Raw genomic sequence first — 55,769 nt, forward strand, 5'->3', positions numbered from 1 at the left:
TCCCCCCCCGCTGGGGGGTGCCCCCGGCGGGCGGGGGGGGACATGGTTGGGGGGCGGGGGGGGGCCCGTCTCTTGTGGGTGGGGGCCCCGCCCGGACCGCCGGTGATGGCCACCCTGCTGGCCGAGATCTATGGTCCCGACGCCAAGACGCGGCGCGCCGTGGCCGAACGCGTCAAGGCCGCCTTCAAGTCCGTGCCCTACATCGTCGATATCGACGACAGCTACGGCCAGCCTCGGCCCGGCCTGCGCCTGATTCCCGACCGCGATCGCCTGGAGGCCCTGAAGGTCAATGACCGCGAGGTCCTGGACTCGATCAGTGCGGCTTTTGGCGGTCAGGTGGTCGGCTACGCCCATCGCGGCGAGGGGCGCGATCCCCTGGAGATTTCGGTGCGCCTGCCGCAGTCGGCGCGCAGCTGGGGCGAAGGCCTGGCATCCCTGCCCGTGGCCCAGAGCCAGGGTGGCCGGCTCGTGGCGCTGGGCGAGGTGGTCACCGCCACCCAGGAGGCCGGATCGACCCACATCTTCCGCCGCGACGGCCGCGACGTCGATATGATCATGGCCGAACTGGCCGGCGCCTACGAGGCGCCGATCTACGGGATGATGGCGGTCGATAAGGCGATCAAGACCGCCGACTGGGGCAATCTGCAAAGGCCCGACATTCGCATGAACGGCCAGCCGACCGACGAGAGCAAGCCGACCGTGCTCTGGGACGGTGAGTGGGAAATCACCTGGGTGACCTTCCGCGACATGGGCGCGGCCTTCGGGGTGGCGATCCTTGGCATCTATGTGCTGGTCGTCGCCCAGTTCAAGAGCTTCCGCCTGCCGCTGGTGATCCTGACGCCGATCCCCCTGACCCTGGTCGGCATCGTCATCGGCCACATCCTGTTCAAGGCGCCCTTCACCGCCACCTCGATGATCGGCTTCATCGCCCTGGCGGGGATCATCGTGCGCAATTCGATCCTGCTGGTGGACTTCATCCGCCACAGCCAGACCGGCGATCGGCCGCTGCGCGAGGTGTTGCTCGAAGCTGGAGCGATCCGCTTCAAGCCGATCGTTCTGACCGCCCTGGCGGCCATGATCGGCGCGGCGGTGATCCTGTTCGACCCGATCTTCCAGGGCCTGGCAATCTCGCTGCTGTTTGGCTTGGCCTCATCGACGGTGCTGACCGTGCTGGTGATTCCCGCCCTCTACATCGTCCTGCGCGATGACGACCGCCCGCAGGTTCCCAAGGAGTCGACATGACGAGCTTGGACATCGATATCGGCATCGCCTCGCCGGAACGCCAGGCCATCACCGAGGGGCTCTCGCACCTGCTGGCCGACAGCTACACACTGTACCTGAAGACCCACAACTATCATTGGAACGTCACGGGTCCGATGTTCCAGACCCTGCACACCATGTTCGTGACCCAGTACACCGAGCTGGGCTTGGCGGTCGATGACATCGCCGAACGGATCCGCGCCCTCGGCCATCCCGCCCCGGGCAGCTACGCGGCCTTCGCCAGGCTCTCCAGCATCGCCGAGGAGGACGCCGTCCCGCCGTCGCGCGAGATGATCATCAATCTGGTCAAGAGACACGAAACCGTGACGCGCACGGCCCGAGGGATCTTCCCGATCGCCAAGGCGGCTAGCGACGAGCCGACCTGTGACCTGATGACACAGCGCGTGCAGGTCTCGGAAAGACCGCCTGGATACTGCGCAGCCTTCTCGACCCGGCCTAGACGACAGGCAGGGCGGTCGCCGTCGGCGTCCGCCCAACGCCCTCTTGAACCTCTCTGCGTATCTTCTAAATTAAGCAGATGAGCAAGCTCGCCCTCTCTTCGCCGGTCGATGATGTCCAGGATCTCGCCGCCAGCGCCCACGCCGCCGCGCGTTTGCTCAAGCTCCTGGCCAGCGAGCAGCGCCTGCTCATCCTCTGTCGTCTGATCGATGGGGAGGCCTCGGTCGGCGATCTGGCGGTCCATGTTGGAATGGCCCAGTCGGCGACCTCCCAGCACCTGGCCAAGATGCGCGCCGAGGGCTTGGTTGCCACCCGGCGGGAAGCCCAGACCATCTTCTATCGACTGGCCGATCCCGCCGCGATGCGCGTGCTTGAGACGCTGTGCGAGGTCTATCGCGGGGTTGGGACGCGCTGAGCCTCGATCACGACCTCATGCCGTCGTGGTCTTCCAGGCCACATAGGCCGCGACCATCAGCACAAGGGAGGCGAACAACCTGCGCGCCAGCAACGCGCGCCCAGCCAGAAGTCCCGCGCCGCGCACGCCTAGGGCGCCTCCGCCCAATCCGCCCAGGACAAAGAGACCCGCGACGGGCCAGTCGATCAGTCCGGAGGCGGCATAGTTCAGCGAGGTGGCCGCGCCAAACAGCGAGACCGACAGCAGCGATGAGGCCGTGGCACTGGCCAGGGTCATGCCTGTAGCCGCTATCAATCCGGGTACAATCAGGAACCCGCCGCCGATCCCGAAAAATCCGGCGGCAAGGCCCGTCAGCACGCCCAGCGGCGCCAGCTTTAGCATCAGGCTCAGGCTGATATGGACCAGCGGATCGCCCTCGGACTTGGGGCGACGCATCATCGATAGGGCAATCGCCGCCATCGCGACGGCGAACCACAGTAACAGGCGCTGTCCATCGACAGCCTTGGCCAGGGTCGAGCCCAGGAAGGAGCCGATCAGTCCGGCTCCGGCGAAGACGCTCGCACACGGCCATTTGACGCGCCCTCCCCGGCCATGGCCCACCAGATTAAGCCCGGCATTGACCGCAACCGCTGCGGCCGATGTTCCAATCGCCACGTGGGGATCGTGGACACCAACGACATAGAGCAGCAATGGGGTGGCGAGCACCGACCCGCCGCCGCCGAACAGACCCAGCAGCGCGCCGACGACGACGCCGCTCATCAGGGCCGAAACAATCATGAACAAGGACATACAGCCAACTCGACGGGACTTGTATATTCATATATTCGCATATAGGTACTCTGTCGATAGGAAACCCGAGAGTATGTGATGCGCGAGCCGCCCCCTTCGCCTGACGCTGCCGTGAACAAGGCGAGATCGATTATCGAACAGGCGCTGGCCGCACCCGTCTCGCGACCGCTGGTGCAAGCCTTCTTCGACGAGGCGACCTCCACGGTCAGCTATGTCGTGCGTGACCCCACCTCATCGGCTTGCGCCATCATCGACAGCGTCCTGGACTATGACGCGGCTTCAGGTAGGACCGCCGAGCGGTCGGCCGACGCACTCATCGCCCATGTCAAGAATCAGGGGCTCACGGTCGTCTGGCAGTTGGAGACCCACGCCCACGCCGACCACCTGTCGGCCGCGCCCTATCTGCAAGGCGCTCTGGGCGGTCGCCTGGCGATCGGCGAGCATATCGTCGACGTTCAAAGCACGTTCGGAAAACTGTTCAATGCGGGACCCGACTTTGCTCGCGATGGCCGGCAGTTCGATCATCTGCTGAAGGACGGTGAGACGTTTTCGATTGGCGAATTACGGGCCATCGCCCTGCATGTGCCCGGCCACACCCCGGCCTGCATGGCCTATGTGATCGGCGATGCGATCTTCGTCGGCGACACCCTGTTCATGCCCGACTACGGCACCGCCCGCTGCGACTTCCCGGGCGGCGATGCGGCGACGCTGTTCGCCTCGATCTTGCGTCTGCTGGCGCTTCCCGACAAAGCCCGCGTCTTCCTGTGTCACGACTACAAGGCGCCGGGCCGTGACGTCTTTGCCTGGGAGACCACGATCGGCGCTCAACGCCGAGACAACATCCATGTTCACGCGGGCGTTAGCCAGGCTGAGTTCGTGGCGCTGCGCGAGGCGCGCGACCGAACCCTGGACATGCCCAGGCTGATCCTGCCTTCCGTTCAGGTGAACATGCGCGGCGGCCATCTTCCAGAGCCGGAAGACAACGGCGTGCGTTACCTAAAGATCCCCCTCAACGCCGTTTGATGAGCGCCATGACCAAACTTCTCGCCATCGTGGCCCCCTGATCGCCGGGCCCATCGCCGCCCATGCCGATCCGACCCGCGTCATGGTCCGGGTCCAGGCGCTCGACGCCAAATTCATCGGCGATCACATGGGCGGGGTTGCGGTCACGCTGAAGGACGCGCGCACTGGGGCCGGTCTGGCCAATGGCTTGACCAAGGGCGGAACGGGCGACAACCAACGGATCATCCGGGCGCCCAGAACGCGCGGCGGCGGCGTGACCGACAGCGCGACCGCCGGCTTCGAAGCCGTCCTGGATCTGAAAGAGCCGACCCTTGTGCGGGCCGAGGCGGCGGGTCCGATGGGCAAACCGCGCGCCTCCATCCGTGTGACGTCCGAACTCTGGGTCATACCGGGGCGTGACATCCTGGGCGACGGCTGGATCCTCACCCTGCCGGGCCTGGTTGTCGAACCGACGGCGTCATCGACACCGGAGGGCGCCGTGACCATCACGGCGAAAGTCGCTTTGATGTACGGCTGTCCCATCGAGAAGGGCGGCCGTGGGACGCGGCCAATTAGTCCTGGGTCTGCTGAGCCTGAGGCTTCATGAACATCTCCGAGGTGGGGGTGAACTCCACCATCCGGCCCAGATACATGAAGCCGGTATTGTCGGAGATGCGCGCGGCCTGGCCCAGGTTGTGGGTGACGATGACGATGCATCTCGTCTTGGAACCAGACCTCGACAGGCGTGCCGGGCGTCAGGCCAGATTGAATACGCGCCAGCGCCCCTGCGAAGCCTTCAACAGCCTCATCGACGAGCCAGACCGCATCAAATCATCGGACATCGCCAATGGGCCACAGGTTCACGCTAGGGGCGATTGGTATAAGATCAATTGGATAACCCCTGGCCCGATGCCGTCAGCCATGCCGACAAATGAAAAGAGCGCCGGCGATAGACAGCGCTCTTTATGGAACGAAAAACCTTTTATTTCAGAGACTTATGCTGACTTTCTGATAGTCTGCGATAGCCCTAAAACGATGCCCCGTCATTCCCATTCAATCGTCCCGGGCGGCTTTGACGTAACGTCATAGACGACCCGATTGACCCCCCGGACTTCGTTGATGATCCGAGTGGCGGTCTTGCCCAACACATCCCACGGGAACTCGAAAAAGTCGGCGGTCATGCCGTCGGTCGAGGTTACGGCGCGCAGGGCCAGCACGTTCTCGTAGGTGCGGGCGTCGCCCATGACCCCTACCGTTTTCACGGGGAGGAGAACGGCGAAGGCCTGCCAGATCTGGTCATAGAGGCCTGCCTTGCGGATCTCGTCGAGATAAATGGCGTCGGCCTGCTGGAGCACATCGACCTTCTCGGGGGTAATGTCGCCCGGGATGCGGATCGCCAGACCTGGACCGGGGAACGGATGACGGCCGACGAAGGCCGGCGCCAGACCCAGCTCGACGCCCAGGGCGCGCACCTCGTCCTTGAACAGCTCGCGCAGCGGCTCGACCAGCTTCAGCTTCATGAAATCCGGCAGGCCGCCGACATTGTGGTGGCTCTTGATCACCGCCGAGGGGCCGCCGCGCGCCGAGACGCTCTCGACCACGTCGGGATAGAGGGTGCCCTGGGCCAGGAAGTCGGCGCCGTCGATCTTGGCGGCCTCGCGATCGAAGATGTCGATGAACTTGCCGCCGATGATCTTGCGCTTGGTCTCCGGATCGCTGACCCCGGCCAAGGCGCCCAGGAACTCGTCGCCGGCGTCCACATGGACCAGCGGGATATTGTAGTGGTCGCGGAACAGGGTCACCACCTGCTCGGCCTCGTTGTGACGCAGCAGGCCCGTGTCGACGAACACGCAGGTCAGCTGGTCGCCGATCGCCTCGTGGATCAGCACGGCGGTTACCGAGCTGTCGACGCCGCCCGACAGGCCGCAGATCACCTTGCCGGTCCCGACCTGTTCGCGGATCTTGCCGACCATCTCCTGGCGGAAGGCGGCCATGGTCCAGTCGCCCTTCAGGCCGGCCAGCTTGAGGAAGTTGCGATAGATCTGGGCCCCGTTGACGGTGTGCACCACCTCGGGGTGGAACTGGACGCCGTAGATCTTGCGGGCGTCATTGGCGATGGCGGCGAACGGCGCGCCGGTCGAGGTGGCTATCACCTCGAAGCCTTCGGGAATGGCGGTGACGCGGTCGCCGTGGCTCATCCAGACGGTTTCCAGTTCACCCACACCGGCCAGACCCTCGAACAGCGGGCTGTCCTTGCCCACGGTCAGTTCCGCGCGCCCGAATTCGCCGGCATGGCCGCCCTCGACTTGGCCGCCCAGCACGTCGCACAGCAATTGTTCGCCATAGCAGACCGCCAACAGCGGCACGCCAATCTCGAACAGCTTCTTGCCGATGCGGGGGCTGTCGGCCTCCAGCACGCTGGCGGGACCACCCGACAGAATGATGGCCGAGGGGGCGTAGTCGTCGACCAGGGCCTCGGCCTTGTCGAACGGGTGGATTTCGCAATAGACGCCCGCCTCGCGCACCCGACGGGCGATCAGCTGGGTCACCTGGCTGCCGAAATCGACGATCAGGACGCGCTGGTGGTGGGTTTCAGTGGTCATGCGCGGGTCCTTTTCAGTGTCGTCATTCGGTGTCGGATCCCCTGCCCCGGCGGGAGAAGACTAGGCCGTGCGTTCCATTACCGCAGTGAAGAAGCCGTCGGTGCCGGCGCCCTTGGGCGTCAGGCGCAGATGGCCCTGCGGAGTGAGGTATTGCTGCACGCCGTCCAGCGTAATCGGCACGGTGGAGAAGCCCGGATGGCGTTCGAGGAAAGCCGCGACGCGGTCCTCGTTCTCCTCGACCAGCAGCGAACACGTCACATAGATCAGTCGACCGCCCACCTTCACGAAGTCGGCCGCATCGGTCAGCACCGCGTCCTGCTCGATCTGGCGCTTGGCCAGCTGATCGGACGACAGCCGCCACTTGGCGTCCGGGTGACGGCGCCACGTGCCCGAGCCCGTGCAGGGCGCGTCGACAAATACCAGGTCCAGCTTGCTCTCCAGACCTTTCAGCGGCTCGCCCTCGATCGGCGAGCGGATTTGCAGATTGCGCACCCCGGCCCGTTGCGAGCGGCGGATGGTGTCGGCCAGCCGGCGGGGGTCGCTGTCGTGAGCGTAGATCTGGCCGCTGTTGCCCATGGCGGCTGCCAGGGCCAGGGTCTTTCCCCCGCCCCCGGCGCAGAAATCAAGCACCTGCTTGCCCTTGATCGGACCTGCCGTGGCGGCGGCGATCTGCGAGCCCAGGTCCTGGACCTCGAACCAGCCCCTGGAGAAGGCCGGCACGGCCTCGACAGACGGAGTACGGTCAGCGGCTTGCGGCGCAGGAATGCGGAAGGCCGCCTCAAGCACGCCAGCGGGCTCGGCGCCGATGGCGGCTACGGCCTTGGCGCCGCGCGGCACGTCGGTCTTCAGAAAGTTGATGCGGAGGTCGACCGGCGCGCGTTGCGACAGCGCCGCCATCTCGGCCGCCCGGTCTTCGCCCAGGGCGCGGTTCAGGAAGGGCTCCAGCCAGTCAGCATAGTCGCCGGCGATGGCGGCGGGCGCCTCGGCGATCGACCGCGGCGACGCGATGGCGGCCAGTTCGACCTCGGTCAGGACGCCGGGTCCATGCTCTTCGCCGACCGCCTCGGCGATGCGCTCGACGGACCAGGCCCAGTCGTGGGCCAGCACGCCCAGCACCACGCCGCGAACACTGTCGTCGCCCATCATCCAGCCCAGCGAGCGCTTGCGGCGCAGGGCGTCCAGCGCCAGGCCGGAGACGAAGGCCCGATCCTTCGAACCGGCATAGCGGGCGCTCTCGCCCCAGCGCTTCAGCGCCATCCGTACAGGGAAATGGCGCGTCTCGATCTCGGTGAGAACCTCGATCGCCGCTGTCAGTCTACCGCCGTCACGCATGTTGTTTTCAGATCACCAAGGCCGCCAGGATCAGGCCAATGCCGACCAGGGAAGCAAGCCAGACCAGCGAGCGGATGACCGGCACGCCGAAGGCATAGAGAAAGATATAGACCACCCGCGCGCCGACATAGAGCGCGGCGCCGCCGCAGGTCAGCGTTCCGAGCCGGCCGCCCAGATAGGCGACGAGCACGGCCACAGCGAAAAACGGAAAGGTTTCGCGGAAATTGGCGAAGGCGCGTTGCAGGCGCCCAGCCATTCCCGTGAGCTCCACCGGCGTATCGCGGGGGCCGACATTCCACTTGAGACCGCGCTGCGGCTGGGCTGCGGCGCTCGCCCACAACAGGTGGACGAGGCCGATGACCACGGCTGCCGCCAGCATCTGGAGTTCGAAGGCCATCCGCACGGCTCTAGACCGCGCTCGGATAGTTGGGCGCTTCCCGCGTGATCATCACGTCGTGGACGTGGCTTTCACGCAGGCCGGCGCCGGTGATCCGCACGAAGCGAGCCCGCTTCTGGAACTCGGCGATGTCGGGCGCGCCGACATAGCCCATGGCCGCCCGCAGACCGCCCACCAGCTGGTGAAGCACCGGAGCGATGGCGCCCTTGAACGGCGTCTGGCCTTCAATGCCTTCGGGAACCAGCTTGAAGCTGTCGGTGACTTCCTTCTGGAAGTAGCGGTCGGCCGAGCCGCGCGCCATGGCCCCCACCGAGCCCATGCCGCGATAGCTCTTGTACGAGCGGCCCTGGTAGAGGAACACCTCGCCGGGAGCCTCCTCGGTGCCGGCGAACATCGACCCCAGCATGGCGGTCGAGGCCCCGGCCGCGATGGCCTTGGCCAGGTCGCCCGAATATTTGATGCCGCCGTCGGCGATGACGGGCGTTCCGCTCTCTCTGGCGGCGCGGACGGCCTCCATGATCGCGGTCAATTGCGGTACGCCCACGCCAGCGACGATGCGAGTGGTGCAGATGCTGCCTGGACCAATGCCGACCTTGACCGCGTCGGCGCCGGCGTCGATCAGGGCGCGCGCGGCGTCGTAGGTGGCGATGTTGCCGGCCACGATCTGCACGCGGTTGGCTTCGCGCTTAAGTCGGGAGACCGCCGCCGTCACCTGGCTTGAGTGGCCGTGGGCCGTGTCGATGACGACCACATCGACGCCAGCGTCGACGAGACCCATCGAACGCTCAAAGCCGACGTCGCCGACCGTTGAAGCCGCGCCAACCAGCAGGCGGCCCTTGTCGTCCTTGGCGGCCAGCGGGTGGGCCTGGGCCTTCTCGATATCCTTGACGGTGATCAGGCCGACGGCATGGAAGCCGTCGTCGACGACGATCAGGCGCTCGATCTTGTGCTTGCGCAGCAGCTCGCGCGCCTCGCGCGGATCGACGCCTTCACGCACCGTGATCAGGTTCTCGCGGGTCATGATCGCCGAGGCCGGGACCTTGTCGTCGCCTTCGAAACGCATGTCGCGGTTGGTCAGGATGCCGACCAGCTTGCCCGAGCCACGCTCGACCACCGGGAAACCCGAGATCTTGCGGCGGGCCGTGATCTCGCGGACCTCGGCCAGGGTGGTGTCTGGGTGGATGGTCAGCGGATTGATGACCATGCCGCTTTCATAGCGTTTCACTTCGCGCACGTGGTCGGCCTGTTCATCGACCGTCATGTTGCGGTGCAGGATGCCCATGCCGCCGGCCTGAGCCATGGCGATGGCGAGGCGGCTTTCGGTCACGGTGTCCATAGCGGCGGACACGAGCGGGATGTTCAGACTGATTTCACGCGTGAATTTGGTCTCGGTCGTCACCTGGGTGGGCATGACGTCGGACGGACCGGGTTCGAGCAAAACGTCGTCGAAGGTGAGCCCTTCGCGAATCTCCATTGGAGTCTCCATTTTGCGAGCCGCGTATACCTACGGGAGGCCGCCGTGTCGACCCGCTTGGCCATGAAGGACGCGAATTCCGCTCACCCTTCGGGATGAAAGGCGACGGAAAGTCGCTCCGCGAGGTCCCGCAGCCGCCGATCACCTGTCCATAGCCTCGCGTCAGTCGTCAGCCTTACGGCCGCCAGGAGGTGAGCGTCCACATAGCCTACGCCCTCGCCGTGGAGGCTATGGGCTTCGATGAAAGTCATCACCTCTTCGTCTCGCGCTTCAACGGCCTGCGGCAACTGCGTGAGGGCTTCCAGAACCTCGCGCCGATTCCGCAGGTTGCCGAGCGCAATCTCGTCGACCACGAAGGGATGCGAGATCACTCGTCCATCTTCAAGCAACCGCGTCAGCGTGAGGTTCGACGTCCGGAGATGATCGATCCAGACCGACGTGTCGACGAGGATCACGCCGGTTCGGGCCGCCGACGAGGAACGCTTGCGACATCGGGCTCGCTTCCGCCAAGGCGAGCGAGGCGACGCGCGCTTTCACGTTCCACCAAGGCTTTCAGAGCCTCGCGGACCAGCGCGGTCTTTTCTTCGATGCCTGTGAGCGCGGTCGCTCGCGCCAAGAGATCGTCATCCAGCGCTAGGGTGGTTCGCATCGTCAGTTCCAAGTTTGCATGAAATATGACATCAAACGATGCGAAAATCCATGCTTAACGATCAACGCCCCTTGAACCCCGTCGCCACCAGAAAGACCTCGGAGCTGTCGCTGCGGCTGGCCTTGGGCTTGAAGTGCACGACCTTGGTGAAGTTCTTCTTCAACTGGGCGATCACCGCTGCCGTCTCGCCGCCTTGAAAGGCCTTGGCGACGAAGGCGCCGCCTGGTTTGAGCACCTCGATCGCGAAATCGGCGCCGATCTCGATCAGGCCGACAATGCGCAAGTGATCGGTCTCGCGATGGCCGACGGTGTTGGGAGCCATGTCGGACATGACCAAGTCCGGCGCGCCACCCAACAACTCCAGCATCTTGGGCGGACAGGCCGGGTCGGTGAAGTCCATTTCCAGGATATGCGCGGGCGCGACGGGATCGACCGGCAGCAGATCGACGCCGACGATGTCGGTGACCCCGCGCTCCGTGGCCATCTGCAGCCACCCACCCGGCGCGCAGCCCAGGTCGATGACGCGGGAGCCCTTCTTGAAGAAGTGGTGCTTGTCGTCGATCTCGCTGATCTTGAAGGCCGCGCGGCTGCGATACCCTAGGGCCCGGGCCTTGGCCGAGAACGGGTCGTTGATCTGCCGCTCCAGCCAGGCCTGCTGCGAAGGCGTACGACCAAAGGCGGTCTTCAGGCGCGCCGGCTTGGCCCGGCCGCCGTCATTGCCGCCGGCGGGCGGCTTGACCATGCGCTTGCGGGGGGGCTCGTCGTTCATGGGTTCACCGTCTCGGGCCTGGAGCGACCCGCGCCGCCGCGCCGACGCCGGCGCGGCTTCTTCTGCTGGTCGGACATCAGGGACATCAGAAGCCCCTCTCTAAGCCCCCGATCGGCGACACGCACGCGAGAACACGGCCAAAGCTCTTGAACAGCCTGCAAAATCGCCGCGCCAGCCAGGACGAGGTCGGCGCGGTCGGCGCCGATACAGGGCTCCAAGGCGCGTTCCTTGGCTGTCAGAGTCAGCAGCCGATCGGCCGCCGCCTCGCATTCGTGACGGTGCATCCACAGGCCGTCGACCACGTTGCGATCATAACGCGGCAGACCCAAATGCAGGCCCGCCAGGCTGGTGATGGCGCCGGACGTGCCGACCATGTGGGCCCGGCCACTTTCGAACAGGGCGCGCATCGGTTCGGCGTGCGGGAAGGCTTCGATCCTGCCCTTGACCTCATCGACCATGGCCCGGAACCAGCCCTCCTCCACTCGCTCGCCCTCGGGAAAGCGCTCGGCCAGGGTGACCACGCCGATCGGAATCGACAGCCAGGCCTTGATCGGCAGCCTCCAGGCGGCGAATTGCCGAGGCTTGGCGTCGAGCCCGCCTCCTTTGAGATCAACCCAGGACAGCTCGGTCGATCCGCCGCCGACATCGACGACCAACGCCGCCTCGGCCTCGCGGTCGAACAGGCTCATGCAGCCGGCCACCGACAGTTGGGCTTCTTCCTTCGGCGTGATGATCTCCAGGCGCAAGCCGGTCTCCTCGGCCACGCGGCGCACGAAATCGGGACCATTGGTCGCGCCCCGACAGGCCTGTGTCGCGACGGCCTTGATCCGAAGAACCTTGCGACGGCGAATCTTCTCGGCGCAGACCTTCAAGGCCGCCATCGAGCGGTCCATCGCCTCCTCGGACAGGCGGCCGCTCCGTGAAAGCCCCTCACCCAGCCGGACGATCCGGGAATAGGCCTCGACGACGCGAAATCCTCGTGGGGACGGAGTCGCCACCAGCAGGCGGCAATTGTTCGTTCCCAGGTCGAGCGCCGCATAGCACGACTGCTCGCCTGGCGGCCGGCGCCTGCCCGAGCCTTGAGGCTGAGGCGCGCCGGGCGCTACCTGCGCCTCCGACATGGTTGTTCCACCTTGTCTCGCAGACGATTCGAACCGAACCGCCTCACTTCAAGAGCCAGCATAGCAACGGGATTCCCCAGCCGAAAGGCGTCGCCTTGTTATCCGCCAACGGAACTCTACGTTCAGCTTCTGGTCAGAAGACTCGGATTAGGCTGCACGCATGAATTCGAGATTTGCCAAGTTCGCGATCGGCCAAGTGGTCAAACACCGGATCTTCCCGTTTCGGGGCGTCGTGTTCGACGTCGATCCCGTGTTCGCCAACACCGAGGAGTGGTGGAATTCCATTCCCGAGGACATCCGGCCGACCAAGGACCAGCCGTTCTACCATCTGTTGGCTGAAAATGACGACAACACCTATGTCGCCTATGTCTCCGAGCAGAACCTGCTGGCCGACCAGACGGGGGACCCCGTGGGCCACCCCCAGGCTGCGGTGATCTTCGAGAGTTTCGATCGGGGCGCCTACAAGCTTCGCCCCCGAATTTCTCACTAGACGCAACGTCTCTGCCGACGACCGCCGGCTATCGCGCAATTCCGAAGGGAATTTGCCGTTGGGCGGGCGTAATCTCTGCGGATGAGCGCGGATGGTTTTAGCGGCGGCCCGCCCCCGGGGGCGAGGCTTGATTGGACAATCGACCAAGGCTGGGAAAGTTACACCCAGGCCGAGCACGACGTCTGGATCACACTTTACGAACGCCAGACCGCATTGCTGCCAGGGCGGGCCTGCGACGAATTCCTGCGCGGCCTCGACGCCCTTGACCTGCACCGATCCGGCATCCCTGACTTCCATCGGATCAACGAGGAACTGCAACGCCTGACCGGCTGGAGCGTGGTGGCCGTGCCGGGCCTGGTGCCCGATGACGTGTTCTTCGACCACCTGGCCAACCGCCGCTTCCCCGCCGGCCAGTTCATCCGCAAGGCGGACCAACTGGACTATCTGAAGGAGCCGGACATTTTCCACGATGTCTTCGGCCACGTGCCGATGCTGACGGACCCAGTGTTCGCCGACTACATGCAGGCCTATGGCCAAGGCGGCCAGCGGGCGCTCAGTCTGGGACGTTTGGCCAATCTCGCTCGGCTCTACTGGTACACGGTCGAGTTCGGGCTGATCGAAACCGAGGCTGGCCTGCGCATCTATGGGGCCGGAATCGTCTCGTCGCGTACCGAATCGCTGTTCGCCCTGGACAGCGCCTCGCCCAATCGGCTGGGGTTCGATCTCGAGCGGGTGATGCGCACGCCTTATCGGATCGACGATTTCCAGCAGGTCTATTTCGTCATTCCATCGATCCAGTCCTTGCAGGCGGTCACCCTGCGCGATTTCGCCCCGCTCTATGATCGGCTGGCCGGCGCGGCCGACCTCGGCATCGCCGAGATCATCAGCGCCGACCGGGTGATCACTACCGGCAGCCAGGCCTATGCGAAGGCCGGAGGGCTCTTGGCCTCAGCGGGCGACTGATCGCCCCTGAGGCCAAACAGCAGGCGCACGCCTGGAATCCGCCTCACGATCTCGTAGGTCGCGAAACAGCCCGCGAAGGTGAAGACGATCAGAATCAAGGCCTCAAAAGGCTGGGGCAAACCCAGCTTGGCCAGATGGTGAGCCATCACCACAATCAAGGTCTGGTGCACGAGGTAGAACGGGAAGACGCCCACCGTCAGGTAGCGAAGGATGGGCCCGCCCCGGTTGAGATACTTGGCGCCGAACCCCAGGATCGCGGCGATCGCGCACCACGTGTCGGTCGTGTAGACGAAGCGCATCGCCCAACGCAGACCTTCCGGCGGGATCGGCGTGCCGGCGCGATAGACCCAGGCATAGGTCGCCCATCCGGCATAGGCCGCGACCGCCAGGCCCAGGGCAAGCCAACGCGCGGCGATCAGGCGTTCGCGAAGAACCTCCGACTTGGCCAAGCCAAAGCCGAGCAAGAAAGCCGAGAACGACACGGCGTGCACATAGTGGTCACCGACCAGGGCATGGGTTTCGCCGTAGCGCGGATAGAGCCAGGCGCGAACGAGGCCAAGAAACACGATGGGCCACAGGATCAGGCCAGGGCCGTTCAACACGCGTTCGGCGGCGGCTTGCAGGTGCTCGCCCAACCGGCGCCAGATCAGCAGCAGGCCGGCCAGCACGAGGGTGTAGAACAGCAGATAGGCCACGAACCACATATGGTTCCAGGTCGGGGTGGTCAGGCAGCCGTCCGCCGAACACCAGTGACCAGACCCCGTGACATACTTGATCCAGAAATCTCCGTAGGAGAAGGCCGAGCCAGGCCCCGCCGAGTGGGCCGCCGCGTACTCGACGACCTGGTAGTAGGACTGCGGCGGCACGATCACGAACATGGCAAACAGCAGCGGCGGCAGGAGGCGCGCCATCCGCGCCCCGGTCAATTTACCTACCGTCGTCTTGTCTGCCATGAACCGGGTCGCCGCTCCGGAGACCAGAAACAGCAGAGTCAACCGCCAAGGATTGGTCACGAACATCGCCAATTCCAGGGTCTCAACGGGATGAGGCGACTTCACGTGCCACTCCCAGGGCACGTAGAACATGCCGACGTGATACAGAATCAGCAGGAAGAACGCACTGACCCTAATCCAGTCAAGATCGTATCGGCGGGTCGGGGTTGAGACGGTCGTGGTCATGAGGGCACCCGTTTGAATAAGGATGACAAGGTCGTGGCCCAGCCCCGCGCCACAGGCCAAGACCCACGGGATCAGCGGGCCTTGGCAGGGACGAGCGGAAACCGATTGGCGGCCAGCGGCGCGGTTTTCGGGATGAGCGGCGAGGAGCGGCAAGGCATTTGGCGCGCCTGGCTTCTCGGCGTGGGTCTGATCTCCTGTATCGCCGTCGTCAACGTCCTGACCATCAGGCATGACGCCTCGCGCCTTGGCACGCTGGCGCCCGCGATATGGGAGGGCAGCAGCGCCTTGGTGACGCTGGTGATCTTCGCTATTCCGGCGTTGGTGGCGCTATGGACCACGCGGGCGTCGCCACGCTGGTGGCAGGCCGCGCCCGTTCACGTTTTGGCAGTCGTGATCTATTCGATGCTGCACGTCAGCGGCTTCGTCCTGCTCCGCAAGGCAGCCTATTTCGTGCTGCTGCATCAGCCTTATCAGTTCGGGTCGCTGTCCACCGAATTCCCCTACGAATTCCGCAAGGACATGATGGCCTATGGCCTGGCCTCGATCATCTGTTACCTCTCGTTGCGGCGAAGCGGACGTCAGGCGGGCATATCGGCCCCAGCGCCCTCGGCCCCGGCCACGTTTGACATCCGAGACGGCGCTCGACTCTTGCGCGTCACCGTCGATGAAATCCTGGCCGTGCGTTCGGCGGGCAACTACACCGAGTTCCTGCTCCGCGACGGTCGGCGGCCGTTGATGCGGTCGTCCCTCAACGGCCTCGAAACCCGGCTCAGCGAACACGGCTTCGTTCGTATCCATCGCTCGTGGCTTGTCAATCCGGCGCAGGTGAGCGGACTCCGGCCGGCGGGATCCGGTGACTATGCCGTCGAGCTGGGCGATATCGAGGCCCCGCTTTCGAGGCGATTCCCGACGGCGCTGGCGGCGCTGCGCGGCTAGTCGAGCAGCAGACCCATGACGATGTCGTCGTCCACGCCGCCATCCGGCAGTCGGCCGCGGGCGATCATCCGCCCCTCGATCTGAAACCCCAGGCGCTGGTAGAGCCGTTGAGCGCCGAGATTGGCCGCGCCGGTCCAAAGCTCGATCCGGCGCACGGGCGGGCTGGCCTGGCGCGCGGCTTCGATCAGGGCGCGAAACAAGGCTGAGCCGACGCCCCTTCCCTGCCAGACTGGATCGACCGCCACTGTGAGATCGGTCAGAACATGGGCGAAGATCCGGACCTTCATTCGCTCGACGTGAAGTTCGCCGCACAGGCCGCCGTCCGCGCCAACCGCCAAGAGGTTGAAGCCCCCGTCATCCGCCGCGGACATGGCGTGGGCGACATAGTCCTCAGTGACCTCCTCCGGCTGCCGCGCTAGGCCGCCAGGCTCTGCCGCGACCCGGCGATGGAGCGCCAGGATGGCCGCCGCGTCTTCCGGCATGGCGGGTCGGACGATGAAGTCGCTCATGCTCAGGCAACTCGCTGAAATGGATAGAAGTCGCCACCGAGCTTGAGGATCGTCGTCAGCTCGTCCAACGCCTCGCGGCCCTCGACGATCAAGGAAGGGTCGATCAGGTCTGCCGGCGCCAGGCGATCGCGATAGCGGCGGGCGGCCCACAGGTTCAGGCGCTCGTGCAGCGCGGCGTCGAACCGTTGACCGGCGTTCGTCGCCGCCAGCTCGACCTCGGTCAACACGACGCGCAACCGCAGGCACGCAGGGCCACCGCCGTTGCGCATGCTTTGCCGCACATCGACATATTCCACTCGACCTATGGGACCGTTGGAGCTGGCCAGCGCCTGAGCCGCCGCGTGGGCGCGTGGGTTGTCGCGGGTTTCGCCGGGGGCGAGCAGCACCAGGCGGTCCTCGCCGGGCAGGACCAGGAGCTGGGAGTTGAAGAGATAGCTTTTCACCAGGTCGTCCATCGGCAGGTCGGCTTCGCTGATCTCCACGAAGGCCGGTTCAAACAGCCCCTGGGCGGCGCGGCGCACACCGGCCTCCATCGCCGCGCGATCCTCGAAGGCCCGTTCGTGAAACAGCAGGCACTCCCGAGTGCCCACGCAGACCACGTCGTTGTGAAACGCCCCGCCATTGATCGCCGCCATGCCCTGACGCGCAAAGACACCCCGGGCCGCGCCATGCCGCCGCTCGACCGCCTCGAAGGCCTCGCGGGTCTGGCGGGCCGGATAGCGACCTTCCCAGCGCTCCCAGGCTTCGCGACCCCACACGAACAGGTTGACGCCGGCCTCACCGTGATCGGCGCAAAGCCGCACATGGTTGGCTGCGCCTTCGTCGGCGAAGTGCGGTTGGGCCAGCAGCGGGTCGTGCACGGCGAACCGGGCCTCGTCGGAGAACAGGCGGCGAAGAGACCGCGTGGTCTGCTCGCCCTCGAGACTGCGATGCAGGTTGGTCAGCAGGTTGGCCGGCGTGAAATGCACGCGGCCATCAGCGGTATCGGCACTGGGCGTGACGGTCGCGGCATTGGCCGCCCACATCGGCGATGCCGAGCAGGACGTAGCGGCCAAGGCCGGAGCCTGTTTCCACGCTGTTTCCAATACCTTGGCGTCGGAACCTAAGAAGCCGATCGACCGCAGCAGCGCCAAATCTGGCCGCTCATGCGGCGGCAGCACGAACTGCGGCAGCCCCCAGTCGGCCAGCTGGCGCATCTTGGTCAGCCCCTCCAGCACTGCGGCGCGTGGGTTGGAGGCCTCGCCGGCATTGGCCTGGCTGGCGATATTGCCGGCCGACAACCCGACATAGGAGTGTGTCGGCCCGACGAGCCCGTCGCAATTGGCCTCGACGGCGCGCGAGGTCATTCCCGCAGGCCCTTAATATCGCTAAGGGTATTGGCGACGCTTGGCGCTTCGAAACTGGCCACGGGATAGGCGCAATAGTCTGCCGCGTAATAGGCGCTGGGGCGGTGGTTGCCCGAGCTGCCAAGGCCTCCGAACGGCATGGTCCCGGCCGCGCCCGTGGTCGGCCGGTTCCAGTTGACGACGCCGGCTCGGATACGCTTCAGGAAATGCTCCCAATGCGCTGTTTCACTGGAGATAAGACCCGCCGACAGACCGTATCGGGTGGCATTGGCGGCGGCGATTGCTTCGTCGAGCGAACCGACCCGGCGCACCTGCAGCAGCGGCGCGAAAAGCTCTTCGTCGGGGATCGTCTCACCGGTCACGTCGACCAAGCCAGGCGAGACAAAGGCGCCGCTCAGCCCATCGACCGACGTCATGGCGCGCAACGCCTTGCCGGGCATCGCCTCGGATCCGGCTAAAGCCATGGCGGCGGCCCGATCGGAGATCAGCGGTCCCATGAAAGGTTCCTCCCCGCCGTTCCAGGCGCCGATGACCAGGCGCTCGGCCAAGGCAGCCACCGCGTCAATCACCGCCTTCCCGCTCGCGTCATCGCGAACGATCAGTCTGCGCGCGCAGGAGCAGCGCTGGCCAGTGGTGATGAAGGCCGACTGCACGACCAAGGCCGCCACCGCCTGGACGTCGCCGGCGTCCCAGACCACCAGCGGATTGTTGCCGCCCAGTTCCAGCGCCAGGATCACATCGGGCCGATCGGCGAAGTGGCGGCGGAAGAACGCCCCGGCCTGCGCCGAGCCGGTGAACAGCAGGCCGTCGATCTCCTGGTCGATCAGCGCCTGGCCCACCTCCCGGCCGCCCTGGATCAGGTTGACGACACCGTCCGGCACGCCCGCCGCCTCTAGCGCCTCGACCAGCAGTTGGCCGGCCAGCGGCGTTTCTTCCGAGGGCTTGAAAACCACAGTGTCGCCGGCCAGCAGCGCTGGGACGATATGACCGTTAGGCAGGTGGCCGGGGAAATTGAATGGTCCCAGCACGGCCATCACACCATGCGGTCGGTGACGCAGCACGGCGCGGCCAAAGGCCATCGCGCTCTCGTGCTCGCCCGTGCGTTCCTCATAGGCCTTGATCGACGCCTCGACCTTGCCGGCCATCGAGCCCAGCTCGGCCTTGGTCTCCCAGAGCGCCTTGCCGGTCTCGCGGCTCAGGGCCTCGGCGAAGTCGCTGGTGCGCGCGACCAGCACGTCCTTGTAGCGGCGCATGACGGCGATCCGCTCGTCACGCGGACGGTCGCCCCAGGCCAGGAACGCCTTGCGCGCCGCCGAAAGCGCCGCGACCACGTCGGCCGTCGAAGCCGTCGCCTGGCGCCAGATCACCGCGCCTGTCGTCGGGTCGATCGAGACCGCCTCGGCGCCGGCGCCCGCGCGCCATACGCCATCGATGAACACGCCGCCGCTCATGCCTTCACCCGCACCATTTCGCCGTCCTGGACTCCCAGGGCCGAAGCCGCGTCGCGGCCGATGATCGCGCTCTCGCCATCGATCAGCACGGGTGTGCGCACCGCCCGAAAACTCGATACCGCCCCAGAGCAGATCAGCGCTTCCTCGCCATAGGCGTCTTCACCCAGCCTGACGCGTAGCCGCCGCCCTTCTCGCACCGTCTTGATGTCGTCGCGCCGGGCCGCCACGGTTGGGCCAGCGTCGAAGATGTCCACGAGACCGGAAAATCGGAAGCCCTCGGTCTCCAGCATGGCGCGGGCCGCCTCGCCCTCGCGATGCACCCGGCCGATGGTCTCCGAAGCGGGTTGTGGCAGCAGCTCGGCGTAGATCGGGTGTCGCGGCGCCAGATCGAGGATGAACTGGCCATCGGTCGACGCGCTCATCATGTCGGCCTCGTCGAACTCGAGCCGGAAGAATTTGCTGGCCACGTGGTCCCAGAACGGACAGCTGCCGTCCTCGTCGAACCAGCCGCGCAGTTCGGCCAGCACCATCTCGGCGAAGCGCTGCGGCTCCAGGCCAATGAGCATGTAGCGCGACTGGGCCAGCAAGCGCCCGGCCCCGCCCTTGCGACGCTCGGGCTTGAGGAACAGCGAGCCGACCTCCGACCAGCCGGCGCACTCGTTGACCAGCACCAGGGCGCGGTGGTCGAAACGCTTGTCGAGCGTGGGAGAAGACTGCGCCAAGGTCACGACGCGGAACGAGAAATGCGGCCGCTTCAAACCCACCCCCGCCTTGACCCCGGCCACGCCGATCACGTCGCCGGCCTCCAGGTCATCGAGCATCAGGGTGTACCAAGCCTCGGGCGCGGCGACCTCGGAGTGGAAGCTGGCCTGGGACAAGGCAAGCCGGGAGCGCAGCGTTTGCTCATCCTCCGGCAGGCTGGTGAAGCCGCGGCCCGACAGGACGGCCAACTCCATCAGGCTGTCGAAATCAGCAGGCACGGCGGGACGGACGACAAGCATTCAAACAGTCTCCGCGAGGTCGGTCATGGCCGCGCGCAAGGCGGGACCGTCGATCTCGCCGCTCGCCAGCTTCATCAGGATCAGGGCCGATAGCTGGGCGCGCTCCACAAAGCTGTCTGGCCAAGCATGTTCGGCCTCGCTGTGGATGTCGCCGCCGCGCACGCCCAGCGTATCGACATTGGGCAGGCCCGAAGCGAACAGATTGTTGCCTTCGCAGACGCCGCCCGACGGCTTCCAGCCGATCTCTTGCCCCAGCAAGGCGCCGACCGCCTTCACCGCGCCGAACAGGCGCTGCTGCGCGGCGTTGAAGGGCTTGGCGCCACGGGTGACGCGGCCATGCAGGTGAGCGTGCAGGCCCTCCCCCGTGGTCGAGGCGACGATCCGATCGACTTCGTCCTGGAACCAGGTAGCGTCCTCGGCGGCCGGGAAGCGGACATTGAAGCGCACCACCGCGACGTCTGGCACCATGTTCAGCGGCGAGCCGCCGTCGATCTTGGCGATGTTGCAGGTGACGCCCTCGCGCTGGCCGTTCAGGGCGTGCAGGGCCTGGGCGATGCGCACCGCCTCCATCACCGCGTTGCGGCCGGCGGCGAAGTCGCGGCCCGCGTGGGCGGCTCGACCGTGGACCACGACGTGAAAGTTGCCCGAGCCCTTGCGAGCGCTGGCCAGCGAGCCGTCGGCCAGCGCCGGCTCGTAGGTCAGGCCGACATGCCCCAGGCGAGCGAATTCTGCCAGGATCGGGGCCGAGGCGACCGAGCCGATCTCCTCATCCGGCGACAGCAGCACGCGGTAGCCGACGCGGCCAGCCAGCGGATGACGCTCGAAAGCCTCCAGCGCCGCCAGCATCACCGAGATTCCGCCCTTCATGTCGGCGATGCCCGGTCCGTGCAGGGCCCCGTCGGCGCGCGTCGTCACGGTCTGGAAGCTGCTGGTTTCGGGATAGACGGTGTCATAGTGGCCGGTCAGCACGACCTGGACCGGCGCCTCGGGCCGCACCACGACCGCGATCGCCGACGGATGGGCGCGCTCGCCGATCTTGCCATTGGCGCCGATCTCCGGCGAAGCGGCCAGCGGTATCTCGGTCGGAGCCGCCGGCAGGCCCGCGAAGGCTTCGAGCAAACTTTGCCGCTGGCGCTCAAGACCTGCCAGATGATGGCTTCCGGAATTTATCGCGCACCAAGCAATCGCTCGCTCAATGATCAGCGCGCCTTGGCCGGCCAGATGATCCAGCACCGCGCGATCTTCGTCATTGAGTCGCATGAAATCGGTGTCTCCCTCAGTTCAACCTAAACCAAGGGCCGCGGACGTTTCGTGCTTCCTTGCCTGGGAAAACCGGGTGTCCGCGCAACAGCCTTGCTCCGGACCCTGATCGGTCGCGCGGGGATCAGCCGGAAGCCAGATCATTGATAATCTTTTCTCCACCGCACCGAAAGCTGGGCGTCGCCTTGGCCGCCGATTTTGGAGACCAGCGACAGGGTCCGGCGAATACGCCACTCGACCTGAGCGGCGGGACCATCGCGCGCGCCGCCGATGATCTCCACATAGACGTCGTCGGTGACATACTTGCCGCCGGAAACCGTCATACCCGTGGCGCTTTCGGCGAAGGACAGCCGGTCCAGACCGGCCAGGCTGCGCAGGTTGCCGATCACGTCGAAACCCCCGCCGCCGGCCAGGGCCGCCAGGGCCGAGGCCAGTTGCGCGGCCTCGATCGGGGACAGGTTGGCGGCCGACGATCCAAACAGCACCTGCGACAGCACCTCGTCGCTCGGCAGTTCCGGCTTGGAGGTCAGCGTGATCTCGGGCTTGGCGGCCGTGCCTTGAATGCGCACAACAGCCGTCAGGGTCGGGTCTTCGCGGACCGCCGTCAGGTCCAGCCGGATACGGTCGAGCTGGGTGGCCAGGCGCACCACGCCCTCGTCCGCGAATTCGAACCGCTTGCCGGCGAAATCGTATTCGCCGCGCACGATCCGCGCCTCGCCGTCCAGCGTCGGGCTGTTGGTCGAACCGCCGACATGGGCGTCCAGCGACAGTTCGGCGTCGAGCCCCCGGCCACGCACGAAGATCCGGCGCGGAGCCTTCAGGGTGACGTCCAGCGTCATTCCCGAACCCGGCGTGACCTTGCGTGGCTCGACGCCTTGCTGCAGGTCGGCTGGGCGATTGCGTTCAACCACATCCATGGACGCCACGCCGACTGGCGTCTTGGTCTGGGCCGAGACGTCGGCGCGGTCGAGCACCAGGGCGCCGGTCAGCTTGACCTTGCCGTCCGCGCCACGGTTGATCGTCGTCTGGCCGGTGGCCGTGGCGGAGGCCAGGTCGTTGTCGATGACCTTGAAACCCTTGAGGTCCAGGCGGAAGCTGCCCACGCCACCGCGGGCCAGGCTGATGCGCCCGGCGCCCGACAACGTGCCGCCCTGCCCGTCGCCAGCCGTCGCCTTGCTGACGTCGATGGCGTTGTCGGCCAGCGCCACGCTGACATTGACGTCACGAAGGCTGAAGCCCGTCTGGCCGTCATCCACCCGGCCACCCTCAAGGCTGGCGCGACCGGTCAGGCGGGGATCGGCGAGGGTGCCGGCCAGCGAGCCATCGGCGTCAATCTTGCCCGACACGCTGCGCTCGGAACTGCCAAGAAGATCCCACAGGGGTTTGATTTCGCCACGAGCCTGGAAACGACCAAGCACCTGTCGGGTCCGATCGATCGCCAAGTGGAACGGCTTGGCCGAGGCCACGGTGGCCAGGGTCACATCTGCCTGGGCGCTCAGGCCCTGGCTATTGGAACTGGTGGCGTTGATGGTCATCTGGCTGTCGCGCAGCGCCCCACGAATCTGAGCGTTCAGCGATTGTTCAGGCTTTGAGCCGCGCTCCCGGGCTCCCGTCAGCGTGGCGTTGAAATCACCCGTCAATACGGGACCAGAACCATTGAGCGTGGCGCGGGCATCGATCCTGCCGACCAGGTCTGAGTTCAGGGCGGTCAAACTTACTCCGACCAGTTCCGCGCGCAGCGTGGCGAGGTCGCCGCCGACATCGGCGTCCAGGTCGGCCTGGCCGTCACCGACGGCCAGGCGTAGGCGCGCGCTGGTGCGGGGGCCACCGAAGCGGATTTGCGCGGCTTCGCGCGTCTTGACCGTCGTTCGGCCCATGGCGCCGTTGGCGTCGAGGGCGAGCAGATATTGATCGCCCGCCTCGCTCAGCACGCCCGACCCGGCGAGCGTCCAACGCCCGGATGGCGCTTCGCCGCGCGCATCCAGCGTCAGCGGTAGGCGGTTCATGGGCCCGAACGCCTTGATCGCCGCGTGACGGACCTTCCAGGCGCCGCCGACCACATCATCGGCGACGAGGTCGATCTGCGCGGCAGGACCGGCCGCGCTATCGACGATCTTGGCCGTGCCCTTCACCGCGCCCTGCGCCAGAAAGGCCCCAGGGCCGACGTTGACGGTAAGGTCCGCGGTCGCGGGGTGGCCGCTGCGTAGCGAGACCGCGCCCTTGGCCGCGGCCCCGCCGGCGTCGACATCGAGGTCGGAGAGCTCAAGTCCGCCCTGCGCGAAGTTGAACGCCGCGTGGCCACGCGCCGGACCATAGGTACTGCCAGCGTTAATCGTCACCACGCCGTCGGCGCCATCGGCCCGCTTGGCGAAAGACAGCACGATGTGGGCGTCCTTCAACGGCAGGCGCGGCACGTCGATCGAGTCGAAATCAGCGATCAGGTCGGCCTTGGGCGCCGTGAGCGTTCCGGTTACCGCGCCCGTGCCCTTGGCCTTGCCGGCGATCTCCACCGGACCAGCGCGGAAGGGTCCTGTCGCCGTCCAATCCAGCTTGAACCCCAGGGCGGGTCCCGGACCAAGCACGCCCGAGGTCCGCACCGAGGCGGCGGCGCCGTCGAGCTTGGCGTCGGCCACCGACAGGCGATTGTCCGCCCAAGCCGCGCGGGCTTCCAGACGCGGAGTCTTGCCCAGCAGGCGATCCAGCTCCGAAAGACCCGAGGCGAAATTGGCGCCTCGGGCGTCGGCCGTCAGCATCCACGGCTTGCCGGCCGACTGGCTGGCCGACCACTTGGCGGTGACCTGGCCGGCCATGCCAGGCCGAACCGGCGCCAGGGAGCCAATCTTGGCCTCACCCTTGAACGAAAGGCCGCCCAAAATGCCTCGCTCGCCCTGGGCCAGGACCACGAGGTTGGGCGCATTCACCTTGGCCGAACGGATCAGGAAGCGGCCGTCCTTGAGCTGCGCCCCCTCGAACTGAACCGACGGCGTGCGCCCCAGCACGGCCAGCAGGCCCTCGCCCGCGCCGCCCTCGGTGGTGGCGTCGGCCTTGATCACCAATTCGCCGCGCCTCCAGGCGACGCTGGCCGGCCCCCTGGCGCGAGCCAGCCGATAGCCCAACCAGGAGAGGTCGCCAACATCGACACGGCCGTCGATCGAGAAACCCTGCGCGTCGAGGCGAAACACGCCGTCGGCCACGCCGGCGCCCAGCTCGGGCATCGGCGTGATCTTCGACAGGTCCTTCACCCTGGCGTTGAACGCCAGGCCAGCGGATCCAGTGACGCGCTTGGCCAGGTCGGCCAGGCCATGTGCGGTAAGGTTCAGGTTCGGGCTGTCGATCTTGACGTCGAGATCGTTCAACGCGCCGGCCTTGCGCCCAACGATCGAGAAGGCGGCGTCCGCGCCGAACATCTTTTCCTCGCGATCGGTCAAGGTGGAGGCGGCCAGATCGATATGCCCGGCGGCCGAACCGCCCTGGGCGTTCCAGGCGCCGCCCGCCTTCAGCGGCGTGGCCGCGCCCGAGCGCGCCAGAACGGTGAAGGCGCCTTGGCTGGTGGTGCCGGTGGCCTTGGCGTCGAGGTCGAAAGGCCGGTCGGGCGACAGACCCAGCGCCCCGGCCAGGGCGCCGCCATTGGCCTCCTGAGCCTGGGCGTCAAGCAGCAAGGTCTTGTCTCGGCCCAGGTCGAAGACCAGTTTCAGATGGTCACCGGCGTGCATGCGGCTAAGCACAGCCAGATTGCCCTTCTGCCCGCCGAAGCGCTCCGATTCATAGTCGCCGCTCATGTCGAAATCGCCGGCCTGACGGCTGAATTCCGGTCGCGTAACCAGGCGCAGGGCCAGATGGTCGATAGCGATCGACAGGGGCGCGGCGCTCGACTTTCCCTTGGGCGTGAGAGTCGGAGGGCGCAGCACGGTGACCTGGCGCGCCCGGATGTCGTTGGCGTGGAACCGTCGCCCAAACAGTTCAGCGGCCTTCCAGTCGACGCGTAGGTCGGCGGCTTCGAGCCAGACGCCCTTTTCGTCGCTGATCGTCAGGCGGCGCACGCCGAACTCGCGCCAGATATCGCCGCTCAGGCCCTCGATCTTGAGGCGGCCGATGCGGCCCAGCTTCAGGCCGCTGGTCCGCGCTTCCAGGAAGGCGCGCCCCTGCGGCGTGATCGCGCCGAAGCGGACGCCGCCTAGCAGCAGCGCGACGATCAGCACCAGGCTGACGGAGACGATCACCAGCAGGCCCGGCCAGCCAATCTTGCGCGCGACCTTGACCACCGCCTCTACGGCGGCTTCGGGCACGGTCTCTGGCTCTGTTTGGGGCGGCGGCGATGCGTCGGTCAAAAGCTTTGCCCGATGCTGATGTAGAGTTGGAACGCCGGGTCGCCCTCACGCTTGCTGAGCGGCATGGCGATGTCGGCGCGGATCGGGCCGAAACCGAGATCATAACGGACGCCAAGGCCGACACCGACCCCGAAGTCGTCGCCGCTCGGCCACTTGTCTACGCCCACGCCGCCGGCGTCGATGAAGGCCACCCCGCCCCAGTGCTCGGTGAAACGGTGGCGGACCTCGAGCGAGGTCTCCAGCAGCGAAAGCCCGCCTTGCGGCGTGGTGGTGTTGTCGATGCGCGGGCCGATGGCCTGGTAGGAATAGCCCCGCACCGAGCCGCCGCCGCCCGCATAGAAGCGCCGGGACGCCGGCGTTTCCGGCATGGCGCCGCCCAAGATCTGGCCGGCCTTGAACCGGCCGGCGATCACCGTCTTGGCGCCCTTGCCAAAGGGCAGATAGGCCGAGGTCTGGGCCTGCACCTTCAGGAAGGCCATCGTCGTGTCGCCGGTAATGGCGGTGGGCTCGCCCTGGACCTCCAGTCGCCAGCCCTTGGTCGGGTCCAGCACGCTGTCGGACTTATCCCAGGCGTAGGCGGCCGTCGTGGTCAGGGTCGCGAAGTTCTGGCGCGTGCTGGTGGTCAAGCCGTTTTCGGTCGTCAGCGAGTCGATCTGCGACAAGTCCAAGGCCACGCCATAGGTGCGATAGACGGTGGGGCGCAGGCGACGGGTCAGGTCGGCGCCGATATGGGCTCCAGTTTCCAGATAGGCGTCGGTGTCGTCACGAAAAATCGAGGTGTCGAGCTTGAGGGTTTGCTGGCTGCGCCGCCAATGCGGCAAGGCCAGTTCGGCTTCAAGTCGGCTGTCGAGCTTGGCCAGGCGGGCCGTCAGGGTGGTGGTGTCGGCGCGGCGGAACCGGTTGTAGCGGATCCACTTGGCGTCGACGCCGGGGCCGTCGGTAGACGAGTATCCCGCGCCCAGTTCGATCGTCTTGGACTTCCGATCCGACAGCGTCACCATCACCGGGCGCAGGCCATCAGGGCGCAGCTTTTCCTTGGGGGCCAACGAGACGGAAACGGTGTCGTAGACGCCTGTGTCCCGCAGCCGGCGCTCCAATTCGGCGATGTCGTCGGGCTGGTAAACATCGCCCATCGTCCAGGGCGCCAAGTGCTGGACCCAGGCGGGGTTGGATCGCCCGTGGGTGACTACCTCCACGCCGTCAACCTTGACCAGGTCGCCGGCGGCGACTTGAAAGGTCGGGCGGACGGTGTGGTCGGCGTGGTCGACGATCACTTCGCGCGGCTCGGCGGCGGCGTCGGCATAGCCCAACTGCTGCACCTGCGCGACGACGCGCCCCTCGGCCGCCAGCACATCAGCGGCCCGCCCGGGTTCCCCCGGCGTCAAGCGGATGACGCTCTCGGCGCGCTTGACGACGCCCTCGTCCGGCGGCGCGCCGATCCAGGCCAGCTTCGGATCAGCGATCACGAACACCGGGCCTGGTATAATCTTCAGAACGGCGCGAGGCGGGTCGGCTTCGCTGACATCGGGCTCGACGACATAGCCGTAATACCCTTCAGCCCTGAGCACGGCGACGACGACGTCGCCAGCGTCTCGCGCCCGGCGCCGGGCTTCAGAGCGGCTTCGCGGCGGATTCTTCGCTTCCGACATGGCGCGCTGAATCGCCTCGCGGAGCGCACGATCCTCGACGCCTGTAATGGTCGCCGTGGGTTCGTTCGCACTGGCGTGGCCCGCGACCAACAGGGTCGCGACGGTTACGCCAAGGGCAAATCTCTTACGCACCAAGCCTTCAGGTCCCCGCGCGGAACGCCCCCGAACCCCTGTTAGTCGTCCCCCTGCCGCGTGTCACGCCACGAATGCAACGGAACAGCTTAGCCAAGCGCTTCTCTCGCCTGGCCAAAGGCGCCCAAATACTGGGCAGTCATGCACATCGAGATGACTCGGCGAGAAAAGCGCCGCTTGCGGCTGGGCGACGTTCTAGGTTGAGGCGAACATGCTGGCCCAATTCGGCGTGCAGGGCGGATAGAGTGGACACAGGCGTGGCGGCGAAAATTCAGGACATCAACAACTCCCCCAGCCTGCCCATGACGGGGGCGGCCTATCTGCCGGGTGTCCCCTATGACGAGATGATCGCCCAGGGCGGCGAAGTCCGGGGCCATTACGCGGCCTTGCAAACCCGCATCTCAACCCTCGGCGCCGGCGAGCTGGCCGATCGCCAACGCATGCTGGAGCGGTCCTTCCTGCTTCAAGGGATCACGTTCACGGTCTATGGCGCCGACAGCGCGACCGAGCGGATCATCCCTACCGACCTTTTCCCTCGCATCCTGCCTGCCCAGGAGTGGGCCAAGATCGAGGCCGGCCTGATCCAGCGCCTGCAAGCGCTGAACATGTTCCTGGCCGACATCTACGGCGACCAGCAGATCCTGATGGATGGCGTCGTGCCGCGCGAACTGGTGCTGGGCGCCCCTTCGTACCGCCGCGAGATGCAGAACGTCTATGTGCCGCACAAGTCGTACGCCAATGTCTGTGGCAGCGACCTGATCCGGGGCCAGGACGGCGAATTCGCCGTGCTGGAGGACAATCTGCGGGTGCCGTCTGGCGTGTCCTACATGCTGGCCAACCGCGACGCCTCCAAGCGAACCTTTCCCGGCGCCTATCGTGAGGCCGGCGTGCGGCCAGTCGAGCGCTATACCGACCTGCTGCTGGCCACGCTGAAAAGCATGAGCGCCGATTGGCGGTCCAATCCGCAGGTCGTGGTGCTAACCCCCGGCGTCTACAACTCAGCCTATTACGAGCACGCCTATCTGGCGCGCTTGATGGGCGTGCCGCTGGTCGAGGGACGCGACCTCGTGGTCCATGACAACATGGTCTACATGCGCACAACCACGGGCCTGCGCCGGGTGGACGTGATCTATCGCCGGGTCGACGACGACTTCATCGATCCCCTCGCCTTCCGCCGCGATTCGTCGCTGGGGGCCGCAGGCCTGTTCAACGCCTATCGGGCCGGCAATGTGGTGATATGCAACGCGCCCGGCACCGGGGTGGCCGACGACAAGGCCGTCTACGCCTATGTGCCGGAGATCATCAAATACTACCTCGGCGAGGACGCCATCCTGCCCAATATCGAGACCTTCCTCTGCCGCGAGCCGGCCCAGCTGAGCCACGTGCTGGCCAATCTGGACAAGCTGGTGGTCAAGGCTGTGGGGGCGTCCGGCGGCTATGGCATGCTGATCGGGCCCCACGCCTCGGCCCAGGAGCGCTCGGACTTCGCCGACGCCCTGGCCGCAGACCCGGCCAACTACATTGCCCAGCCGACCATCCAGCTGTCGACCGCCCCCTGCCTGGTCGACGGCCGCATTGAGCCGCGCCACGTCGACCTGCGGCCCTTCATCCTGTCGGGCGAGAAGACCGTGGTGACGCCCGGCGCCCTGACACGGGTGGCCCTGAAGCGCGGCTCGCTAGTGGTCAATTCCAGCCAGGGCGGCGGCTCCAAGGACACCTGGGTGCTGTCGGAAGAGACGCCGTCGAACGGCGCGGGAGGCCTGGCATGATGTTGGTTTTTTTGAGTGAAGGGTCGCTCGTATGATGCTCGCTCGGGTGGCCGACAGCCTCTACTGGCTGGGCCGTTACATGGAACGGGCCGAGCACCTGTCGCGGCTGTCGAGCGTGATGCTCAACGCCACGCTCGACCAAACCGACGCCGGCGCCCAGGCCGTGTGGATCGCCCTGTCGGCCGTGGGCAAGGCCGAGAGCGGCGCCTTGGCCCCATTCGAGGCGGCTCGGTCGCTGGTGCTTGACCGGGCCGACACCAATTCGGTGGTCTCGTCGCTGGCGAGGGCTCGCGAAAATGCCCGGCAGGTCCGCGACCAGATCACCACCGAGACCTGGGAGCGGCTGAACCTGCTCTATCTGCGGGTCACCGACGAGAACGCCGGTCGCGAATTCGCCGACGGCTCGGCCAACTTCCTGCACGACGTGATTTCCGACGTTCACCTATTCAAGGGCGCGGCCGACACCACGATGAGCCATGGCGAGAGCTGGCGGTTCATGATGGTCGGGATGTATCTGGAGCGCGCCCAGTTGGTCTCGAGCCTGCTGGAAGTCTGCTTCGCCGAGGGACCGGGCCGGGTGATCAACGACCACATCGCCTTGGTCAGCCTGCTACGGATGGCCTGTGCCCTGGAGCCCTATCTGCGGGTCTATACCGCCGAGATCGAGCCGCGCCACATCCTCGAATTCCTGGTCTTCGACGAGGACTTCCCGCGCTCGATCCGTTTCGTCACCTCACGCATCGAGGAGCACCTGGCGATCCTGGCACGTCATACCGAGGCCAATGGCCGCACCGGTCCCGAGCGCCTGGCTGGCCGCCTCAAGGCCCGCCTCCAATTTGCGGACCTGGACGAGCTTCAGGCCCAGGGCGCCAGCGCCCTGCTGACCACCGTGGTCAACGAATGTTCGCGCATCCACGAAGCGATTTATGAGACCTTCGTGGCCTATCCCCTCGAAATGCGCCTGCCTGCTTAAGTCTGGGCCCGCTTAGAAAGACTCCGCCGTGCTGCTCGAGATCCGTCACATCACGCAATATCACTATGAGCGGTCGGTCCGCGAAAGCCTGATGGAGCTGTGGATGCAGCCCCAGAAGAGCGCGCGCCAGCGGCTGGTCAGCTTCGAGCTGGAGATCGAGCCGGCAGCCCAGGTGTTCTCCTACGCCGACAGCTTCGGCAACGCCGTTTATCACTTCGACGTGCCCCAGCCGCATGACGGACTGACCATCATCGCCCGCTCTGCCGTTGAGACCGAGCCCGTGCTGGAATGGCCCATGCCGCTCGACATGGGTGAGTGGGAGCGGCTGAAGAGCACCTTCGTGCGGGGCGAATGTTTTGACTACCTCCAGCCCCACGGCTTCGTGCAGGTCACCCCGGCGCTACAGGCCTTCATGGATGCGCACGATATCGAAGAACTGCGCCGCCGCGATCCGTTCTCGGCCGTCCAGGCGCTGTGCGACACGATCTACAAGGCGTTCGAGTATGATCCCGGGGTCACTGACGCCGACAGCCCGATCGATCTGGCGTTGGAGGCCAAGCGCGGGGTCTGCCAGGATTTCGCCCACATCATGCTGGCCATCTGTCGCTCGTGGGGCATGCCGGCTCGCTACGTCTCGGGCTATCTGTTCACCGACCGCGAGGCCGGCGACCGCTCCGATCCGGACGCCACCCACGCCTGGGTCGAGGTGTTCCTGCCCAGCTACCGCTGGATCGGTTTTGATCCGACTAATAATGTCATGACCGGCGAGCGTCACGTGGCCGTAGCGGTCGGCCGCGACTATGGCGACGTCACCCCGTCACGGGGGGTCTACAAGGGCGACAGCGAGAGCCATCTGGCCGTCGGGGTCTCGGTGCGCCGCGCCCGCGCCGCCGTGGCGGAACCGGAATTCCTGCGCTTGCCTCGGCCCTCCACGCCCTTCGGCGCCAGTCGCCGCCGCGCCAGCGCCGACGCCATCCGCGAGCACCAACAGCGTCAGCAGCAGCAGCAATAATAAATCCGCTCATCCCGGCGAATGCCGGGACCCAGATCCTGTCGCGGTGTGGTTGATTGGACGGTCTCAGAGCTTGTGGCGTCAGCCTCTAAGCCATGCCATCTGGGTCGCGGCGTTCGCCGGGATGAGCGGAATACTAAACCCCGAACACGTGCGTCCGGCGGGCTGACAGCCTTATCTCGCCGGTGAACTGGACGGCCTCGTCGCGGGCCACAGAGATGTCGATGCGGCGGCCGTCAGGCAGCGAGGCGTCGATATTGGCGAGTGGCCCCTGGATGACAACCCGCTCGACACTGGCGGGGAAACCGGCCGCGTCCAGCACCAGGTCGTGAGGTCGCACGAAGGCCACGGCCTCGCCGTCTGGGGCGTTCGGGGCCGCCAGCACGACCGGACCGGCGGTGAAGCGCTGGCCGCTCACCACGCCCTCGAAACGGTTGGCCTCGCCGACGAAGCCGCAGACGAAGGGCGTGGCCGGATGGTCGTGAACCTCGTCCGGCGTGCCGATCTGCTCGATGCGGCCGGCATTGAGGATCGCCACCCGGTCGGCCAGCTCCAGGGCCTCTTCCTGGTCGTGGGTGACGAAGATGGTGGTGACGCCCGTGGCGTCGTGCACCCGGCGCAGCTCCTTGCGCAGCGACTTGCGCACCGTGGCGTCCAGGGCGCCGAACGGCTCGTCCAGCAGCAGCACGCTGGGCTGCACGGCCAGGGCGCGCGACAGGGCCACCCGCTGGCGCTGGCCGCCCGACAGTTGCGAGGGATAGCGCTTGCCCAGGCCGTCCAGTTCGACCAGCTTCAGCAGCTCGTCGACTCGGCGCGCGATCTCTGCCTTGTTCGGCTTGTCCTTGCCCTTGCGGACGTCGAGGCCGAAGGCGATGTTCTTGGCCACGGTCATGTGCTTGAACAGCGCATATTGCTGGAAAACAAAGCCCACCCGCCGCGCGGCGGCCGAGGCGAAGGTCACGTCCTCGTTCTCGAACAGCACCTGGCCTTCGTCGGGAAATTCCAGGCCGGCGATGGTGCGCAGCAGCGTCGTCTTGCCCGAGCCCGAAGGGCCCAGCAGCGCCACGAGCTCGCCGTCAGCGATCTCGAGGTCGACCTGGTTCAGGGCCGGATAGCGCCCGAACTTCTTCTCGACGGAACGGATGGAGATGGTCATGGGATCAGTGCGTTCCGGTCATTCAAAGCGTTTTCAAGCGAAGTGGGGCGCGGTTCGCGTGAAGAAAACGCGACAAAACAAAAGAAGCTAGAGGGTTGTCGCATGCGATCGCCCTCTAGTGTCCGCCGCCGCCCTTGACGTCGGGTTGGGCGATCTCAAGCACGCCCTTCAGCACCAGGGTCAGGATCGCCAGCAGGCAAAGCAGGGCGGCGACCGCGAAGGCGGCGACGAAGTCGTACTCGTTGTACAAAATTTCCACGTGCAGCGGCATGGTGTTGGTCAAGCCGCGGATGTGGCCGCTGACCACCGATACGGCGCCAAACTCGCCCATAGCCCGGGCGTTGCACAGCAGCACGCCGTACAGCAAGCCCCAGCGCACATTGGGCGCGGTTACCCGCCAGAACGTGTAGAGGCCCGACGCGCCCATCGAGACGGCCGCCTCCTCCTCCGAAACCCCCTGCTCCTGCATCAGCGGAATCAGCTCGCGGGCGATGAACGGGAAGGTCACGAAGATCGTGGCCAGGATGATGCCGGGCGTGGCGAAGATGATCTTGATGTCGTGGTCGATCAGCCGCTCGCCGAACCAGCCCTGCAGGCCGAAGACCATTACGTACATCAGGCCCGCGACCACTGGCGACACCGAGAACGGCAGGTCGATCAGGGTGATCAGCAGCGCCTTGCCGGGGAAATGGTGCTTGGCGATCGCCCAGGACGCGCAGAGGCCGAACACCGCGTTGAACGGCACGGCGATGGCCGCGGTGATCAGGCTCAGCTTGATGGCCGCCAGAGCGTCGGGCGTGGCGATGGCGTCCAAGGCTGGTTGCAGCCCCTTGCGCAGCGCCTCGGCGAACACCGCCACCAGCGGCAGGATCAGCACGAGACCCAGGAAGACCAGCATCAGGCCAATGATCAGCACCTTGGCCCAGACGGGATCCTCGGTCGGGCGGCGCGCTCTTGCCGCAGCCATCAGCTGAACCTCCGCGACCAGGCTTGGACGGCGTTGATGATCAGCAGCATCAGGAACGACACGCCCAGCATCACCAGGGCGATGGCGGCGGCGTTGGCATATTCGAACTGCTCCAGCTGGATGATGATCAGCAGCGGCGCGATCTCGGACTTGTAGGGCATGTTGCCGGCGATGAAGATCACCGAGCCGTATTCGCCGACGCCCCGCGCGAAGGCCAGGGCAAAGCCGGTCAACCAGGCGGGACCCAGGGCCGGCAGGATTACCCGCAGGATGGTGTCGATGCGCCCCGCTCCCAGGCTGGCCGCGGCTTCTTCGACATCCGCCGACAGGTCGCGCATCACCGGCTCCAGGGTGCGGACCACGAAGGGCAAGCCGATGAAGGTCAGGGCGATGGTCACGCCGACCGGGTTGTAGGCGGCCTTGATCCCCAGCGGCGTCAGGTACTGCCCGACCCAGCCATTGGGCGAATAGAGCGTCGCCAGGGCAATGCCCGCCACGGCGGTGGGCAAGGCGAACGGCAGGTCAACCAGGGCGTTGACCACCGACTTGCCCGGAAAGTCGTAGCGCACAAGGGCCCAGGTGGTCAGCACGCCGAACACGCCATTGATCACGGCGGCCACGAAGGCAGCGCCGAAGCTCAGGCGATAGGCGGCGATGGCCCGTTCGGAGAAGGCGGCGGCGACAAACTGCGCTGGCGACAGGCTGGAGGCCTTGATGGCGATCGCCGACAGCGGGATCAGCACGATCAGCGACAGAATGGTCAGGGTGACGCCCAGCGTCAGGCCAAAACCTGGCAGGGCCGAGCGACGGCGAAACAGCGGACGACGCGCGGCCGGCGGGCGGGACATGGAAATCGTCTCGGCGGTCATCGGGTGATCGTCGTCCAGTATCCGGCGGCGGGCTCCAAACGGAGCCATGAGTGACAGAACGCGCCAGACCGCGAACGGCGCCGGAACGTTGTGAAGCTGAGGCTCGGCTTAAATCCCCAGTGGCCCGATAGGGTCAACAGAGTTAGCCAAACGCGGTTTGCAGAAAAACTGTCTCCAAGTCCTCCCGCACGGGGGGGAGGACTTCACGCAAATCGCCGCTGAAGGTGTTGGAAAGGGTCGCGGAGCGCCGGACGAGGTCAGGAGTTTGAGTAGTTGTTACCGTTTCGACGAAGCCTAGTGCTCCGCGCCATCGTTATCCGGAAGCCCGCGACGCTGGCTTTGTTAGAGCCTCGCCGCCTTGAAGCCTCCGACGGGCGGGCCAGGTCAACGAAACCCGGTCCCAAACCGCGAGCGCGTGCCCACCTTCTGCCTTTCGGCCCTCACATCACGTCGTATCTGTGTTCCACGCCCGACCGGCACCAGAGATGTGAAGTCACGAGCCTCTCGCGAAACCCGCCGCCGCCAGAGCTGCCCGCTCGATCGCCCCCCGCCGCCGCATCGGTCGCTGGCCATGCGCCCTTTCCATGCGGCGAGGTGGGATGATTATGCGGCGGTTCTGGATGCGCCAGCGGTGGTGCAGCTGATTATTTTATAAGGCGTTGAGTTTGTTTGGGTTTGTGGTGGGCGTTTGTGGGGATGAAGGCGCGTCGATCCCCGCCGGGGACATGCTCTCACGGCAAGGCCTCGGAAGACCTGCCGAGACGTTGGGGTGAGTGCGTGTCCCCATCTTCATCCCCCACGCTTCAGGGCTACCCCGTGCCAATCCTGTGACGCAGCGGGCCAAGGTGGGGACACGCACTCACGGCCAACCCTCTGCAACCTGGCCAAGGTCGGGGCGTGAGTGCATGTCCCCCGCGCCTCTAAGCCGCGCCGATGATCTCTAGGAAGTCCGCCGCCTTCAGAGACGCTCCGCCCACCAGCGCGCCGCCGACGTCGGGTGTCGCGAGGATCTCCCGCGCGTTTTCCGGCTTCACCGAGCCGCCGTACAGGATAGGCACCGTCTGGCCGTGCGCGCCGAACCGCTCCACCAGAACGCCGCGCAGGGCCGCGTGGATGGCGGCGATGTCGGCCAGCGTCGGCGTGCGGCCCGTGCCGATTGCCCAGACCGGTTCATAGGCCAAAGCGAAGTCCTGGCCGGCGAGCGAAGGCGGCAGCGAACCGCGCGCCATGGCGGTGACCACCGCCTCGGCCTGGCCGGCGTCACGCTGGGCCAGGGTTTCGCCGACGCAGACGATGGGCTCCAGCCCGGCCGCCAGGGCCGTCTCGACCTTGGCCGCGACCAGAGCGTCGCTCTCGCCATAGGCCGCACGGCGCTCGGAATGGCCGAGAATCACCAGCCGGGCGCCGGCGTCGACTAGCATGGCCGCCGAGAGGTCGCCGGTGTGGGCCCCCGACGGCGCGGGGTGGCAGTCCTGGCCGCCCACCAGCACGCTCTCGCCCGCCAGCACCTCGGAAAGCCGGTGCAGCAGGGTGGCCGGCGGGCAGATCGCCACGCGGGCGGCGGCCGGGTGCTCGGCGAGCGCCGCGGCCACGGTGCGGGCCTCGTCGAGCGACGCCTCGAGGCCGAACATCTTCCAGTTTCCGGCGATTAGCGGCCGGGGTGTGGTCAAGGAAAGGGTCATGCGCCCGGTTTGGCCCCGTCGCCCCGTGGGAAGTCAAGACCGGTTTGGCGTGTCCGCCGCTTGCCGCCCCCCCTGGGGCTCTACTATACCCGCTGCTCGCGTCCGTTCCGTCGCCTTGCGTGGAATCCGCGCGGTTTATCGAGGAAGGTTTCTCTCAGTCATGCTCGCCGGCTTCCGCTCCTTCGCCAAATCGCCCTTCGCGATCGTCCTGTTCGCGCTGCTGATCGTCAGTTTCGCGGTGTTCGGGATCAGCGACGTCTTCCGCCATCCCCCCGGTAAGTGGGTGATCGAGGCGGGCAAGCGCACCGTGACGCCCGAGCAGTTCAAGGCGCAGTTCGACAGCTATCGCGACCGCCAGCAGCAGCAGGGCCAGGTGATCACGCCCGAACAGGCCGTGGCCCAGGGCATCGACACCCGCATGCTGAAGGAAATCTCGCTGCAGGAGTCTCTGGCCGAGGTGATCCGCAAGATGGGCGTCCGGCCGTCCGACAAGCTGATCGCCGACATTCTCCACAAGCAGCTGGCCGCCCTGCCCCCCGGCGTGCGCCCGTTCGACCCTGTGACCGGCAAGTTCGACGCCAAGATGTACGAAGCGCTGCTGGCCCAGAACAAGGCGACGCCCGTTCAATACGAAGCCCAGCTGCGCGACGGCCTGGCCCAGGCCCAGCTGTTTTCGGCCGTGACCCACGGCGTGCGCGCGCCACTGATCTATTCGGCCCTGCAGGCCGCCTACGGCCTCGAAGGCCGCGACTTGGCCGCCTTCGCGATCAATCCGGCCATCGTCGACAAGGTGGCGCCGCCCAGTGACGCCCAGCTTCAGGCCTTCATGAAGGAAAACGCCGCACGCCTGACCCGTCCCGAGACGCGGGTCCTGTCGGTGGCCCGCTTCAGCGCCAAGGCGCTGGAACCCTCGGTGACCGTGCCCGAGGCCGACGTGGTCAAGGCCTTCGACGCCCGCAAGGCGTCGCTGAGCGTGGCCGAGACCCGCTCGTTCGTGCAGATCGTCGCCCCCGACGCCAAGGCGGCCGCCGTGATCGCCCAGCGCCTGGCCAAGGGCGACTCACTCCCCGCTGTCGCCGGCGCCTATGGCAAGTCCCCCGTCGCCATCGACGGCAAGCCGAAGGCCGCCCTGCCCGACCGAAAGGTGGCCGAGGCGGTGTTCGCCCTGGCGCCAGGTCAGGTCAGCGCGCCGATCGCCGGCGATCTGGGTCTGTCGGTCGTCAAGCTCACCAAGATCACCCCGGCCGCCGCCCCCACCCTGGCGGCCCTGCGTCCGGGCATCGAGGCCGACCTGAAGCTCCAGGCCGCCCAGGGCAAGGCCTATGAACAGACCCAGGCCTATCAGGACGCCCACGACGCGGGCGCCAACCTGCTGGACGCCGCAGCCAAGGCCGGCGCCCTGGTCCTGACTACCGCGCCGATCGCCGCCCAAGGCGTCGACGAGACCGGCCAGCCTGTGCCCGGCCTCACCCCCGATGTTCTGAAAACCGCCTTCGAACTGTCGGCCGGCGGCGAGAGCGAGCTGATCGAGGTCGGCAAGGGTGAATATTACGCCGTGCGTGTCGAGCGGGTGATCCCGCCCGCCATGCCCAGCCTGAACGAAATCCGCGCGCCCCTGACCCAGCAATGGATGCTCAAGACGCTGCTGGAACGCATGAAGGCCAAGGCCGACCAGTTGGGCCTGCGGGTCAAGAAGGGCGAGTCGATGGAGGCGGTCGCCGCCTCGGCCCAGTCCAACGTCCAGCGCGTGCCCAATATCACGCGCGAAAACGCCCGCCAGTTTCAGGGCCTGGGCCGCGATCTGCTGATCGCCACCTTCAACGCCAAGCCGGGCGAGCCCTTCACCAGCCGGGCCCCGCAAGGCGGCTATCTGGTCGCCAAGGTCGAGGCCGTTCGCTCCGGCACGGTGGCGCAGTTGGCCCGGGTCACCGAGGCGATGCGCCGGCAGGCCAGCCAGGGCCTGTATCAGGACGTCGGCGACGCCGCCGCCGAAGCGGCCCGCCTGCAGGTCAAGACCCGGGTCAATCTGCCTCTGGCCCAAGAGGCGATCGGCGTCGATCCGGCCACCCTGCCTGGCGCCAAGGACGGCAAGAAGAAGCCAGACGCGCAATGAGCCTGGAGCCCGCGCTTGACGCCTTCACCGCCGCCTATGACGCCGGCCGGCCCCAGGTGGTTTGGACCCGGCTGATCGACGACCTGGAGACGCCGGTCTCGGCCTATCTGAAGATCGGTCACGGGCGGCCTTACGCCTTCCTGTTCGAAAGCGTCGAGGGCGGCGCCTGGCGCGGGCGCTACTCGATCGTGGCCATGAAGCCTGATCTCGTCTGGCGCTGTCGCGGCGACCAGGCCGAGGTCGCCGAGGGCGACGACATCGCCGCCGGCCGGTTCACGCCACAGGCGGGCGGCGCGCTGGATAGCCTGCGCGATCTGATCGCCCGCTCGCGGATCGAGATGCCGGCCGGCCTGCCGCCGCCCTCGGCCGGGGTGTTCGGGGCCCTGGGCTACGACATGGTCCGACTGGCCGAGCGCCTACCCAACGTCAATACCGACAGCCTGGGCCTGCCGGACGGGATCATGACCCGGCCGTCGATCGTCGCCGTGTTCGACGCTATCGCCCAGGAGATCATCCTGGTCACCACGGCGCGGCACAAGCCCGGCCTCTCGGCCCATGACGCCTATGCCGCCGCTCGCGCCCGGATCGAGATCGTGATGGCCGACCTGCGCGGTGCGCTGGCCCACTCGGCCCCACGCCCCAGCCACGGGCAGATGGAGTTCACCACCCCTGTCAGCCGCGAGGACTACGCGGTGGTGGTCGAGAAGGCGAAAGAGTACATCCGGGCCGGCGACATCTTCCAGGTGGTGCCCAGCCACCGGTTCCGCGCGCCCTTCCCGCTGGAGCCGTTCGCGCTCTACCGCTCGCTGCGCCGTACGAACCCCTCGCCCTTTCTGTTTTTCCTCGACCTCGACGGCTTCGAGCTGGTCGGCTCGTCGCCGGAGATCCTGGTGCGCCTGCGCGACGGCAAGATCACCATCCGCCCCATCGCCGGCACCCGGCCGCGCGGCGCGACGCCCGAAGAAGACCTGGCGCTGGAGAAGGAGCTGCTGGCCGATCCCAAGGAACGGTCCGAGCACTTGATGCTGCTGGACCTGGGCCGCAACGACGTCGGCCGGGTGGCGATGCTCAAGCGCGCCGGCAGCAATGACCCGGCGACCAGGAGCAAGGGCGCCAATGTCCGAGTCACCGACAGTTTCAAGATCGAACGCTACAGCCACGTGATGCACATCGTCTCCAATGTCGAGGGCGACGCGCCCGAGGGCGTGGACCCGGTCGACGTGCTGATGGCCGCCCTGCCCGCCGGCACGCTGTCGGGCGCCCCCAAGGTGCGGGCCATGGAGATCATCGACGAGCTGGAGATCGAGAAGCGCGGCGTCGGCTATGCCGGGGCGGTGGGCTATATCGGCGCCGACGGCTCGGTCGACACCTGCATCGTGCTGCGCACGGCCTTGGTGAAGGACGGCATGATGTATGTCCAGGCCGGCGGCGGCGTGGTGGCCGACAGCGATCCGGACGCCGAATATGAGGAGACCCTGCACAAGTCCCGCGCCCTCAAGCGCGCGGCCGAGGAAGCCTGGCGCTTCGCCTAGGGCTTAGCCGCCCAGGCGGTCGGACGGCAGGTGCTGGACGACCGCTGGCGGGGCCATGACCATCACCGTGGCGAAGGTGATGGCGCTGAGCGCCGCGAAAGCCGCCGCCGCCAGCACCGGCCCCATCTTCTGTCGACGCATCGGCTTGCGCAGCAGCGCCCTGGCATAGGCGATGGCGGCGGTGTCGAGGGCGGAATCAGCGGGGTTCATGGCGGTGAGGATGCCCTAGCCCCACATCCACGCAATGCGGCGCTTTCGCACTGGGGGCGTTGCGAGAAAATCTCCCGCGCGAATCCCCTCACCTTTTGCGCCAAACCCGCTAGAAGCTGTTCCCGAAAGGCGGCGTCATGATCTTGGTCATCGATAACTACGACAGCTTCACCTACAATCTCGTCCACTATCTGAACGAGCTTGGGGCCGACACCGTCGTGCATCGCAACGACGACCTGACCGTGCAGGAGGCCCTGGCCCTTCGCCCGCAGGCGATCCTGCTGTCGCCCGGCCCCAAGGCGCCCGACCAGGCCGGCATCTGCCTGCCGCTGCTGCGCGGCGCGGCCGACGACCTGGCCATCCTCGGCGTCTGCTTGGGCCACCAGGCCATCGGCCAGGCCTATGGCGGCGACGTGATCCGCGCCAAGGCGGTGATGCACGGCAAGACCAGCCCGATCCATCACAACGATCTGGGGATCTTCAAGGGACTGCCCAACCCCTTCACCGCCACGCGCTACCACAGCCTGGCGGTCGACAAGGCCACCTTGCCCGCCGAGCTGGAAATCACCGCCTGGACCGAGGACGGCGAGATCATGGGCGTGCAACACAAGACGCGCCCGGTCTATGGCGTGCAGTTCCACCCCGAATCGATCGCCACCGAGGGCGGCCACCAACTGCTGGCCAACTTCCTGGACCTGGCCAAGGTCAAGCGCGACACGGCGATCTGGGTCTAGGCGATGTCGGACGCCTTCAAGCCCCTGCTGGCCAAGCTCGCCGATGGCCAGACCCTCGACGAGGACGACGCCGAGCTGTTCTTCACCGCCTGCCTGCGCGGCGAGCCGACGCCCGCCCAGGTGGCCGCGGCGGTCACCGCCATGCGCCTGCGCGGCGAGACCGTGGGCGAGATCACCGCCTGCGCCCGGGCCATGCGCCGGGCGGCCATCCACCTGGACCACCCCTATGACGTCATCGACGTCTGCGGGACGGGCGGCGATGGCTTGCATACGCTCAACATCTCCACCGCCGTGGGCTTCGTGGCGGCCGGCGGAGGGCTGAAGGTGGCCAAGCACGGCAACCGGGCGATCACCAGCAAGTCGGGCGCCGCCGATGTGCTGGCGGCCTTGGGCGTGAACATCGACGCGACCCTCGCCCAGCAGCGCCAGGCGCTGGACGACGCCGGCATCTGCTTCCTGTTCGCCCAGGCCCACCACGGGGCGATGAAGCACGTCTCGCCGATCCGCCAGCAGCTAGGTTTCCGCACCATCTTCAACCTGTTGGGCCCGCTGACCAATCCGGCTGGGGCCAAGCGCCAGGTCGTGGGTGTCTCGGCCCACCGCTTTGTCGAACCCGTGGCCAAGGCTTTGGGCGCTCTCGGGGCCGAGCGCGCCTGGTCGGTGCACGGGGCCGGCATGGACGAACTGACCACCACCGGCGAAACCGAGGTCGCCGAATGGCGCGACGGGGCCCTGCGCCTGTTCACGATCACACCTGAAGCCGTGGGCCTGCCGCGCGCCGCCCTGGCCGACATCATCGGCGGCGAGCCGGCCTATAACGCCGCCGCCCTTACCGCCCTGCTGGACGGCCAAAAGGGCGCCTATCGCGACATCGTCATGCTGAACGCCGCCGCTGCCTTCCTGGTGGCCGACAAGGTCGAAACCCTGCGCGAGGGCGTCGAACTGGCCGCCGCCGTGCTCGACGACGGCCGCGCCAAGGCGGCCCTGGCCGGTCTCGTCGCGGCCACCAACAGTGAAACTGTAAGCGCATGACCGATATCCTCGCCAAGATCGCCGCATACAAGCGCGAGGACGTGGCCGATCGGAAGCGCCGCCGCTCGTTCGCCCAGATCGACGCCGCCGCCAGGATCGCCAACAGCCCGCGCGGCTTCAAGGCGGCCCTCGAGGCCGATCACGCGCCCGGCAGGCTGGCCCTGATCGCCGAGATCAAGAAGGCCTCGCCGTCCAAGGGCCTGATCCGCGCCGATTTCGACCCGCCGGCCCTTGCCCGGGCCTATGCGGCCGGCGGCGCCTCGTGCCTGTCGGTCCTGACCGACGGTCCCAGCTTCCAGGGCGCCGACGGCTATCTGATCGATGTCCGCGCCGCCGTCAGCCTGCCCTGCATTCGCAAGGAGTTCCTGGTCGACCCCTGGCAGGTGGCCGAGAGCCGGGCCCTGGGCGCCGACGCCATCCTGGTGATCCTGGCGATGATCGACGACGCCCTCGCCGCCGACCTGCTGTCCGAAGCCGCGCGCCTGGGCATGGACGCCCTGGTCGAGGTGCATGACGAGGCCGAGATGGAGCGGGCGGGCCAGTTGGGCGCGACCCTGGTGGGGATCAACAACCGCGACCTCAAGAGCTTCGTGGTCGATCTGGCCGTCACCGAACGCCTGGCCGCTCAGGCTCCGGAGAACGTCCTGCTGGTCACGGAAAGCGGCCTGTTCGTCGCCGCCGATGCGGTGCGGATGGAAGCGGCCGGCGCCAAGGCCATGCTGGTGGGCGAGAGTCTGATGCGCCAGGCCGACGTTGCGGCGGCGACGCGGGCCTTGCTGGGTTAGGCTGCTGACCTCGTTCGACAAGCCTCCGCAAGACGCGTCCTGGCGACGGCGCTGGCTAGGCTGGCGGCCGGCGGCCGCCGCCCTGGTGCTGGGCCTCGGGGCGCTGGGCCTGATCGCCTCGCGCTGCGCCCCCGAGCAGAATACCGTCAAGCCGGTCGCCCCCACCGCGACGGCGGCGCCCGTCACCCTGCCCCTGCGGCCAAAGGATTGGCGCGGCGCCATCGACTATCGAGCCCTGGACGCTCGCATCCACGCGATGATGGCTGACAAGTCCATGGAAGGCCTGGCGATCGCCGTGGTCGAGAACGGCCAACTGTCGTTCGTCCAGGGCTACGGGCTCACCGCGCCGGAGAGCGGCGAGAAGATCGACGCCGACACGGTCTTCCGCTGGGCGTCGCTGTCGAAGACGGTGGCGGGAACGCTGAGCGCCCGCCTGGCGGCGGACGGGGTGATCGCGCTCACCGATCCCCTGGGAAAGTTCGATACGAGCCTGCGCCTGCCGGGCGACGCCCAGAACGCGCTGACGGTCGAGCAATTGCTGTCCCAGCGCACTGGCCTGCCCCGCAACGCCTATGACGGCTGGCTCGAAGGCGGGCGAGACCCGCGCCAGATCCGGGCAAGCCTGGAGGCCGTGCCCCTGCTCTGCCCGCCCGGCACGTGCCACAGCTACCAGAACATCGCCTATGACACGATCCGCGAGGTCGTCGAGACCGCCACCCATCGCCCCTATGCCGAGGAGGCTCGCCAGAAGCTGTTCCTGCCTCTGGGCATGACCGGCGCGACCATCGGCATCGACGGTTTGCGGACCGCCAAGCATTGGGCGCGGCCTTCGCGTGGCGGCCGCAGCGTGCCGTTGGTCGAGGCCTATTACCGCATCCCCGCCGCAGCGGGCGTCAATTCCAACATCGTGGATCTGGCGCGCTGGATGCAGGCGCAGATGGGTCAGGCGCCCGCCGTCCTGCCGGCCCCGGTGTTGGCGGACATCCAGCGACCGCGCGTCAATACCGGCCGGCCCTATGGACGATCGGCCATGGGCCGGGCGCTGGAACACCCCGGTTACGGCCTGGGCATGCGCAGCTTCACCTACAAGGGCCACCGCCTGATCGGCCACAGCGGGGCGGTGACCGGCTATCGCTCGACCATGATGTTCGATCCCGCCACGAAGACCGGCGTGGTGATGCTCTGGAACAGCGAGGGCAGCCTGCCCTTCAAGCTCCAGGCCGAGGTCTTCGACAACGCCTATCGCCTGCCGTTCGAGGATTGGCTTCAACTAAAAGGCGATGGCGCGATTGTCGCACCCTGAGCGCTGCTACCAGAGATAGGGAATCAGCGCCGCCTTGCGCCGGCGATAGGCCACATGCTCATCGCTGAATCGGGCCGTCATCGCCGCGTCCTCCACCCGTATGCGCCACCCGAAGGCGATCAGGCCGGCCAGCAACAGCGCCAGGATCGACAGTCCACTGCCCAGGCCAAGGCCAACGCCGACCAGGCTCAGCAGGCTGCCCAGATAGGCCGGGTTGCGGACGATCCGGTAGGGGCCGCCCGTGATCATCCGGTGACCGTCGTGCAGATGCACGGTGCGGCGGAAGAAGGCCCCGAGGGTCAGTATGGCCCACAGGCGCAGGGCCAGGCCCGTCCAGATCAGGACCAGCGCCAGGAGCCGCGCCTCGCTCCTCCACTGGATTATGCGAGCAAATTCAGAGGCGTTGGCGGCATAAAAGGCGACGAAGATCCCCGCCGCGATAATCAGGACCACGGCCTGCAGGCTGCCCCGGTCGGCGTCCTGGCCGCTGGCCGTGCGCCGGTCGCGCCACCAGACCCACAGCTCAAACAGGCAGAAGGCGCCGTAGCTGGTCCAGAAGGCGCGCGGCCAACCCGTGGTCAGAAGCCAGGCGTGGTCCATGTCGCGAAGGCTCCCCTCGGCAAAGATTACGGCGTTCAGCTACACCGAACATCGATCGCCGCGTCAACTTGACATTAACGAAGAACACCTAGAGAACATTTGAAAGGTTTGCGGTTTGTTCCGCGACGACTTGCGAGGCCGACATGCTCACGCGCAAGCAGCACGAGCTGCTGATGTTCATCCACGAGCGGATCAAAGAGAGCGGTGTCTCTCCCTCCTTCGACGAAATGAAGGAGGCGCTCGACCTGGCGTCCAAGTCAGGCATCCACCGGTTGATCACGGCGCTGGAAGAGCGCGGCTTCATCCGCCGCCTGGCGCACCGCGCCCGCGCGCTGGAGGTGATCAAGCTGCCGCAACAGGCCACGACGGCCGCCCCGCCCAAGGGTCGCGGCGCCTTCAAGCCGCAAGTGCTGGAAGGCGGCGGGCAGGCGCCAGCCGCGCCCGCGCCCGTCCAGATCGCCGCCGACAACACCCGCGAACTGCCGATCCTCGGCCGCATCGCCGCTGGCACGCCCATCGACGCCATCCAGCATGAACGCGAGCGCCTGCCTGTGCCCGAATCCATGCTCGGCGGCGGCGAGCACTATGTGCTCGAGGTGCAGGGCGATTCGATGATTGATGCCGGCATCCTCGACGGCGACTATGTCATCATCCGCAAGGGCGACACCGCCAACAGCGGCGAGATTGTCGTCGCCCTGGTCGGCGAGGAAGCTACGCTCAAGCGCCTGCGCAAGAAGGGCGGCTCGATCGCCCTGGAAGCCGCCAATCCCAAGTACGAGACCCGCATCTTCGGTCCTGACCAGGTCGAGGTCCAAGGCAAGCTGGTGGGACTGATCCGGCGGTATCATTAGATTTTCGCCCATCCCGGTGAACGCCAGGATGAGCAGGGTTTGCATCACGGCTGGGGGCAGGCCGCATGGGCCTGTCCTCATTTGCATTTGCGAAAGACCACGCAGACTCTGCTGCGGTCCGAGGTCCCTAGGTCGCCAGCCCGGCCGGCCGGTTTTCCGCATATTGCGGCACGTTCAGCGGCATCATCCACGGCTCGCGGCGCTTCACCCAGACCTCGTATTGCGGGATGAACCGACCGGTGTCGTCGAAGCCGCCCAGGTGAAGCTCGATCTCGTCCTCGCCCTCACGCCAGAACACCGGCGAGCCGCAAACCGCGCAGCCGTGCGAGCGGCCGCGCTCAGAAGTCGCCCAGGCGAAGGTTTCGCCCTCGACCCGCACCTTGTCCGACCGAAAGACCGCGAAGGCGTTGCAAGGCGCGCCGTGGCGCTTGCGACAGGTTAGGCAGTGGCACATGCCGACCCGCAGCGGCCCGCCCTCCGCCACATAACGCACCGCCCCACAGGCGCAGCCGCCTTGTCGTTCCATAGTCGTCTCCGTCTCGAGGCCCGTGCCCGGCCTCGCCTCGCCTCGCCTCGCCTCGCGATTCAGAACGCCAAACGCCCTTTGAGTTCCGCGAACGGGATAATGACATGCTCCCGATAGGCCGGCCGCGCCCGTAGCCGGTCGTACCAGGCCTGCAAACGGGGCTGCGGCGGCCGGTCGATCTCCAACTCGAAATAGCGATATAGACAGGCGCCAATGGGGATGTCGGCCAAGGACAGCGCCTCGCCCATCATGAAGGCCCGACCTTCGAGTCGCGCCTCGACCTGGCCCAGGCAGCGATGGGTGCGTTCCACCGCCTGGGCGATGGCTGGCCCATCTCGCAAAACCTCGGGCGTTCTGTAAAAGCCCCAGAACACTCCGCTCAGGAAAGCTGGCTGCAGAGCGGTCTGCGACCAGTCCATCCAACCATCGACCGGCGCCCGCGTCGCCGCGTCGGTTGGCCAAAACCGCCCTTCGCCGTAGGTGGCAGCCAGGTATCGAAGGATGGCGTGCGACTCCCACACCGCGACACCGCCGTCCTCGAGGACAGGCACGTGACCATGCGGGTTCATCTCCCGAAAGTCCGGGCTGTCCAGGCCGCCGAAGTCACCACCCGCCGGAAGGTGCTGATGCGGCAGGTCAAGCTCGGCGATCAGCCAGAGCACCTTCTGGACGTTCAACGAATTGCGTCTTCCCCAGACCTTGAGCATGGCGTCCCCCTATGGCGTGTTCGTCCACGGCCGCACGCCCCGCAGCGGCTGGGCCCAGACGATCCACCACCCACCGTCGCGGCGATAGAGCTCGGCCGCGCCGCCGACGGCGAAGTCGGTCGCGTCGAGTACGATGCGGTCCCGGCAGGCCGGCGGCGTGATCGGAGCATAGCCGCGCAGCACGACGATCTCGGCGTCCGCGCACATCGCCGCGAGAACGTCGGCGTCCGGAGCGGCCTTGCTCCAGGACAGGGCCAGCGGCACCGGCGAAGTCTTGGTGGGCGCGCAGGACCGCCGATCGCAGGCATAGGACGGACTCCGCGCGGTGTCGGTGGGCACGGCCAACCCCCGCCGGCGGCTCCAGAGCTCCGCCCCGAACCGCCGGGCGTCGGGGCGCAGCAGGACGGCCCGGCCGCCGTCGCGCACCGCCGCCGTGGTTCCGTCTGGCGCGATCCAGACGTCGGGCGCCGGCGGCCGGGGCCATAGCGCCACCGCCAGGGCCAGGGGCCCGCCCAACCAGCGCAGGCGTCCGCGCCACAGGCACAGTAACATCAGGCCGACAAAGGCCAGGGCCAGGGTGAAGGGCGGGCCGCTGGCCACCACCCGTTGAGCCCCGCCGGCGCTGGCGAAGCCATGGGCGATCCACAGCATCGCGTCGATGCCCCAGCCGGCCACGGCCAGGAACGGTCCTCCCAGGCCAAACACTTCCAGCACCGCCCCGATCGCCAGGAACGGCATGATCACGAAGGACGACAGCGGCGCGACCGCCAGGTTGGCCGGCAGGCCCCAGACCGCCACCCGGTTGAAATGCTGCATGGCGAACGGCCCTGTCGCCAGGCCAGCCACAAGACTGGCCCCGATGCTCACCGCCAGCCAGTTCATCGCGCCCTGGAAGAGCCGGATCGGCCAGGGGACCGAGATCTCGCGCACAGGCCTGGGCCAAGCCTCGGCCAGGGCGACCAGGGCGGCGGTGGCGGCGAACGACATCTGAAAGCCCGGCGCGCCGGCCGACTCGGGTTGGACCAGCAGGATGGCCAAGGCCGCAATGGCCAGGCCGTGCAGGGTGATGGCCTGGCGATCGAACAGGATGGCGGCGAAGGCCACGGTGGCGGTGATCGCCGCGCGCAGCGCCGGCGGCGGCGCGCCGGAAATCACCAGATAGATGAAGATCGCCGTCAGCCCGGCCACGGCCGCCACCTTCTTGCCGGGGACCCGCAGGGCCATCCACGGCCAGGCGGCGATGACCAGCCGCACCAGCCCAAACAGGAACCCGCCGACGATGGCCATGTGCAGGCCCGAGATCGACAGGATGTGGGCAAGGCCCGAGGCCCGCATGGCGTCGGTCTGGTCCTGGGTGATCCAGGCCTCGTGGCCGGTGACCATGGCCGCGGCGATCCCGCCCGTCTCCGGCCCCATCCGCGCGACGATGCGGCTGGCCAGCCTCCAGCGATAGGCGTTGACCGCCATGGCAAGGCGCAGGCGAGACGGCGGCGGGTCCATCTCGGCGGGGCGGGTCTCGCCTATCAGGAAGCCGACCCCGCCCACGCCGCGGAACCAGGCGTCTCGGGCGAAGTCATAGGCGCCGGGCGAGGCTGGCGGCGGCGGCGGTCCCAACATGGCCCGGAGCCGGATGGCTTGACCCGGCGCGGGAATGTGCTCCGCGTCCACGGTGACGCGGATCCGCTTGGGCGTGTCTTCCGGCGCAAGCCGGCTGATCGAGGCCGGCGCGATCAACAGGCGTGGCCCGCCGGCGCCGGGGCTGACGACGTCCACCACGAAGCCGTCGATGGTAACTACCGTCCGATCGCCGCTCATGATCGGCGCGGCGACCAGCACGGAACGCACCTTGCCGGCCAGGGCGCCGGCCGTCAGGAAGGTCGCGAGCACCAGCAGCACCGAAACGGCCCGGCCCGGCCAGCGTCGCGCGGCAAGCCAGACCACGGCCGCTAGTCCCAAGGCCAGCCCGCCCAGCAGCGTCCAGGATGGCTCGACCTTCAGCTCAAGATAGCCCGCCGCTCCCAGGCCGAAGGCCACCGGCGACCACAGCATCCAGCGCTCGCGATTGGCGTCGATCTCGCGCCACAGCGACGCGCCGAACGCCGCCGCACTAGGACGGGCGCGAATCCGCGTGCTAAGACGCGCCGCCCAGCCGCCGCCGGTCTTGCCCGGCGTCGCGGTCCTCGCCACGTCCGTGGCCTCCACTAAGTCAGCCCCGGTTCCGATGACCAATTCCCCCGTTCCGACGACCGCCCCCAAGAAGGATGGCGCCGTCGTCACCCGCTTCGCCCCGTCGCCGACCGGCTTCCTGCACATCGGCGGCGCGCGCACGGCGCTGTTCAACTGGTTATATGCACGCCATACGGGTGGGAAGTTTCTTATTCGCGTTGAGGACACCGATCGGGAGCGTTCGACCGAAGCCGCAGTCGCCGCGATCTTCGAAGGCCTCGACTGGCTGGGCCTGACCTCTGACGAGGAGGTCGTCTTCCAGCACAAGCAGGCCGACCGCCACCGCGAGGCCGTACAGCAACTTCTGGACGCCGGCCGCGCCTATCGCTGCTGGATGAGCGTGGAAGACCTGGCCCTTGCGCGCGAACTGGCTCGGGCCGGCGGCCCCGCCCTGCGCTCGCCCTGGCGCGACGCCCCGGAGCCCAATGATCCGACCGCGCCCCACGTCATTCGCTTCAAGGGCCCGCTGGACGGCACGACCATGGTCGATGACCTGGTCAAGGGGCCGGTGACCTTCAACAACGCCGAACTCGACGACCTTGTGTTGCTGCGCGCGGACGGCGCCCCGACCTACAACCTGGCCGTGGTGGTCGACGACCACGACATGGGGGTCACCCACGTGATCCGCGGCGACGACCACCTGAACAACGCCGCCCGCCAGACCCTGATCTATCAGGCGCTGGGCTGGACCCTGCCGGCCTTCGGCCACATCCCGCTGATCCACGGCCCCGACGGCGCAAAGCTGTCCAAGCGTCACGGCGCCCAGGCCGTGGGCGAGTTCCAGGACATGGGCTACCTGCCCGAGGGCCTGCGCAACTACCTGGCCCGCCTGGGCTGGGGCCATGGCGACGACGAGGTGTTCAGCGACGAGGAGGCGATCAGCTGGTTCGACGTCAAGGACGTGGTCAAGGCCCCCGCCCGCCTGGACTGGGCCAAGCTGAACTTCATCAACAGCCAGCACCTGCATGTGGCCGAGGACGGCCGCCTGGCCGATCTGACCCTGAAGGCGCTGCAGGCCCAGGGCGCGGCCCTGCCGGCCGACGCCGCCGCGCGGCTCCACGCCGTGGTCCCGCACGTCAAATCCGGCGCCAAGACCATCCTGGAGTTGGCCGAGCACTGCGCCTTCGCCCTGAAGGTGCGTCCGCTGGCGCTCGAGGAAAAGACCCTTAAGCAGCTGACCGACGAGACCGTGGAACGGCTGACCCGGCTGCGCGCTCAGCTGGACGCAGCCCCGGTCTGGGGGGTAGCGGAGCTGGAAACGCTGTTGAAATCCTTCGCGGAATCCGAGGCCGTCGGCTTTGGCAAGTTTGGTCCGTCACTGCGCGGAATCCTCACCGGCGGGTCGCAAGCGCCCGACCTGCACAAGATCATGGCCGCGCTCGGTCGCGACGAGTCTCTGGGGCGACTTGACGACGCCCTGGCGTCGCGCGCATGAGGCGCTATATCGCACTCGCGAAATCGAAAACTGGACTGCCCGTTCCACTCTTCAAGGGGTCTCCCGCATGACCGACAAAGCCACGCTGACGATTGGCGACAAGAGCTACGACCTGCCAATTCTCAAGGGCAGCACGGGCCCCGACGTCGTTGACGTGCGGAAGTTCTATGGCGACAGCGACCATTTCACCTTCGATCCGGGCTTCACCTCGACCGCCTCTTGCGAAAGCAAGATCACCTATATCGACGGCGACGCCGGCATTTTGCTGCACCGCGGCTATCCGATCGGCCAGTTGGCCGAGGAGTCCTCGTTCCTCGAGGTCTGCCACCTGCTGCTGAATGGTGAGCTGCCGACGGCCGACGAATTCACCCTGTTCGAACGCAACATCACCTATCACACGATGCTGCACGCCCAGTTCGACACCTTCTTTCAGGGCTTCCGCCGCGACGCCCACCCGATGGCCGTGATGACCGGCGCGGTCGGGGCCTTGTCGGCCTTCTATTCCGACAGCCTGAACGTCGATGATCCCAAGCAACGCGAGATCAGCGCCCATCGCCTGATCGCCAAGATGCCGACCATCGCCGCCCGCGCCTTCCAGTACTCGCAAGGCCGTCCATTCGTGACGCCGCGCAACGAGCTGAGCTATTCGGAAAACTTCCTGCGCATGTGCTTCTCGGTGCCAGCCGAGGATTGGGTTCCCAACCCCGTCCTGACCCGCGCCATGGACCGCATCTTCATCCTGCACGCCGACCACGAGCAGAACGCCTCGACCTCGACCGTCCGTCTGGCCGGCTCGTCGGGGGCTCACCCGTTCGCCTGTATCGCCGCCGGCATCGCCTGCCTCTGGGGCCCCTCGCACGGCGGCGCCAACCAGGAAGCCCTGGAGATGCTGGAAGAGATCGGCACGGTCGAGAACATCCCCGCCTATGTGCAGGGCGTGAAAGACCGTAAGTATAAGCTGATGGGCTTTGGCCACCGCGTGTACAAGAACTTCGATCCGCGCGCCAAGGTCATGCAGAATACCTGCTACGAGGTGCTCGAGCAACTTGGCATCAACGACCCGTTGCTCCAAGTGGCAATGGAGCTGGAAAAGGTTGCGCTGAGCGACCAATACTTCATCGACCGCAAGCTCTATCCGAACATCGACTTCTATTCGGGCATCACCCTGCGCGCCATGGGCTTCCCCAAGGAGATGTTCACGGTGCTTTTCGCCCTGGCCCGCACCGTTGGCTGGATCAGCCAGTGGAAGGAAATGTTCGAGGATCCCTCGCGCAAGATCGGCCGCCCGCGCCAGCTCTATACCGGCGCGACGCAGCGCGACTACCTGGCCGTCGAAAAGCGCGGCTAAGCGCGTCGCGCATCCCAAACTGGAAAGGCCTCGCGAAAGCGGGGCCTTTTTCTTGGACCCCACGGTGCTCTCGAGCGGCGAGGATCGCCTTGGGCACAGACAATGGCGTTGGTCGGACCTGATGTTCGCGGGCGGAACCCGTCTGGCCGGATCGCGCCGGAACTAGCGCGTCTCGGCGGCGCGCAGGATGAAGCCGAGGATTTCGGCCACCGCCCGATAGAGCGCCTCGGGAATTTCCTCGTCGAGCTCGATGGTCGACAGGGCCTGGGCCAGGGCCGAATTCTCCTCGATCGGCACGCCGTGCTCGCGGGCCGTCTCGATGATCTTGTCGCCAACCCAGCCGCGGCCGGTGGCGACGACGCGCGGGGCGTGCGGCTCGTCATATTGCAGGGCGACGGCGATGCGCGTCCCCGTACGTCCGATAGCGCCGCTCATGTGGCCTGGTCCAGGAACTGGCCGGGCGCGGCGGCGACGGTGAGCGGCTGGCCAACGTGGAAGGCGACCTCGGGCTCCAGCGCGGCTTCGCGCAGGGCGGCGTCCAGGCGGGCTTCGCCGCCGCGCAGACGGGCCATGCTGGCGGGGCGTTCAGCCCAGAGCGAGACGCGCGCCGTGTCACCGGTCAGAGCGACCTGGGCGTGAACCGGGCCCATGGGCTCGACATCCAGTGAAAAGCGGGCGCGCCAGGTGCGGCCTGAGCCTCGTCCGCCGCCCTCCCCGCCCGAGCCGCCGCCGTCGCGGCTGATCTCGAACTGGGCGACGGCCGGGCCTTGAGGCGTCTGAAACGGCATGTCGAACACCCATCGCGCGCCCGGATCCTCGACGGGTCGGCTGATGGCGGGAGCCGGGTCGGGTAGCGAGGCGATCTGCAACAGTTCCGTCCGTGCCAAGGCCGCGCCGCTCTCGGAAAGCAGGCGCTGGCCGATGAGGCGGGGATCGGCCCCCAGCGGCAGGTTCGACTGGGCGGCGGCCTGGGCATGAGTCGGCGCCCCCGGATAGGGCGGTGGAACGCCAGATGGCGTGTGCTGGACGGCGGCGCCGTAGGCGCCGGCCAGCGCGGCCTGCATCGGACGCGGCGTCGCCAGCGGCGGCCCCAGGGGTAGAGCGAAGTCGCCTTCGACGATGGCGCCGAAAGCCGGCAGCGGCGGTTCGAGACGAGCCATGGGCGGCGGCGTCATCGCGCGCTGCCAGGCCGGGCGGAGGTCGGGCGCCGCCGACGGGCTGGCAAACACTTCCGGATCAAGCGCGACCTTATCCGGCGCGGCGCCCTGCATCGAGATCTTCGCGGCGAGCGCTTGAGGCGTTCCCCTGTCGGCCATTTGCGCGGCGGCGGTCGCGGCGGTCGCCGCAGGGTTTGAGGCGGACGTCGCGGCCTGGGCCGAGGCCGGCGGCAGTGTGTCCACCCAGGTCTTCACCACCTCGCGAAACACCAGCAGGGCCGCCTTCATGTCGCTGTTGGGCGTCGGGGTGGGGATGGGACGGGGCGGCGCGGTCAGGGTGCCCGTGGGCGGGCGCTGGAGGGCGTCTTGCGGCGCGGCGGCGGCCAGGCGGGCTTCGAGAAACAGGCCCGAGCGCTGCAGGGCCTGGCGAATTTCCGGCCCGCTGATCTGGCCGTCCATCTGGGCGCCCAAGGCCATTACCTGGGCGATCGCCGCCTTGACCGGCGCGGGCACGTTCGGATCGGCGGCGGCCTGGGTCATGTCGGCCATCAGCGGCGCCAGGCCGCCCTGGCGCGCGGCGGCGCGACCGGCGGCCAAGCTGACGGCGCGGGCCGGCGTATCGGGCGCGGTGACCAGACTGGCGGCGGCGCGCGCCTCGGCGGCCTTGGCGCGCTCGAGTTCGCCGTCACCCACGGTGTCCGTAGCGCCGGGGTCGGCCACTTCCGAGTGGCCCTGGCCGATCATCGCGCCGAGGGTTTCGGTGGTCTGGAGGATCGCCGCGCGCGCCAGCGCGTCGCCGCTCGGCTCACCCCGGTTGACCAAGGTGGGCGGCGTGAGCGGCGTCAGGGGGGCGATCGCGGAGATCGGCACGCAACACTCCAGACCCGGCAGCGGCAAACACCGGTCATTCCAACCTAATAGAGAGCCATGAAGCGGGTCTTAAAGGCTTGCTTAACGCAGGCAGCCGAGATTGCGCTCCTGCTCGGAGTTCCAGGTTTGACGCTCTCCATCCCCTCCACGGCCTGGACCGACGTCACGGCGCATCGGCGGCGTGATCTGCTGTCGATCGTGCCGATGTCGCTGCTGGCGGCGGTGGGATCGACGGTGTGGCTGGAGCCGCCCTTCATCCTGGCCTGGCTGGTGGCGGTCAGTGCCCTGATCGGCCTCAACCACGTTCTAGGACACTGGATCGATCACACGCCCGCGCCGCGCCACAGCCAGGAGTGGCTGCTGTCGGTCGTCACCTTCGTCTATTCCGGTGTGTATGGCCTGCTTCCCCTGGCGATGGTCGTCGACGGCAGCCGCGCAGCGGCAGTGGCCGGCGCGGCGATGTTGGGCGCCGTGGCGCTGAGCAGCACCGCCGAGTTCGCCATCTCGCGCCGGATCGGCGCCGCTTCGCTGCTGGCCGTGCTGCTGACGGCCTTCGCCGCCGTCCTGCGACCCGCCGCAGGGGAGTCGCCGCTGCAGGCCATGATCGCCTTCGTCGCCGCCGCCGCCTTCTTGGCCTATGTGCTTGTGGCGGCGCTGCACCGCGCCGGCGCCGAGCAACGCCTGGTCGCCGCCTTGGCCAGCGCGCGCGAGAAAGCGGCCGAAGCCGCCGCCGCCAACGCCGCCAAGACGACGTTCCTGGCCACCATGAGCCACGAGATCCGCACGCCCCTTAACGGCGTCCTGGGCATGCTGCAGGTCATGCAGACCGACGTCCTGACGCCGGCTCAGCGCGAGAGACTGGCGATCGTCCGCAAGTCCGGCGAGGGCCTGACCGCGATCCTCAACGACGTGCTGGACCTGGCGAAAATCGAGGCGGGCCGGCTGGAGATCGAGACGGCGGCCTTCGACCTGCCTGAGCTGATGATCGGCTGTCACCACGCCTTCTCGGTGCTGGCCATCGACAAGGGCCTGCGCTGTACCCTGACCATCGCGCCAGAAGCGCGGGGCCTCTATCACGGCGACGCCCTGCGCCTTCGCCAGGTAATCGGCAACCTGATGTCCAACGCCGTGAAGTTCACCGCCGCCGGCACGATCGATCTTTCGGCCCGACTGAGCGGCGAAACCTTGGAGATCGCGGTCAGCGACACCGGCGTCGGCGTGGCCCCCGACGATCTCGACCGGCTGTTTGGCAAGTTCAGCCAGCTCGACGCGTCCAGCACCCGTCGCCAAGGCGGCACCGGCCTGGGCCTGGCGATCTGCCGCGAGCTATGCGGCCTGCTGGGCGGGTCGATCGGTGTCGCCAGCTCCCTTGACCACGGCTCAACTTTCACCATCGCCCTGCCGGCGGAGAATCTGGCCCCCGGCTCAACGGTCCAGGTCGTGGCCGACACACCGGCGCCGGAAGCCATCCAGCGTTCGCCGCTGCGGGTGCTGGCGGCCGAAGACAACCACGTCAACCAACTGGTGCTGCAGGCCATCCTGCGCCAAGCCGGGATTGAGCCAGACCTGGTCGTCAACGGCGCCCAGGCCGTCGGCGCCTGGCGCGACGGCGACTGGGACATCATCCTGATGGACGTGCGCATGCCGGTGATGGACGGCGTCGCCGCCGTCCAGGAGATCCGACGCCGCGAAGCCGCTGAAGGCCGCCCGCGCACGCCGATCATCGCCCTGACGGCCAACGCCATGAGCCACCAGATCGCGCCCTTGCTGGCCGCCGGCTTCGACGACCATGTCGGCAAGCCGATCGACATCGCCGCCCTGTTCGACGCCCTCGACCGGGCCGTGACCGGCAGGACTGAAGCCGAACCGGCCTAGGCGGCCGAAGCGCGCCCTTTCAAGAACGCCAGCAAGGCCGTGGCGGCCGCTTCGGAAGGATCCGGCATGCCGCGCCCCATACGGTCCAGCGCGGCGTGCTGGGCGGCGATCTGGCGGGCGCGCAAGGCCGGGTCGTCCAGACGCTTGCCGACCTCGGCCGCCAGGGCCTCGCCGGTGCAGGCGGTCTGCAGCAGTTCGGGCGCGACGGTGTCGTCAGCGGCGATGTTGAACAGCGTTACCCAGCGCGGCTTGAACAGCATCTTCAACAAGGCAAAGGTCAGATCGCTGGTGACATAGCCCACCACCATCGGCGTTCCGGCCAGGGCCAATTCTGTGGTCACCGTACCGCTGCAGGCCAGGGCGACCGTGGCGGCGGCCATGGCGTCGTCCTTCAGACGGTCGTCCTCAATCACATGGGCGCGAAAGGGCCAGGCGGCCACGCGAGCCTTGACGGTATGGGCCACGGTGGAGGCGGCGGGGACCACGACGTGCAGGTCGGGGCGCTGGACCTTAAGGCGTCGCAC

The 55,769-nt window shown here is 67.3% G+C and carries 51 protein-coding genes and 1 pseudogene (1 of these 52 only partly in view); 23 read left to right on the plus strand and 29 right to left on the minus strand.

Annotated elements, in window-relative coordinates; all coding sequences use genetic code 11:
- Nucleotides 1-105 precede the first annotated feature (105 nt).
- Genes ACP7AG_RS06305 through ACP7AG_RS06315 form a run of 3 tightly spaced genes read left to right on the plus strand, consistent with a single transcriptional unit; the run spans nt 106 to nt 2,134 of the window.
- Nucleotides 106-1,242, plus strand: coding sequence for an efflux RND transporter permease subunit (locus tag ACP7AG_RS06305; protein ID WP_426030207.1), 1,137 nt, complete (start codon nt 106-108; stop codon nt 1,240-1,242).
- Entirely contained in the window at nt 1,239-1,802 is a 564-nt protein-coding gene (locus ACP7AG_RS06310; RefSeq protein WP_426030208.1) for a Dps family protein, read from the plus strand. Before ACP7AG_RS06305 ends, ACP7AG_RS06310 begins: the two co-directional genes overlap by 4 nt.
- Complete coding sequence (locus ACP7AG_RS06315) at nt 1,799-2,134, plus strand: ArsR/SmtB family transcription factor (RefSeq protein WP_426030209.1); 336 nt, start codon at nt 1,799-1,801, stop codon at nt 2,132-2,134. Before ACP7AG_RS06310 ends, ACP7AG_RS06315 begins: the two co-directional genes overlap by 4 nt.
- A gap of 15 nt (nt 2,135-2,149) precedes the next feature.
- Here the strand turns inward: ACP7AG_RS06315 and ACP7AG_RS06320 are convergent, their stop codons facing one another.
- Nucleotides 2,150-2,923: a sulfite exporter TauE/SafE family protein gene (locus tag ACP7AG_RS06320; protein WP_426030210.1), complete on the minus strand. Its 774-nt coding sequence runs from the start codon at nt 2,921-2,923 to the stop codon at nt 2,150-2,152.
- A 78-nt stretch (nt 2,924-3,001) separates the two neighbouring features.
- On the opposite strand from ACP7AG_RS06320, the gene ACP7AG_RS06325 reads away from it, so the two are divergent.
- The 3 genes from ACP7AG_RS06325 (at nt 3,002) to ACP7AG_RS06335 (ending at nt 5,014) form a co-directional block, all read left to right on the plus strand.
- Nucleotides 3,002-3,946 carry an MBL fold metallo-hydrolase gene (locus tag ACP7AG_RS06325; protein WP_426030211.1) on the plus strand — a complete coding sequence of 315 codons (945 nt, stop codon included), beginning with the start codon at nt 3,002-3,004 and terminating at the stop codon, nt 3,944-3,946.
- Between the two features lie 82 nt (nt 3,947-4,028).
- On the plus strand, nt 4,029-4,532 hold the full coding sequence (locus ACP7AG_RS06330; RefSeq protein ID WP_426030212.1) for a hypothetical protein: 504 nt from the start codon (nt 4,029-4,031) through the stop codon (nt 4,530-4,532).
- Nucleotides 4,529-5,014, plus strand: a complete 486-nt coding sequence (locus ACP7AG_RS06335) for a hypothetical protein (RefSeq protein WP_426030213.1) — start codon at nt 4,529-4,531, stop codon at nt 5,012-5,014. The genes ACP7AG_RS06330 and ACP7AG_RS06335 overlap by 4 nt, the downstream gene beginning before the upstream one ends.
- Here the strand turns inward: ACP7AG_RS06335 and guaA are convergent.
- The 8 genes from guaA to ACP7AG_RS06375 all read right to left on the minus strand — a co-directional run bounded on the left by guaA (nt 4,969) and on the right by ACP7AG_RS06375 (nt 12,270).
- Nucleotides 4,969-6,528: a glutamine-hydrolyzing GMP synthase gene (gene guaA, locus ACP7AG_RS06340; protein WP_426030214.1), complete on the minus strand. Its 1,560-nt coding sequence runs from the start codon at nt 6,526-6,528 to the stop codon at nt 4,969-4,971. The two genes, ACP7AG_RS06335 and guaA, sit on opposite strands and share 46 nt — an antisense overlap.
- Nucleotides 6,529-6,588: 60 nt before the next feature.
- Nucleotides 6,589-7,860 (minus strand): RsmB/NOP family class I SAM-dependent RNA methyltransferase, encoded by a 1,272-nt coding sequence (locus tag ACP7AG_RS06345; protein WP_426030215.1) that lies wholly within the window; start codon nt 7,858-7,860, stop codon nt 6,589-6,591.
- A 7-nt stretch (nt 7,861-7,867) separates the two neighbouring features.
- Nucleotides 7,868-8,263: an MAPEG family protein gene (locus ACP7AG_RS06350; RefSeq protein WP_426030217.1), complete on the minus strand. Its 396-nt coding sequence runs from the start codon at nt 8,261-8,263 to the stop codon at nt 7,868-7,870.
- A gap of 4 nt (nt 8,264-8,267) precedes the next feature.
- Nucleotides 8,268-9,731 (minus strand): IMP dehydrogenase, encoded by a 1,464-nt coding sequence (gene guaB / locus ACP7AG_RS06355; RefSeq protein ID WP_426015065.1) that lies wholly within the window; start codon nt 9,729-9,731, stop codon nt 8,268-8,270.
- Nucleotides 9,732-9,814: 83 nt separating this feature from the next.
- The gene (locus ACP7AG_RS06360) at nt 9,815-10,186 is read right to left on the minus strand and encodes a type II toxin-antitoxin system VapC family toxin (RefSeq protein ID WP_426030218.1); all 372 of its coding nucleotides are present in this window, start codon (nt 10,184-10,186) and stop codon (nt 9,815-9,817) included.
- Nucleotides 10,183-10,380, minus strand: coding sequence for a type II toxin-antitoxin system VapB family antitoxin (locus ACP7AG_RS06365; protein ID WP_426015105.1), 198 nt, complete (start codon nt 10,378-10,380; stop codon nt 10,183-10,185). Before ACP7AG_RS06365 ends, ACP7AG_RS06360 begins: the two co-directional genes overlap by 4 nt.
- A gap of 61 nt (nt 10,381-10,441) precedes the next feature.
- Nucleotides 10,442-11,149 (minus strand): RlmE family RNA methyltransferase, encoded by a 708-nt coding sequence (locus tag ACP7AG_RS06370; protein WP_426030219.1) that lies wholly within the window; start codon nt 11,147-11,149, stop codon nt 10,442-10,444.
- Nucleotides 11,146-12,270, minus strand: a complete 1,125-nt coding sequence (locus tag ACP7AG_RS06375) for a Ppx/GppA phosphatase family protein (RefSeq protein WP_426015071.1) — start codon at nt 12,268-12,270, stop codon at nt 11,146-11,148. Before ACP7AG_RS06375 ends, ACP7AG_RS06370 begins: the two co-directional genes overlap by 4 nt.
- Nucleotides 12,271-12,430: 160 nt before the next feature.
- On the opposite strand from ACP7AG_RS06375, the gene hspQ reads away from it, so the two are divergent.
- Both hspQ and phhA read left to right on the plus strand, forming a co-directional pair.
- Nucleotides 12,431-12,760 carry a heat shock protein HspQ gene (hspQ, locus tag ACP7AG_RS06380; RefSeq protein ID WP_426015073.1) on the plus strand — a complete coding sequence of 110 codons (330 nt, stop codon included), beginning with the start codon at nt 12,431-12,433 and terminating at the stop codon, nt 12,758-12,760.
- 81 nt (nt 12,761-12,841) lie between these two features.
- Entirely contained in the window at nt 12,842-13,723 is an 882-nt protein-coding gene (gene phhA, locus ACP7AG_RS06385) for a phenylalanine 4-monooxygenase (RefSeq protein WP_426030220.1), read from the plus strand.
- Here the strand turns inward: phhA and ACP7AG_RS06390 are convergent.
- Complete coding sequence (locus tag ACP7AG_RS06390; protein ID WP_426030221.1) at nt 13,681-14,901, minus strand: acyltransferase family protein; 1,221 nt, start codon at nt 14,899-14,901, stop codon at nt 13,681-13,683. The genes phhA and ACP7AG_RS06390 overlap by 43 nt on opposite strands.
- 12 nt (nt 14,902-14,913) lie before the next feature.
- Between ACP7AG_RS06390 and ACP7AG_RS06395 the strand changes: the two genes are divergently transcribed.
- The gene (locus tag ACP7AG_RS06395) at nt 14,914-15,837 is read left to right on the plus strand and encodes a LytTR family DNA-binding domain-containing protein (RefSeq protein WP_426030223.1); all 924 of its coding nucleotides are present in this window, start codon (nt 14,914-14,916) and stop codon (nt 15,835-15,837) included.
- On the opposite strand, the gene ACP7AG_RS06400 is transcribed toward ACP7AG_RS06395, so the two are convergent.
- The 7 genes from ACP7AG_RS06400 to ACP7AG_RS06430 all read right to left on the minus strand — a co-directional run bounded on the left by ACP7AG_RS06400 (nt 15,834) and on the right by ACP7AG_RS06430 (nt 27,516).
- Complete coding sequence (locus ACP7AG_RS06400) at nt 15,834-16,346, minus strand: GNAT family N-acetyltransferase (protein ID WP_426015082.1); 513 nt, start codon at nt 16,344-16,346, stop codon at nt 15,834-15,836. The genes ACP7AG_RS06395 and ACP7AG_RS06400 overlap by 4 nt on opposite strands.
- 2 nt (nt 16,347-16,348) lie before the next feature.
- The gene (locus ACP7AG_RS06405; RefSeq protein WP_426030224.1) at nt 16,349-17,692 is read right to left on the minus strand and encodes an N-succinylarginine dihydrolase; all 1,344 of its coding nucleotides are present in this window, start codon (nt 17,690-17,692) and stop codon (nt 16,349-16,351) included.
- A complete protein-coding gene (gene astD, locus ACP7AG_RS06410; RefSeq protein WP_426030225.1) occupies nt 17,689-19,143 on the minus strand; it encodes a succinylglutamate-semialdehyde dehydrogenase in 1,455 nt (484 codons plus the stop codon). The genes ACP7AG_RS06405 and astD overlap by 4 nt, the downstream gene beginning before the upstream one ends.
- Nucleotides 19,140-20,144, minus strand: coding sequence for an arginine N-succinyltransferase (locus ACP7AG_RS06415; RefSeq protein ID WP_426015088.1), 1,005 nt, complete (start codon nt 20,142-20,144; stop codon nt 19,140-19,142). The genes astD and ACP7AG_RS06415 overlap by 4 nt, the downstream gene beginning before the upstream one ends.
- Complete coding sequence (locus ACP7AG_RS06420) at nt 20,145-21,404, minus strand: hydrolase (protein WP_426030226.1); 1,260 nt, start codon at nt 21,402-21,404, stop codon at nt 20,145-20,147.
- Nucleotides 21,405-21,544: 140 nt separating this feature from the next.
- Nucleotides 21,545-25,690, minus strand: coding sequence for a translocation/assembly module TamB domain-containing protein (locus ACP7AG_RS06425; RefSeq protein ID WP_426030227.1), 4,146 nt, complete (start codon nt 25,688-25,690; stop codon nt 21,545-21,547).
- 38 nt (nt 25,691-25,728) lie between these two features.
- A complete protein-coding gene (locus ACP7AG_RS06430; RefSeq protein ID WP_426030228.1) occupies nt 25,729-27,516 on the minus strand; it encodes an autotransporter assembly complex protein TamA in 1,788 nt (595 codons plus the stop codon).
- Between the two features lie 299 nt (nt 27,517-27,815).
- Here ACP7AG_RS06430 and ACP7AG_RS06435 point away from each other — a divergent pair, with 299 nt between their 5' ends.
- The 3 genes from ACP7AG_RS06435 to ACP7AG_RS06445 are packed head-to-tail and all read left to right on the plus strand — an operon-like array spanning nt 27,816 to nt 31,267.
- Nucleotides 27,816-29,282: a circularly permuted type 2 ATP-grasp protein gene (locus tag ACP7AG_RS06435; protein ID WP_426030292.1), complete on the plus strand. Its 1,467-nt coding sequence runs from the start codon at nt 27,816-27,818 to the stop codon at nt 29,280-29,282.
- A gap of 31 nt (nt 29,283-29,313) precedes the next feature.
- Nucleotides 29,314-30,255, plus strand: coding sequence for an alpha-E domain-containing protein (locus ACP7AG_RS06440; protein WP_426015097.1), 942 nt, complete (start codon nt 29,314-29,316; stop codon nt 30,253-30,255).
- 28 nt (nt 30,256-30,283) lie between these two features.
- Complete coding sequence (locus ACP7AG_RS06445; RefSeq protein WP_426030229.1) at nt 30,284-31,267, plus strand: transglutaminase family protein; 984 nt, start codon at nt 30,284-30,286, stop codon at nt 31,265-31,267.
- A 136-nt stretch (nt 31,268-31,403) separates the two neighbouring features.
- On the opposite strand, the gene ACP7AG_RS06450 is transcribed toward ACP7AG_RS06445, so the two are convergent.
- From ACP7AG_RS06450 to cysT, 3 genes are all read right to left on the minus strand, one after another.
- Nucleotides 31,404-32,423 (minus strand): sulfate/molybdate ABC transporter ATP-binding protein, encoded by a 1,020-nt coding sequence (locus ACP7AG_RS06450; protein WP_426015101.1) that lies wholly within the window; start codon nt 32,421-32,423, stop codon nt 31,404-31,406.
- A gap of 115 nt (nt 32,424-32,538) precedes the next feature.
- Nucleotides 32,539-33,390 carry a sulfate ABC transporter permease subunit CysW gene (gene cysW, locus ACP7AG_RS06455; RefSeq protein ID WP_426030230.1) on the minus strand — a complete coding sequence of 284 codons (852 nt, stop codon included), beginning with the start codon at nt 33,388-33,390 and terminating at the stop codon, nt 32,539-32,541.
- Nucleotides 33,390-34,259, minus strand: a complete 870-nt coding sequence (cysT, locus tag ACP7AG_RS06460) for a sulfate ABC transporter permease subunit CysT (protein WP_426015109.1) — start codon at nt 34,257-34,259, stop codon at nt 33,390-33,392. The genes cysW and cysT overlap by 1 nt, the downstream gene beginning before the upstream one ends.
- Before the next feature lie 531 nt (nt 34,260-34,790).
- Between cysT and ACP7AG_RS06465 the strand changes: the two are divergent.
- Nucleotides 34,791-34,903, plus strand: a pseudogene (locus ACP7AG_RS06465) (hypothetical protein); the annotation flags it as partial.
- Between the two features lie 276 nt (nt 34,904-35,179).
- Here the strand turns inward: ACP7AG_RS06465 and tpiA are convergent.
- A complete protein-coding gene (tpiA, locus tag ACP7AG_RS06470; protein WP_426030231.1) occupies nt 35,180-35,941 on the minus strand; it encodes a triose-phosphate isomerase in 762 nt (253 codons plus the stop codon).
- A 160-nt stretch (nt 35,942-36,101) separates the two neighbouring features.
- On the opposite strand from tpiA, the gene ACP7AG_RS06475 reads away from it, so the two are divergent.
- Together ACP7AG_RS06475 and trpE are read left to right on the plus strand one after the other, a co-directional pair.
- A complete protein-coding gene (locus ACP7AG_RS06475; RefSeq protein WP_426030232.1) occupies nt 36,102-38,054 on the plus strand; it encodes a peptidyl-prolyl cis-trans isomerase in 1,953 nt (650 codons plus the stop codon).
- Nucleotides 38,051-39,586 (plus strand): anthranilate synthase component I, encoded by a 1,536-nt coding sequence (trpE, locus tag ACP7AG_RS06480; protein ID WP_426030234.1) that lies wholly within the window; start codon nt 38,051-38,053, stop codon nt 39,584-39,586. The genes ACP7AG_RS06475 and trpE overlap by 4 nt, the downstream gene beginning before the upstream one ends.
- A 3-nt stretch (nt 39,587-39,589) precedes the next feature.
- Here trpE and ACP7AG_RS06485 read toward each other — a convergent pair whose 3' ends face one another.
- Nucleotides 39,590-39,796, minus strand: coding sequence for a hypothetical protein (locus ACP7AG_RS06485; protein WP_426011852.1), 207 nt, complete (start codon nt 39,794-39,796; stop codon nt 39,590-39,592).
- A gap of 137 nt (nt 39,797-39,933) precedes the next feature.
- Here ACP7AG_RS06485 and ACP7AG_RS06490 point away from each other — a divergent pair, with 137 nt between their 5' ends.
- From ACP7AG_RS06490 to ACP7AG_RS06505, 4 genes are read left to right on the plus strand one after another with little or no spacing between them, the layout of a single operon-like run.
- Nucleotides 39,934-40,530 carry an aminodeoxychorismate/anthranilate synthase component II gene (locus tag ACP7AG_RS06490; RefSeq protein WP_426030235.1) on the plus strand — a complete coding sequence of 199 codons (597 nt, stop codon included), beginning with the start codon at nt 39,934-39,936 and terminating at the stop codon, nt 40,528-40,530.
- 3 nt (nt 40,531-40,533) lie between these two features.
- Entirely contained in the window at nt 40,534-41,562 is a 1,029-nt protein-coding gene (trpD, locus tag ACP7AG_RS06495) for an anthranilate phosphoribosyltransferase (protein WP_426030236.1), read from the plus strand.
- Nucleotides 41,559-42,347, plus strand: coding sequence for an indole-3-glycerol phosphate synthase TrpC (gene trpC / locus ACP7AG_RS06500; RefSeq protein WP_426030237.1), 789 nt, complete (start codon nt 41,559-41,561; stop codon nt 42,345-42,347). Before trpD ends, trpC begins: the two co-directional genes overlap by 4 nt.
- A complete protein-coding gene (locus ACP7AG_RS06505; protein WP_426030238.1) occupies nt 42,316-43,650 on the plus strand; it encodes a serine hydrolase domain-containing protein in 1,335 nt (444 codons plus the stop codon). Before trpC ends, ACP7AG_RS06505 begins: the two co-directional genes overlap by 32 nt.
- A 6-nt stretch (nt 43,651-43,656) precedes the next feature.
- Here ACP7AG_RS06505 and ACP7AG_RS06510 read toward each other — a convergent pair whose 3' ends face one another.
- Complete coding sequence (locus ACP7AG_RS06510; protein WP_426030239.1) at nt 43,657-44,250, minus strand: methyltransferase family protein; 594 nt, start codon at nt 44,248-44,250, stop codon at nt 43,657-43,659.
- A 143-nt stretch (nt 44,251-44,393) separates the two neighbouring features.
- Between ACP7AG_RS06510 and lexA the strand changes: the two genes are divergently transcribed.
- Nucleotides 44,394-45,101 (plus strand): transcriptional repressor LexA, encoded by a 708-nt coding sequence (gene lexA, locus ACP7AG_RS06515; protein ID WP_426030240.1) that lies wholly within the window; start codon nt 44,394-44,396, stop codon nt 45,099-45,101.
- A 127-nt stretch (nt 45,102-45,228) separates the two neighbouring features.
- Here lexA and ACP7AG_RS06520 read toward each other — a convergent pair whose 3' ends face one another.
- From ACP7AG_RS06520 to ACP7AG_RS06530, 3 genes are read right to left on the minus strand one after another with little or no spacing between them, the layout of a single operon-like run.
- On the minus strand, nt 45,229-45,627 hold the full coding sequence (locus ACP7AG_RS06520; RefSeq protein WP_426030241.1) for a GFA family protein: 399 nt from the start codon (nt 45,625-45,627) through the stop codon (nt 45,229-45,231).
- 59 nt (nt 45,628-45,686) lie between these two features.
- Nucleotides 45,687-46,334, minus strand: a complete 648-nt coding sequence (locus ACP7AG_RS06525; RefSeq protein ID WP_426011860.1) for a glutathione S-transferase family protein — start codon at nt 46,332-46,334, stop codon at nt 45,687-45,689.
- 9 nt (nt 46,335-46,343) lie between these two features.
- Nucleotides 46,344-48,521: a ComEC/Rec2 family competence protein gene (locus ACP7AG_RS06530; RefSeq protein WP_426030242.1), complete on the minus strand. Its 2,178-nt coding sequence runs from the start codon at nt 48,519-48,521 to the stop codon at nt 46,344-46,346.
- Between the two features lie 34 nt (nt 48,522-48,555).
- Here ACP7AG_RS06530 and gltX point away from each other — a divergent pair, with 34 nt between their 5' ends.
- Both gltX and gltA read left to right on the plus strand, forming a co-directional pair.
- On the plus strand, nt 48,556-49,995 hold the full coding sequence (gltX, locus tag ACP7AG_RS06535; RefSeq protein WP_426030244.1) for a glutamate--tRNA ligase: 1,440 nt from the start codon (nt 48,556-48,558) through the stop codon (nt 49,993-49,995).
- A 67-nt stretch (nt 49,996-50,062) separates the two neighbouring features.
- On the plus strand, nt 50,063-51,343 hold the full coding sequence (gltA, locus tag ACP7AG_RS06540) for a citrate synthase (protein WP_426030245.1): 1,281 nt from the start codon (nt 50,063-50,065) through the stop codon (nt 51,341-51,343).
- A 162-nt stretch (nt 51,344-51,505) separates the two neighbouring features.
- On the opposite strand, the gene ACP7AG_RS06545 is transcribed toward gltA, so the two are convergent.
- A complete protein-coding gene (locus ACP7AG_RS06545) occupies nt 51,506-51,778 on the minus strand; it encodes an EscU/YscU/HrcU family type III secretion system export apparatus switch protein (protein ID WP_426030246.1) in 273 nt (90 codons plus the stop codon).
- Nucleotides 51,775-53,370 carry a flagellar hook-length control protein FliK gene (locus ACP7AG_RS06550; RefSeq protein WP_426030247.1) on the minus strand — a complete coding sequence of 532 codons (1,596 nt, stop codon included), beginning with the start codon at nt 53,368-53,370 and terminating at the stop codon, nt 51,775-51,777. Before ACP7AG_RS06550 ends, ACP7AG_RS06545 begins: the two co-directional genes overlap by 4 nt.
- A 126-nt stretch (nt 53,371-53,496) precedes the next feature.
- Between ACP7AG_RS06550 and ACP7AG_RS06555 the strand changes: the two genes are divergently transcribed.
- Nucleotides 53,497-55,245: an ATP-binding protein gene (locus tag ACP7AG_RS06555; RefSeq protein WP_426030248.1), complete on the plus strand. Its 1,749-nt coding sequence runs from the start codon at nt 53,497-53,499 to the stop codon at nt 55,243-55,245.
- Here the strand turns inward: ACP7AG_RS06555 and lpxB are convergent.
- Nucleotides 55,242-55,769, minus strand: partial view of a lipid-A-disaccharide synthase gene (gene lpxB, locus ACP7AG_RS06560; protein WP_426030249.1) — the end only. Its footprint extends 660 nt past the window's final position; only the last 528 of its 1,188 coding nucleotides appear in the window; its start codon lies off the right edge, out of view — the gene reads right to left on this strand; it ends in the stop codon at nt 55,242-55,244. The two genes, ACP7AG_RS06555 and lpxB, sit on opposite strands and share 4 nt — an antisense overlap.

This window comes from Caulobacter sp. DWP3-1-3b2 (genome assembly GCF_049896325.1).
GTDB lineage: Bacteria > Pseudomonadota > Alphaproteobacteria > Caulobacterales > Caulobacteraceae > Caulobacter.

Excerpts from the sequence above, each read along its gene's own strand:
- ACP7AG_RS06450 (WP_426015101.1), bottom strand. The coding sequence starts at position 32,423 with ATGACCATCTCCATCCGTTCCGTCGAGAAGAAGTTCGGGCGCTATCCG.
- cysW (WP_426030230.1), bottom strand. The coding sequence starts at position 33,390 with ATGGCTGCGGCAAGAGCGCGCCGCCCGACCGAGGATCCCGTCTGGGCC.
- ACP7AG_RS06390 (WP_426030221.1), bottom strand. The coding sequence starts at position 14,901 with ATGACCACGACCGTCTCAACCCCGACCCGCCGATACGATCTTGACTGG.
- ACP7AG_RS06320 (WP_426030210.1), bottom strand. The coding sequence starts at position 2,923 with ATGTCCTTGTTCATGATTGTTTCGGCCCTGATGAGCGGCGTCGTCGTC.
- ACP7AG_RS06365 (WP_426015105.1), bottom strand. The coding sequence starts at position 10,380 with ATGCGAACCACCCTAGCGCTGGATGACGATCTCTTGGCGCGAGCGACC.
- guaB (WP_426015065.1), bottom strand. The coding sequence starts at position 9,731 with ATGGAGATTCGCGAAGGGCTCACCTTCGACGACGTTTTGCTCGAACCC.
- ACP7AG_RS06420 (WP_426030226.1), bottom strand. The coding sequence starts at position 21,404 with ATGCGACTCAATGACGAAGATCGCGCGGTGCTGGATCATCTGGCCGGC.
- trpC (WP_426030237.1), top strand. The coding sequence starts at position 41,559 with ATGACCGATATCCTCGCCAAGATCGCCGCATACAAGCGCGAGGACGTG.
- ACP7AG_RS06440 (WP_426015097.1), top strand. The coding sequence starts at position 29,314 with ATGATGCTCGCTCGGGTGGCCGACAGCCTCTACTGGCTGGGCCGTTAC.
- trpD (WP_426030236.1), top strand. The coding sequence starts at position 40,534 with ATGTCGGACGCCTTCAAGCCCCTGCTGGCCAAGCTCGCCGATGGCCAG.
- ACP7AG_RS06345 (WP_426030215.1), bottom strand. The coding sequence starts at position 7,860 with ATGCGTGACGGCGGTAGACTGACAGCGGCGATCGAGGTTCTCACCGAG.
- ACP7AG_RS06400 (WP_426015082.1), bottom strand. The coding sequence starts at position 16,346 with ATGAGCGACTTCATCGTCCGACCCGCCATGCCGGAAGACGCGGCGGCC.
- ACP7AG_RS06485 (WP_426011852.1), bottom strand. The coding sequence starts at position 39,796 with ATGAACCCCGCTGATTCCGCCCTCGACACCGCCGCCATCGCCTATGCC.
- guaA (WP_426030214.1), bottom strand. The coding sequence starts at position 6,528 with ATGACCACTGAAACCCACCACCAGCGCGTCCTGATCGTCGATTTCGGC.
- tpiA (WP_426030231.1), bottom strand. The coding sequence starts at position 35,941 with ATGACCCTTTCCTTGACCACACCCCGGCCGCTAATCGCCGGAAACTGG.
- ACP7AG_RS06335 (WP_426030213.1), top strand. The coding sequence starts at position 4,529 with ATGAACATCTCCGAGGTGGGGGTGAACTCCACCATCCGGCCCAGATAC.
- ACP7AG_RS06310 (WP_426030208.1), top strand. The coding sequence starts at position 1,239 with ATGACGAGCTTGGACATCGATATCGGCATCGCCTCGCCGGAACGCCAG.
- ACP7AG_RS06435 (WP_426030292.1), top strand. The coding sequence starts at position 27,816 with ATGACGGGGGCGGCCTATCTGCCGGGTGTCCCCTATGACGAGATGATC.
- ACP7AG_RS06370 (WP_426030219.1), bottom strand. The coding sequence starts at position 11,149 with ATGAACGACGAGCCCCCCCGCAAGCGCATGGTCAAGCCGCCCGCCGGC.
- ACP7AG_RS06490 (WP_426030235.1), top strand. The coding sequence starts at position 39,934 with ATGATCTTGGTCATCGATAACTACGACAGCTTCACCTACAATCTCGTC.
- ACP7AG_RS06510 (WP_426030239.1), bottom strand. The coding sequence starts at position 44,250 with ATGGACCACGCCTGGCTTCTGACCACGGGTTGGCCGCGCGCCTTCTGG.
- ACP7AG_RS06375 (WP_426015071.1), bottom strand. The coding sequence starts at position 12,270 with ATGTCGGAGGCGCAGGTAGCGCCCGGCGCGCCTCAGCCTCAAGGCTCG.
- ACP7AG_RS06525 (WP_426011860.1), bottom strand. The coding sequence starts at position 46,334 with ATGCTCAAGGTCTGGGGAAGACGCAATTCGTTGAACGTCCAGAAGGTG.
- phhA (WP_426030220.1), top strand. The coding sequence starts at position 12,842 with ATGAGCGCGGATGGTTTTAGCGGCGGCCCGCCCCCGGGGGCGAGGCTT.
- ACP7AG_RS06520 (WP_426030241.1), bottom strand. The coding sequence starts at position 45,627 with ATGGAACGACAAGGCGGCTGCGCCTGTGGGGCGGTGCGTTATGTGGCG.
- ACP7AG_RS06415 (WP_426015088.1), bottom strand. The coding sequence starts at position 20,144 with ATGCTTGTCGTCCGTCCCGCCGTGCCTGCTGATTTCGACAGCCTGATG.
- trpE (WP_426030234.1), top strand. The coding sequence starts at position 38,051 with ATGAGCCTGGAGCCCGCGCTTGACGCCTTCACCGCCGCCTATGACGCC.
- ACP7AG_RS06475 (WP_426030232.1), top strand. The coding sequence starts at position 36,102 with ATGCTCGCCGGCTTCCGCTCCTTCGCCAAATCGCCCTTCGCGATCGTC.
- lexA (WP_426030240.1), top strand. The coding sequence starts at position 44,394 with ATGCTCACGCGCAAGCAGCACGAGCTGCTGATGTTCATCCACGAGCGG.
- astD (WP_426030225.1), bottom strand. The coding sequence starts at position 19,143 with ATGAGCGGCGGCGTGTTCATCGATGGCGTATGGCGCGCGGGCGCCGGC.
- ACP7AG_RS06315 (WP_426030209.1), top strand. The coding sequence starts at position 1,799 with ATGAGCAAGCTCGCCCTCTCTTCGCCGGTCGATGATGTCCAGGATCTC.
- cysT (WP_426015109.1), bottom strand. The coding sequence starts at position 34,259 with ATGACCGCCGAGACGATTTCCATGTCCCGCCCGCCGGCCGCGCGTCGT.
- ACP7AG_RS06545 (WP_426030246.1), bottom strand. The coding sequence starts at position 51,778 with ATGAGCGGCGCTATCGGACGTACGGGGACGCGCATCGCCGTCGCCCTG.
- hspQ (WP_426015073.1), top strand. The coding sequence starts at position 12,431 with ATGAATTCGAGATTTGCCAAGTTCGCGATCGGCCAAGTGGTCAAACAC.
- gltX (WP_426030244.1), top strand. The coding sequence starts at position 48,556 with ATGACCAATTCCCCCGTTCCGACGACCGCCCCCAAGAAGGATGGCGCC.
- ACP7AG_RS06325 (WP_426030211.1), top strand. The coding sequence starts at position 3,002 with ATGCGCGAGCCGCCCCCTTCGCCTGACGCTGCCGTGAACAAGGCGAGA.
- ACP7AG_RS06305 (WP_426030207.1), top strand. The coding sequence starts at position 106 with ATGGCCACCCTGCTGGCCGAGATCTATGGTCCCGACGCCAAGACGCGG.
- ACP7AG_RS06405 (WP_426030224.1), bottom strand. The coding sequence starts at position 17,692 with ATGACCTCGCGCGCCGTCGAGGCCAATTGCGACGGGCTCGTCGGGCCG.
- gltA (WP_426030245.1), top strand. The coding sequence starts at position 50,063 with ATGACCGACAAAGCCACGCTGACGATTGGCGACAAGAGCTACGACCTG.
- ACP7AG_RS06330 (WP_426030212.1), top strand. The coding sequence starts at position 4,029 with ATGGTCCGGGTCCAGGCGCTCGACGCCAAATTCATCGGCGATCACATG.